Origin of the sequence: Dactylosporangium vinaceum, assembly GCF_019904175.1 — a bacterium.
GTDB lineage: Bacteria > Actinomycetota > Actinomycetes > Mycobacteriales > Micromonosporaceae > Dactylosporangium > Dactylosporangium vinaceum.
Map to the genome: position 1 here is coordinate 3,546,002 of NZ_CP061913.1, position 55,601 is coordinate 3,601,602.

The following is a 55,601-nucleotide window of genomic DNA, read 5'->3' on the forward strand; positions in this document are numbered from 1 at the left end:
AGCACGACCACCCCGGTCTGGCGGGTGGCGAGCGCCCGGGCGCTGCGGTTGGGCGTGAACCCGAGCTCCCGGATCGCCTTCTCGACCGCGTCCCGCTTGGCCCGGCTCACGTTGGGGCCGTTGTTGATCACCCGGGAGGCGACGGTCCGCGAGACCTGGGCCCGCTCGGCGACCTCGTCGAGTGTCGGCGGCCGGGGCGGGACCGATGACGACATGCCTGGCCCCTCCGCTGCTGACAGTCCGGCAATGGTAGCGCCCTACAGATTCGTCGGCAGCGTGATCTCGGCCCGGGTGGGGCCGCCGGGCGGGCTGTCGATGCGCAGCGTGCCGTCGACCGCGGCCAGGCGCTCGCGCAGGCCGGCCAGGCCGGTGCCGGCGCCGATCTCGGCGCCGCCGCGGCCGTCGTCGGTCACCGCGATGCGCAGCCGCCCGTCCGCGGCCGTCGCGTCGAGCCGGACCCGGGTTGCCGCGCTGTGCTTGACGGCGTTGGTGAGCAGTTCGGCGGTGCAGAAGTAGGCGATGCGCTCGATGCCGGCCTGGGCCCGCTGCGGCATGTGCAGCGCGAGGTCGACCGGCAGGGCGGCGTCGGCCCCCAGGGTCCGCAGGGCCGCGGGCAGGCCGTCCTGCAGCGCGGTGGGGTCGATGCCGTGGATCAGCCGGCGCAGCTCGGCGATGGTGTCGTCGGTCTGGGCGCGGGCCCGGCCGACCAGGTGGCGGACCCGCTCGTCGTCCGGGCGCACCGCGTCCTCGACGAGCGCCAGGAGCATCGCGAGCGCGACCAGGTGGGCCTGGGTGCCGTCGTGCAGGTCCTGCTCGATGCGGCGCAGGCTGCTGGTGTGCTCGGCGATCATGGTGCTGCGGGCCCGGCGCAGGTCGGTCAGCTCCTGCTGGGAGCGGCTCGGCCCGAGCAGCGCCCGGCCCGCCCACACGTTGAGGTCGGTGTTGGCCCGCACCGCCCACGGCGTGGCGAGCAGGAGCAGCAGGCCGCCCGGGACGGCCAGGGCGACCCGGGCGCCGGGTGGATGCCCGTCGGGCCGGGCCACGCCCAGGTAGAGGCTCATCCCGATCATCACCGCGCCGAGGGCGGGCAGGACCAGCGCGGCCAGGAACCCCAGCAGCGCCAGGGGGAGGCGGACGAAGAGGTAGGCCACGGCGCGCCAGGCGGGCCCGTCGGTGAGGCTCGCCCGGACCCAGCCGACCACGCCGGCCGCCGCCGCGATCCGGGCCGGCGGCTCGATCCGCACGCCGAGCAGGCGCAGCAGCCACCGGTGCAGCCGCCCGGCGAGCCGCGCGGCCCGGACCTCGGCCGCGAGCGCGGGCAGCCCGAGCACGGTCAGCGCCAGCACGCCGCCGGCGTAGGTCCCGAGCAGCGCCAGGAGCAGCCCCAGCATGGCGAGGGGGAAGCCGAGCAGCGCGAACGCGAACTCGCCGGGCCGCACCCGCGGCGGCCCGGTCACGGTGCGGCCAAGGTGGTGGCCGGGTCGAGCGCGATGACCCGCAGGCCGGCGCCGAGCTGCGTCGCCACGGCCAGGATCATCGCGCCGGCGAGGATCGGCGCGTCGCTGCCCACGGAGACGTACGGTACCGGGCCGCCGCCCACCGCCAGCGCGAACGCGACGGCGGCCGGGGCGGCGACGGCGGTCCCGAGCACGGCCCCGGTCAGCGCGGTCAGCACCGCCTCCGCCGCGAGCGCCCGCACCAGCTGCCGCCGGGTGGCACCGACGAGCCGCAGCAGCGCGTACTCCCGGCGGCGGTCCGCGGTGAGCGCGACGAGCGTGCTGAGCGTTGCGACGGTCCCGAAGAGCGCGAGCATCGCCACCTCCACGCCGCGCAGCCAGACGTCGCCCTCCGGCACGACCACGGCCGCCGCGTGGCGCATGGTCGCCGTGACCACGACGAACGTGGTGGACAGGCCGACGAGCAGCGCGATCGGCACGACCGCGGAGGAGAGCCGGTGGGCGTGGCCGCGCAGGTTGACCGCGGCCAGCCAGCCGCCCGCCCCGGCGCCGCGGGCCAGCCGCAGCGGCAGCCCGAGGACCGTGACGACGAGCCGGGCCGCCCACGGCCCGAGCAGGGCCAGCGCGACCATCAGCGCGAGCGCGCTGAGCAGGGCGCCTTGGGCGGCCTCGTCGGGCTCGCGGCCGGCCACGAACCGGCACAGCGCGCCGGCACCGCCGGCGACCAGCAGCCCGAGCCCGCCGCGGACCCGGCCGATCCCGCCGGTCGGGGCCGCGGTCTCGACAAGCGCCGCGCTCGGCGGGCCGTGGGAGATCCGCCAGGTGGCGAAGGCCGCCGCGATCAGCCCGGCGAGGGCCGTGGCCGGGGTGGCGAGCAGCAGCGGCAGCGGGCCGGCGGGCACGGTGGCCCCGGCCGGTGCGAGGCCGCGGTCCACCAGCGCGCGCAGGAACAGCCGGGCGGCGATCGCGCCGAGGGCCCAGGCCGGCGGCGAGACGAGCAGCGTCAGGCCGGCCACCTGGCACCGGATCAGCCGGCGCACCTGCCGCGGCGTGGCCGCCACGGTGCGCAGCAGGGCGAGCTCGCGATGCTGCTGGCGCACCGCGAACCCGAGCGTGGTCACCGCGACGAACGTGGCCATGATGATGACGATCTCGCCGAACGCGCCGCCGATCGCGCCGAGGTCCGACCCGCCGCCGGTCGCCGCGGCCGCGAGCAGGGAGCCGAACATGGCGATCGCGGACACCGCGAGGAACAGGGCCGCGGCGAGCCCGGCGAAGGACGCCGGGCGGGTGCGCAGGGCGCCGAAGGCCATCCGGATCACGAGAGCCGGCCCAGCTTCGCGGCGATCGTCGCCACCGACGGGCGGGCCAGGTCCTCCACCAGCTCGCCGTCGGTCATGAGCAGGACCCGGTCGGCGACGCCGGCGGCGAGCGGGTCGTGGGTGACCATGACGCAGGTCTGGCCGTGCCGGTCGACGCCGTCACGCAGCAGCCGGAGGATCTCCCGGCCGGTGCCGCGGTCCAGCGCCCCGGTCGGCTCGTCGGCGAACAGCAGGGCCGGCCGGGCGTACAGGGCCCGGGCGATCGCCACCCGCTGCTGCTGCCCGCCCGAGAGCCGGCCCGGCCGCTCCCGTTCGCAGCCGCCCAGGCCGACCTCGGCCAGGACCGTGCCCACCCGCGCCCGGTCGGCCCGGTGGCCCATCAGCCGGGCCGGCAGCAGCACGTTCTCGGCCACGGTCATGGCCGGCATGAGGTTGTAGCCCTGGAAGACGAAGCCGGCCGTGGACCGCCGCAGCCGGGCGAGCGCGGGCTCGCGCAGGCGGGTGATGTCGGCCGGTCCCCAGTGGACGGTGCCGCGGGTGGGCCTGTCGATCCCGGCCAGGCACTGCAGCAGCGTCGTCTTGCCGGAGCCGGACGGGCCCATGACGGCGGTGAACGACCCGGGAGCGCAGGTGGCGCTGACGCCGCGCAGGGCGTGCACCCGGCCTGTCCCGCGGGCGTACTCGCGGTGCAGCCCCTGCACCCGGATTTCGTGTTCGCGGAGTGTCACCGCCCCATCCTCGGCGCGGCGGGCGGCCCGCACGATCGTGGTGCCACCCGAATCCGGGGTTCGGATATCCGCACCTACACCTCGCCGCGGACCATCGCGATCAGCCGGTCCAGGACGGCGCCGGAGCTGACCCGCAGGGCGTCGTGCTCGTGCTCGTTGGTGACCCAGACGCGGGCGCCGGCGATCCGGCCGGCGGTCTCGAGGGACAGTTCGCGGTCCACGTACATGTCGTCGTAGTACACGGCGGCGGCGACCGGGACCTCGTTCGCGGCCAGGGCGGCCGGGTCGTAGAGGCGCGGCCAGTGCGGGCGGGCGGCGAGCAGGTCGGCCGCCTCGCGCATCGGGACGAGAGCCGGGTCGACCTCGAACTGCCACGGGTAGGTCATCTCGCCCGTGAACAGGACGGGGTCGTCGGCGTCGAACTCGGGGTGCTCGGCCCGGACGCGCTGTGCGGCCCAGCCGGTGGCGCCGTCGCCCTGGCCGTAGCAGAGCTCGTGCAGCAGCGGGTACCCCGGGTTGGTGACGCAGGTCAGGCGGTGCTGCACGGTTGCCAGAAAGGCGTCGGACAGTACCCCCGCCGACTCGAAAGCGTCCTCGGTCAGATAGTGGATCTCGTGGGAGCCGGTGCTGGAGCCGAGCGCCAGGCCCAGCGACTGGAACGCCTCGACCGTCAGCCGCCCGCCGTTGGGGAGGCGCACGTCGTGCTCGCGCAGGTGGGCGGCGATCCGGCGGACGGCCTCGACGTCCCCGGGGTAGCGGGCGTAGTGGGCGGCGTTCTTGGCCGCGACCCGCGGGTACGTGGCGCGGTAGACGTCCTCGGCCCGGGCGTCGAGGCCGGGCAGGCCGCCGGTGATGAGGACCTCGCGCAGTCCTTCGGGGGCGAACGACAGGTAGGTCACCGCGCAGAACCCGCCGAAGCTCTGCCCGAGCACCGTCCACGTCCCGTCGTCGCCGAGCAGGTGGCGGCGCAGGAGTTCGGCGTCGCGGACGATGCTGTCGGCGCGGAAGTGCGACAGGTATTCGGCCTGCGCGTGGGCGGAGCCGCGCCGGGCCAGCGACTGCCGGCTGATCCGGGTGGAGCGGCCGGTGCCGCGCTGGTCGAGCAGCAGCACGCGGTAGTCGTCGAGGGCCCGGTCGATCCACGAGTCGCGGCCGATCGGGCGCGGTGAGGCGCTGCCGGGGCCGCCTTGCAGGAACACGAGCCAGGGCTTGTCGGGGGTACCGCCGGTGACGACCTCGCGGGCGTAGACGTCGATGGTCTCGCCCGCGGGGTCGTCGTGGTCGAGCGGCACCGCCAGGACGTGATCGGTCAGGACGGTGCCGGGCTGCCGGAACGTTGCCATACCGCCATGTCTAGCGGATCGGCACGTCCACGTACGAGCCGGCGGCGATCGTGACGCTCCCGCCGAGGGTGTTCTCGTCGTAGTAGAGGGGGTCGGCGGTGTCGACGACGAGGGTCAGGCTGTGCCCGGCCGGGACGTCGTACGCGGTCGCCGACAGGTTCACGTCGACCGTCCGGCTGCCACCGGCCGGGCCGAGCCAGGTGACCGGTGCGTGGGTGATGAGCTTGGCGTTGCCGAGGCTGTCGAGGTCGTAGAGGTACGCCACGACCGTCCCGTGCGCCGCGGTGCCGGTGAGGTTGAGGTGGACCTTCGCGATGCCGCGGATCTTCGTCGGGGCCGCCGGTCGTTCGGAGGCCCAGACGCCCGCCCGGAGCCGGTCGACCGCGGGCAGCCAGATCTGTGGCTGCTGGCCGGTGAACGCGCCGACCCCGTTGGTCAGCAGGACCACGCCGCCGTTCGCGACGGTGTCGAGGTCGGCCGGGAGTGTCTTGCTCCAGCCGGTGGAGGGGGCGCCGCCGAGCAGGCCGGTGCCGTCCAGCCAGCGGATCGCGCCGAGACCGTAGCGCCTCGTGGCGGTGTTGAGTGCGGCCCAGTCCGGGTAGCGCTCGGCGCCCGCGTTGAGCGGCTGCAGCTGGATGGCCGGCTCGGCGCCGATGCCCGTGTCGACGCCCGCGAGATAGGTGTCGAACCAGCGGTACAGGCTCGTCCAGGCGTCGTTGGGCAGGCCCAGGATGCCGGTGAACTCGGCGATGGCGTGGTCGCCCGGGCGCAGCTCCAGGCGCTTCGGCGTCGTGAGGCGGCCGAAGAAGTCGACGAGTTGGTCGGGCGGGAAGAACGAGTCGCCCCACGCGTTGGCGATCATGATCGCGGGGCGGTTGGCGTTGATGGCGTCGAGGTAGGTGCCGGCCGAGCGGACCCGGGCCCACGCCTGCACCTGCTCGACGTTGCGGTCGGCGTTGAAGTCGGCGAGCTTGCCGCTCAGGTCGGCGCCGGGGTGGCCCAGCAGGGTCGCGGCCAGGCTGAGCAGGCCGGCCGACTGCTGGTGGCGGGTGTTGTCGCCGTAGAGGCTGTACACGAGGTCGGTCCAGCCGCTCATCATGACGACCGCACGGATCCGCTTGTCGAACGCGGAGCCGAGCAGGCTGATCCCGGCGCCGTAGGAGACGCCGGCCGCGCCGATGCGGGCGGGGTCGGCCGCGGTGTTGGCGATGGTCCAGTCGATGATCGCGGACAGGTCGGCCAGGTCCTGCGGGCCGGCGGTGTCGATCTCGCCGCCCGAGGCCCACCAGCCGCGCGGGGTGTAGGAGACGACGACGTACCCGCGGCCGGCGAGCGTGTTCGCCTGGGCGATGTACTCGAGGTCGTTGAGGCCCCAGCTGGACGGGAACACGATGGCTGGGTGCTTCCCGGCGGTGGTCGGGGCGACGACGTTGGCCTTGAGGTCGACGCCCCCGGACCCGGTGATGTCGACGAACTTCGTCGATGTCGGCGGTTGTCCGGCCGCGTGGGCCGGGGCCTGGAGGGTGACGGTGGCCAGCACGGCCACGGCGATGACGGCGAGGGATTGCATACGCACTCCTGGCGGGGGGTGGCGCGCGTGTGGGGTGGCGGCAGCCTAGGAGCCCGTTCTGAGAAAGTGAAGCTCGTGACATTATCATTACCGGCCGGTAACATTTCCTGGTTGAGGAGGGTGCCGTGCTCTACGGAGCCCCGACGCCGCGGCGGCGCGACGCCCAGCGCAACCGCTCCGCGATCGTGCGCGTGGCCAGCGAGCTGATGCTGCGCCACGCCGGCGTGCTGATGCCGGAGATCGCCCGCCGGGCCGGGGTCGGGCAGGCCACGCTGTACCGCCACTTCCGTGACCGCCCCGCGCTCGTCGAGGCCGTCGTGGCGGATCAGCTGGAGCGGCTGGAGGCGGTGATCTCGGCCGGCTCGTGCACCTTCCGCGAGGTCCTGGTCGCGGCGCTGCGGCTGTACGCTCGGGTCCGCCCGCTGACCGGCGGCGGCGACCGGCTGGCCCACCGGCTCGGCGCGGCCCTGGCCCCCGTGCTGCGCCGCGCCCAGGAGCAGGGCCGGGTCCGCCCGGATCTGACGCCGGCCGACCTGACCCTGCTGGTGACGATGCTGTCCGCGGCGGACCCTGAGCGCTCGATCGCGCTGCTACTCGACGGTGTGTGCCGTTAGCGTCTGCCGCTGCCGGCCCAGGCCCGCGATCTCCATCTCCATGACGTCGCCGGCGCGCAGGTACGGCTGGCCCGGCAGCCCCAGTGCGACCCCGGCCGGCGTGCCGGTGTTGATGACGTCGCCCGGGTGCAGCACCATGAACTGGCTGACGTACCAGACCAGGTGCTCGACGCCGAAGATCATGTCGGCCGCCACCTCGTCCTGGCGGGCCTCCCCGTTGACCCAGGAGCGCAGCCGCAGCGCGGGGACGTCGACGCTGTCGGGGGTGACCAGCCAGGGCCCGAGCGGGTTGAACGTCTCGCAGTTCTTGCCCTTGTCCCACTGCCCGAGCCGCTCCAACTGGAACGCCCGCTCGGACACGTCGTTGCTCACCGCGTAGCCGGCGATGCAGTCATTGGCCTGGCCCGGGTTTTCCAGGTATCGCGCGCGCCGCCCGATGACGATCGCGAGCTCGACCTCCCAGTCCGTCTTGACGCTGTCCTTGGGGATCCGCACGTCGTCGTCGGGCCCGACGACGGTGTCGGCCGCCTTGAGGAAGATGATGGGCTCGGTGGGTGGCTCGGCCCCGGACTCGCGCGCATGCTTGGCGTAGTTCTGCCCGATGCAGACGACCTTGCCGATGCCGGCGACCGGCGGGCCGATCCGGGTCCCGGCGGGCACGTCGAGGCGGGGCAGGCCGCCGAGCGCCGCCCGGGCCCGCTCGACCCCGTCGCCGGCCAGGAACGCGCCGTCGATGTCGCCGGTGATCCCGGACAGGTCGAGGTAGCTGCCGTCGTCGGCGACCACGGCGGGCCGCTCGGCGCCGGCGGGTCCGAGCCGCGCAAGTCTCATGCGGGCCAAGCTATGCCGCCCCGAAGAACATGGTCAAGCCGAGCTGATCAACGGACACCCGGCCGGTCCGGCGGTGCCGGGGCGTTTGGTGGCGGGACCTACCGTGACGGCATGGAGCTGCCCGACGGCCGGCTGCCGGAGTCGTTCGGCAAACCGCCATTCCCGGAGTCGAAGCCCTTCGAGCTCGGCACTCCCGCCGCGCCGCCGGCTCCATCGGACCCGCCGGCTCCATCGGACCCGCCGGCTCCGTCGCCGGCCGCGGCCGCACCGGAACCGTCCGCCGCACCGCCCGAGCGGCCGGACCGGCCGGGGCCGCGGGGACCGATCCGGCCGCCGGCGAACCGGGCGCCGGTCCGGAAGCCGGCACCCAGGCCGGCGCGGCGGCCGGTTGCCGGGCCGGATGCGGGGCCGGGCCGGTCGGCGCCGCGCGGGCCGGACCGCAGCAGGGCCACGACGATCGGGTTCGCCGTCGTGGCGGTGCTCGCCGTGTTCGTGACCGTCGCTGCCGTCGAGTCGCGGCAGGAACAGGAGCGCGGCGAGACCGGCGCCGGCGGGCCGCCGTCGCGGGCGGTGGAGGTGGCGGCCGGGGCCGGGTGCCCGGCGCTCGGCTTCATCGGCGCGAACGAGCTCGGCCAGGACGGCAGTGATGCGGTGCGGGCGGTCCGGATGGCGGTGGACGCGTACAACGTCGCCACGACACTGTCCTGCAAGGTCCGGCTCATCGAGACCGACACCGGGCACGGCAGCCCGGCCGAGGTGCGCGCGGCGGTCGCGCGGTTCGACGACGACGACATCGTGGGTGTCGTCGGGCCGCTGCGCGACGCCGACGTGGCCCTCGCCGGCTACGACCTGGACTCGGCGGGCCTGCCGTTCGTCACCCCGTCGGCGGGCGGCCCGATGGCGGCGACGTGGAGCCTCGAGACGTTCCACCGGCTGTACCCGACCGACCTCGACGTCACCGACGCCGCCGCCCGCCTGCTCGGCACCCGGCTGCACGCACGGCGGGTGCTGATCGTGGGCCACGACGACGACGGCGAGCTGCGGATGGCCGCGCGGATGCGCGCGAGCACCGAGGTGTCGGTCGTCGCGACCGTGCCGATCGGTGTCGCCACCACCGACTTCGGCGCCGTGGTCCGCCAGATCCGGCCGCTCGGCGCGGAGTCGGTGTTCTTCACGGGGTCGGCCGAGGAGGCCGGCGATCTCGCGAGGTCGTTGCGGCAGGACGGTTTCACCGGGCCCCTGGTCGGCGGCGACGCGCTGCTGGAGCCGGCGTACGCGGCGCGAGCCGGCACTGCCGGTGACAACACGTTCGCGCTGTGCGGCTGCGGCGAGCCGCTCGATGCCGCGTTCGTGCAGGCGTTCACGGCCGAGCACCACGAGCCGCCGGGCCGATACGCGGCCGGAGCCTACGACGCGGCACAGCTCCTGCTCGGCATCATCGGTCAGCGCGTCATGACCCGCGGTGGCGTACAGGAGTCGCTCTGGCACGGACCGTTCAGGCTGATGCAGGGCCGGTTCGCATTCACCGGCACCGGGGATCTCGATCGGGCCTCGATTGCCGTCAACGTGTACCGCCCGGGCACCGACAGCACCGGCCGGTCCGGCATGCTGCCACTGACAGCGATCAGGTTCTCGTAGCGGACATGGACGGGTCCACATTGGGTTCACGCAGGCGATCGCCGATGTTCATCGATCGGATCGTGACGTGCGCCGCATTGTTCCGCGGCGGCCGGTCGCGGTCCCGGACCGTTGTGCGACACGTGCTACCGTCCGGCGACAGGTACCCCGACTCGGCGCGGCACCGCCGCCTTGACCAGGTGTGATGGGCGTAGATGACGACTGGTGAACCGTCCGCGGACGACTCCGGCGGACCACGAGACCCGTTGATGGTGGTCAGCATCCACGACGTGGCGCCGGCGACGGCCGACGAGACCGCGCGGTGGTGCGCCGACGCCGACGCGCTGGGTATCCCGGTGTCGCTGCTGGTGATTCCCGGACCGTGGCGCGGCATGGCGCTCGCCGAGCACGCTGACTATGCGGGGGTGCTGCGGGCCCGCGCCGAACACGGCGACGAGCTGGTCCTGCACGGCTGGTGTCACCAGGCCGGGCCGGAGGGGCGTGCGGTGCGCCGGGCGGTCGGCCGGGCCGTGGCCCGCGGCGCCGCCGAGTTCGCCGCGCTCGACGAGCAGCAGGCCGGCCGCCGGCTCACCGACGCCAAGGCCGTGCTCGCCGCCCTCGGGCTGGAGACCGCCGGGTTCACCCCGCCCGGCTGGCTCGCCTCGCCGGCCGCCGAGCGGGCGCTGGCGCGGGCCGGGTTCCGGTACACCACTGATCATTTCGGCGTGAAGGACCTCCGCGGCTCCCGGGCCGCCCGCGCCCGGCGCGGCTTCGCGCTCTCCCACCGCCCCGGCGGCACCGGCGAGCGGCTCGGCGCGGCCGTCATGAAGGCCGGCGCGGCCTGGGCGACCCGCCGCCGCGGCCTGGTCCGGGTCGCGCTGCACCCCGACGATCTGCACCGCCCCGGGCTGCGCGACGACACGCTGCGGGCCATCGAGGGCGCGCTCAAGGCCGGGGCCCGCGCCACCACCTACGGTGCCGTTCTCGACGCGGCGGCATCGTGAAGATCGTCCAGCTCGCGAACTTCTACACGCCGGTCTCCGGCGGCCTGCGCACCTGCGTCGAGCAGACCGGGCGCGGGTACATCGCCGCCGGCCACGAGCGGGTCACGCTGGTGCCCGGCACCGAGGACCGCGACATCACGTTCCCCGACGGCCGTCACCTCACCGTGCGCAGCCCGCTGCTGCCCGGCAGCGGCGGCTACCGCGTCCTCACCGCCCGCGCGCGGGTGTGCGCGCTGCTGGACAAGGTCGAGCCGGACGTGCTCGAGGCCAACGACAAGCTGAGCATCGCCTGGCTCTCGCCGTGGGCGCGCAGGCGTGGGGTACCGCTGGTCCTGGTCTCGCACGAGCGCATCAACGCCATCCTGCGCACCAGGGTGCCGCGCTGGTTCCCGCTCGACTCCGCCGCCACCGCCGCCAACCGCCGCCTGCACCGCCTCGTCGACCACATCGTGCTGGCCTCGGCCTTCTCCGCCGCCGAGTTCGAGGTCTTCGGCCGGGAGAAGACGCACCGCGTCCCGCTCGGCGTCGACCTCGACACGTTCCGCCCGGCGCCGGCGAAGGCGCCGCACCCGGAGCGCGACGACGTCCGCCTCGTCACCGTCACCCGCCTGTCGACGGAGAAGCACCCCGAGCTGTCCATCGCCGCCCTGCGCGAGCTGCGCCGCCGCGGCATCCCGGCCTCCCTGGACGTCATCGGCACCGGCCCGCTGCAGCGGCGCCTGGCCAAGGTCGCCGACGACCTCCCCGTCCGGTTCCTCGGCCACGTCGCCGAGCGCAACCGGCTGGCCGAGCTCGTCGCCGCCGCGGACGTGTCGCTGTCCCCGTCACCCGCCGAGACGTTCGGCCTGGCCACCCTCGAGTCGCTGGCCTGCGGCGTGCCGGTCGTGGTCCCGTCCGAGGGCGCCGCCCGCGAGCTGATCATGAAGCCGGAGTCGGGCCGGGTCACCGACGGCACCCCGCAGGGCCTGGCCGACGGCGTGGAGTCGCTGCTGGCCGCCCCGGCCGAGCGCCGCCAGGCCGACGCCCGGGCGGTCGCGGAGCAGTTCCCGTGGTCGGCGACGGTCAACGGGCTGCTCGACGTGTACGCCACGGCCACCAACCGGGAGCGGGTGCCGCAGCGCGAACGGCAGTAGGCGCCGGGACCGCCTGTCCTGGGCTTCGCGCCGGTGCTCAGGCCGCGGGCTCCTGGACCGGCACCGCCGCACGGTCCTGCACCCGGGCGGCGGCCAGCAGCGCCACGCCCGCGGCCAGCAGGGCGACGACCACGACCTGGCTCCAGGGAAACCACAGGGCGCTGCGCCAGCCCGCGTGGAACACCGTCGCGTCGAACACGGCGCTGGCGAGCGGGTCGGCGATGCTGATCGCGGTGAGCGCCGTGGGCAGGGAGCCCGCGGCGAAGGCGTCCTGGGTCAGCAGGCCGCTCGCGGTCGTCGACGCGATGAGCCCGAGGGTGGCCCAGTCGCCGGTCAGGCCCCAGATGCCTGCGCGCGACAGGGTGTCGGCGACGAGGACGACGAAGACGGCGGTCAGGCAGGTGCAGACCCCGGCCGCGGTGCCGGCGAGCGCGCCCCGGACCTTGGTCTCGGCCCGGGCCGGCAGCAGGTGGGCCAGGGCGATGAAGAGCACCATCACGCCGGCGGCGATGGCGACCGCGGGGCCGACGTCGTCGCGGGCGAGGGTGTGCGGCACCGACGGGCGGGCCACGACCAGCAGCGCGAGCCCGGAGCAGACCAGCCCGGTGCCGATCCAGGCCCGGGCCGGTGGGTGGCGGATCGTCAGCATCGCGAACAGCAGCTGCGACACCAGCAGCGCCTGCACGACCGTGAGCGAGCCGAGGTGCAGCGCGACGGCGTGCGCGGCGAACGCGAACACGTTGAGCACCCACCCGGCCAGCCACCAGCGGTCCTTCACCAGGCGGCGGATCAGCAGGAACAGCCGCACCGGCAGCGCCCGGTCGTGGATGTCGGGGTTGGCCCGGCGCGCCGCCCGCTGCTGCATCGCCGCCGAGGTGGTGAACATGGCGGCGGCGAGGACCGACAGCACGACGGCAGACATGATCAGGGTTTCTACCCGAGCACCGCGACCGCGGGGCGACCGGGGTGTGGCCGTGCGGTGTTCAATCGAGCCGTGGCTGTGATCGTGGAACTGCTCGCCTCGCCCGTGCACCGCCTCGAGGGGCGGCCGCAGGACGGGCCCGGGCCGGCGCCGGAGGGGGAGCTGGTCGGCAGCATCCGGCTGCGGGCCGGGCTGGGGATCGTCGGTGACCGGTACTTCGCGAAGCCGGCCCACCGCGACGCCAGTGTGACGGTCATGGCGCAGGAGTGGCTGCCGCCGGGCACGGGGCTGGCGCATTCCCGACGCAACATTCTGCTCGCGGGGCTGCCGGTGGACGATCTGGTCGGGACGATCCTGACCCTCGACTCGGGCGACGGACCTGTACGCCTGCAGGTCAAGCGCCGGGCCAACCCGTGCGCGTGGATGGACGTGACGATCGGCCCGGGCGCGTTCCGGTCGCTGCGCGGGCACGGCGGGGTCCGGTGCACGCCGCTCGATGACGGGGTGCTGCGTGTGGGCCCCGTCACGTACACGGTCACAGCAGTTGGGTCTCAGTCTTAGACTCAGCTCCATGCTCATCCGGCCATGGCAGACGGGCGACGAGCACCTCGCCGTGAAGATGGAGCGCCACCTGTCCGCACGCAGCATCGACCGCCGGTTCCTGGTCGGCAGCGGCGGGCGGCTGCCCCGGTTCTACCTGCGCCACATCGCCGCCGGCGCCCGCCCGGAGTGGGACGCCCAGGTGGCCCTCGACGACGGCGAGCTGTGCGGGTGGGCGGAGTACGGCCGCCGCCCGGCCTGTTCACCGGCCGCCGACCTGGCCGTCCTGGTGGCCGACCCCTGGCACCGCACCGGCCTGGCCACCGCCCTCGTCCGCGCGCTGGTCCACCGCATGATCGCCGCCGGCGTGCGCACCATCGAGGCCGACGTCACGAGCGGCAACGCGGCCAGCCACGGCCTGATCCGCGCGCTGGCGGGCGCGCAGCAGTCGCCGTCCTACGCCGACGGCCTGCTGCACTACTCGTTCGATCTGTCCCTGGTGCCGCCCGAGCCGCCGATCCCCACCGCCGCCGCGCGACGACGCCGGGCCGAGGCTCAGTAGGTCGCGAACGCCGCCCAGTCGACGAGGCGCCCCTCGAAGTCGCCGCCGTCCTTGAGCACGCCGGCCACCGCATCGCGCAGGGGAGTGCTCATCTCGCGCAGCTGAGTGGCCACGAGCGGCTGGAACGTCGCCGGCTGCAGGCGCCACCACCAGGCGACGAGGTGCTCGGGCCCGAACCGGGCCGGCTCCGCGAGCAGGCCCCGCCACTCGGCCCGCAGCATGGGGTACTCACGTGGCAGCCGTTCGAGCATGCCGAACCAGTTGCCCCAGCTGACCACCATGAACAGCCGCAGCCGGTCGCGCGCCCACTGCCGCGCACCGGCGTTCCCGGCCGCCCCGGCATCGTGCAGGACACCGTCGAGGTAGTCGGCCACGAGCCGGGCGGCCGCATCGACGTCCGCCGGTCCGCGCCGGCGGATGGCCTCGCGCAGGACGAGAAGCTCATCGGACACGGCTCATTGTGCGCACGCACGCGTCCGGCATGGCAGCGCCGTTCGGCCGCCACGTTCCGGCAGCACGCGCCGCTGTCCGTGCACCTGCACGTGCGCCCTCCCGCGCCACCGCCGCACCCGCCGCGATGCGGATGGCGCACAAACGGTCGAAGCGCTTCGAGCTGAATATTTCAGTCTTTGGACTTCATGAAGTGCCTGCTCACCGCGGGTTCTCTGGCGCGGTCAAGAATGCTGCATTTGAGCGGGTGCGGGCCGGCGCGTGACGATCCCGGTCCCGGGCGAGCCAGCCGTCCGGGCTCGCCCGGACCCGGAGGAAACAATCGACATGAGCCTGCTCAAACGCCTGCCGCGCGGCCGGACCCTCGGTGTGGCCGGCGCCGTCGGGGCCCTCGTGGCCGGCGGCCTGATCCTCGCGCCGATGATGAACGCGTCCGCCGCGGCGGGCTGTCGCGTCACGTACACGACAAACCAGTGGCCCGGCGGCTTCACCGGGAACGTCACGGTCACCAACCTCGGCGACCCGATCAGCGCGTGGACGCTCGGGTGGACGTTCGGCGACGCCGGGCAGAAGGTCGTGCAGGGCTGGTCGGCGACGTTCACGCAGAGCGGGTCGGCCGTCACCGCCAAGAGCCTCGACTACAACGGGAACCTGGCCACCAACGCCTCGACGAGCATCGGGTTCAACGGGAGCTGGACCGGCGCCAACCCCACCCCGGCGGCGTTCACGCTCAACGGCGTCGCCTGCACCGGCTCGACCGGCACCGGCTCGCCCACGCCGAGCACCCAGTCGCCGTCGCCGTCCAGGTCGCCGAGCACGTCACCGAGCCCGTCGAAGTCCCCGAGCACCAGCCCCAGCAACCCGCCGCCGCAGGGCACCACGCCCCTGGCGATCAACGGGCAGCTGCACGTGTGCGGCGTCAACCTCTGCAACCAGTACAACCGGGCCATCCAGCTGCGCGGGATGAGCACCCACGGCATCCAGTGGTTTGCGTCCTGCCTCAACGGCAGCTCGCTCGACGTGCTCGCGAACGACTGGAAGGCCGACCTGCTGCGCATCGCGATGTACGTGCAGGAGCAGGGGTACGAGACCAACCCGTCGGGCTTCACGGCCCAGGTCAACAACTACGTGGACCTGGCCGAGGCGCGGGGCATGTACGCGATCATCGACTTCCACACGCTGACCCCCGGCGACCCGAACTACAACCTGGACCGGGCCAAGACCTTCTTCGCCAGCGTGGCCCAGCGCAACGCGAACAAGAAGAACGTCATCTACGAGATCGCCAACGAGCCCAACGGCGTCAGCTGGCAGGGCATCAAGAGCTACGCCGAGCAGGTCATCCCGGTGATCCGCGCGGCCGACCCGGACGCGGTCGTCATCGTCGGCACCCGCGGCTGGTCCTCGCTCGGCGTGTCCGACGGATCCAGCGAGCAGGAGATCGTCAGCAACCCGGTGAACGCGACGAACATCATGTACACGTTCCACTTCTACGCGGCCTCGCACAAGGACAACTACCGGACCGTCGTGGCCCGGGCGGCCCGGACGCTGCCGCTGTTCGTCACCGAGTTCGGCACCGTGAGTGCCACCGGCGGCGGCGCGCTCGACCTGTCCAGCACCAGCACGTGGCTCGACCTGCTCGATCAGAACAAGATCAGCTACGCGAACTGGACGTACTCCGACGCCAACGAGAGCAGCGCGGCGTTCAAGCCGGGCACGTGCGCGGCCGGCTCGTACGCCAACGCCAACTCGCTGAGTGAGTCCGGCACCTACCTGCGCAACCGCATCCGCACCGCCGACAACTTCCCGACGAGCTGATCCGGCGCCGCACGAACCACCATCAAGCAGGCCCCAGCGCCGGTTCCGCCAGCCGGCGCTGGGGTCGCTCCCGTTTCGAGATCCGCAGCCAGACCACGAACCCCCAGATGACGAACCCCGCGTACACCGCGTACAGCACGGCCGACGGGTAGTACCGGAAATGCAGGAGTTCCGGCACCCCGACCAGGTCCACGGCGATCCAGCACAGCCAGAAGTCGACCCAGCCGCGGGCCATGGCGTAGGTCGCCGCGATCGAGCCGACGAAGATCCAGGAGTCGGCCAGGTAATACCACCAGGGCACCGGGAACCCGGCGCCGATCGCCCGGAACACGAAGAAGCACGCGACGACGGCGGCGAGCGAACCGGCCGCCAGCGCGATCCGTTCCAAGGGCGAGGCCCATTTCGGGTGTACCGCCGGTCCGCCGCCCGCATCCCGGTTGTGCTTCCAGCGCCACCAGCCGTACACGCTGGTGAGCACGAAGAAGACCTGCCGGGACGCCTGCCCGTACAGCGGCGTCGTCCCCGCACCGCTGCCGGCCGCCTGGCCGATGAACACGGTGAACAGCAGCACGTTGCCGAGGATCCCGACGGGCCAGGCCCAGACGCTGCGGCGCAGGCCGAAGAGGGCCGATCCCAGCCCGAAGGCGTTGCCGACGATCTCCCGGTAGCTGATCGCCTGGCCGTCCGTCACCTGCCAGTGCGCGTCGTAGAAGCGGTCGATCAACTCCTGGAACCAGTGCACCAGCCGCACGGTACACCCGCCGCGGATTTCGCTTGTCAATGGAACGGGATGGAACGCCTCTCTTCACGGAGTCCGGTCACGGCCAGACCCGGCACGGCGGCCCGCTTGTCCGCACCACCGCCTCGATGCCCGGTGTCGCTACCGGATTCGCCGGTGGCCCACTCCGGTTCGGTCGGAGCCGGGCCACCGGCCGGACATTTTGCCGGTTTTGGCGGCATTGTGGCAGTTCGAGGCCGAGAATTGGACGGGTGGAAGACACCAACGCCGGGCTGGCGGCGCACATCGGGCGGCAGCCGATCTACGACCGCGAGGGCGCCGTCGTCGCCTACGAGCTGCTGTTCCGGGCGGGCGGTGACGCGGCGGGCGCGGTCCGGACCGACGAGCACGCCACCGCCCGGGTGCTCGTGGCCGCGTTCACCGAGTTCGGGGTCGAGGAGCTTGCCGGAGCCAAGGTCTGCTTCCTGAACGTGACGAAGCAGTTCCTCACCGGCGTGCTCCCGCTGCCGTTCGACTACAGCCAGGCCGTGCTCGAGGTCCAGGTCGGCGTCGACGTCGACGAGAGCCTCGTCGCCGGGCTGACCGTGCTGTCCGAGCGCGGATACACGATTGCCATTGACCGCTTCCGCTGCGGCGGGCCCCGCGAGGTCCTGCTCCCGCTCGTCACCTACGTGAAGATCGACATGCTCGACGCCGACGAGGCGACGGTCCGGGCGGCCGTGGCGGTGTGCCGCCAGTACGCCCACGTCGAGCTGGTCGCACTGCGGGTGGAGACCCCGGAGGCGCTGCGGCTGGCGTTCGAGCTCGGGTTCGACCTGTTCCAGGGCCACATCCTCGGCCGCCCGCACGTCGACACGACAGTCGCGCTGGCCCCGGACCGCCTGGCCCGGCTTCGGGTGCTGTCCGCGCTGACCGCCGACGACGTGAACCTCGACGAGGTCGTGGCCCTGGTCAGCCAGGACCCGGCCCTGTCGATGCGGGTGCTCCGGGCGACAAATGCGGCCACGTTCGGCCTGACCCGCACGGTGACGTCCGTGCGCGAGGCGATCGTCGCGATGGGCCTCAACCGGCTGCGCCAGTGGGTCACGCTGATGCTCGTCTCCGACCTCACCACCGCCGACCACGAGCAACTGGCCCGCATCCTGGTCCGGGCCCGCCTGTGCCAGCTGCTGGCCGGCTCGTCCGACTACCCGGCCGCGGCCGGGCGCGGTGACGCGGCGTACCTCGCCGGCCTGCTCTCCGCGGTCGCCGACCACTTCGGGGTGCCGGTCGACCGGATCATCGCCGGCCTGCCCCTGGACCCGGAGCTGCCGGCCGCGCTGAGCACCGGCGCGGGCCCGCTGGGCGAGATCCTGCACGCGGTCCGCGCCTACACCGACCCCGACCACGAGGACCACCACCTCGAGCCCGGCGTGATCGTCGCCGCCTACCTGTCCGCCCTGCGCTGGACCACCGGCATCCTCGGCGAGCTGGGCCCGGAGATCGCCGACCGCGCCGAGGAGCACATCAGGTCCCTCTCCGCCGCGTGACCGGCCGCGCCCCGGCCCGCCATCGCTCAGCACACCGGAAAGCCCGCGCGGTGGCGCCCGTCGGGCGGGCGGCGGGCCGGTCCGGCGGGGCGCGGGCGCCGGGAAGCCTCAGGACCCGCGCTCCTGGGCCAGCCGGCGTAGGGCCGTGCGGGTCAGCGGGATCAGCCAGGCGGCGGCGCAGGCGAGCCCGCCCAGCAGCACCACGCCGTCCGGCCCGGCCCAGGCCCGCACGACCCAGAACGCGGGCAGCGGCGCCGGCAGCCACCCGACCGGCCCGGTGAGCCACCAGGCGGCGATCGGCGCGTACACCGGCAGGGCGAGCACCTTGTCCGCCGTCGCTCCCTGCACCCGGGTCCGGGCCACGGCGAGCGTCGCCACCGTCACCAGGGGCGCGATGGGCACCGCGAGGACCAGCGCGGCGGTGGCGGACCAGGGGACGAGCCCGGACAGCGGCGCCGCGACCGCGAGCCCGGCCGCGCTCAGCAGCGTCACCGCGGCGAGCTGCCGGGCCAGATACCGCGCCGTCCCGCGCGGTGAGGTGCGCACCACCTCCAGGGCGCCGTCCTCGAGGTCGTCCAGGACGAGCAGGGCCGCGGTCATACCGAAGGACATCGGCAGGTGTACCGCCACGGCCCCGATCGCCAGCACGGCCCCGAACGGCTCCAGGTCGAGCCCGCGGGTCTCCCGCAGCCACCCGCACAGCGGCGCCCACCCGAGCCGCAGCGCCCCGGCCAGCAGCAGCGGGCTGAGCGCGATCACCACCGGCAGGTCGACCCGCGCCGACCGGGTCAACCGGCCCGGTATGCGGAGCCGGGTCCCGCGCCCGCCGTCCGCCGCCGGCCGCGCGGCGAACCCGACGGCGACCGCGGCCGCCAGCGCCAGGTAGCCCAGCAGCAGCCCGGGCGCGGCGAGCCAGCCGGTGGGCGCCGGGACCGGCGCGCCCAGCATGGCCAGGGCGCCGGTGGTCGGCACGGCGTACCAGATCGGCCCGTGCAGCAGCCCGATCGACACGGCGAGCGGGACGGCCAGGAGCGCGATCATCGGCACCGGCAGCGCCACCATGAACGCCACGAAGCCGTCGCGCCGGGCCGCCACCGCCGTGGCCACACCGAGCAGCAGCAGGCCGGCCAGCGCCGCGGCCGGCAGGACCGCGAGGTCCCGGCGAATGACGACCGCCCCGGCCGCCGTCGCCGCCGTCAGCGGGGCGAGCCGCGCGACGGTCCGGGCCAGGCGGCCGGCCGGGCTGACGGCGAGCGCGGCGTCGACGCCGGTGACCCGGTCGCTGATCGTGAGCGCCCCGGCGTAGAGGGTGCCGACGGTGACGGTGTCGACGAAGATCACGTACGGCGTCGCCGGCGGCCACAGCAGCGTCAGCGCCGACCAGAGCCCGGCGAGGCCGACGATGACGAGCGGGATGCCCTGCCGCCACTGCAGCCGCGCCTCGAGCGAGAGCAGCGCCAGGCCGGCTCTCACGCCGCATCCTGGGTCACGGCGATGAAGACGTCGGCGAGCGCGGCCTCGCGGGTGTGGAGGGTCTGCACCGTGCCGGTGGCGAGCAGCCGGAGGAGCCCCGGATCGTCAGGCGCCGGGAACTCCGACGTCCGCAGCGCGCCGCGCTCGGTGAACGAGGCCACGACCGAGCGGCGGCCGTGGGCGAGGCGCAGGTTGCGAGGGGTGTCGACGGCCACGATCGAGCCGGCCCGCATGAAGGCGACGCGGGTGCAGAGCTCCTCGACGGCCGGCATGTCGTGCGTGGTGAGCAGCACGGTGCGCCCGGCGTCGGCCTGGGCTCGGATCACGGCCCGCACGCCGGCCGCGCCCACCGGGTCGAGGCCGGAGGTGGGCTCGTCGAGGAACAGCACGTCCGGCCGGTGCAGGATGGCCCGGGCCAGGTTGAGCCGCATCTTCATGCCCTTGGAGAACGTCGAGGCCCGCTGGTCGGCGGCGTGCTCCAGGCCCACGGCGGCGAGCGCCTCGGCGGGGGTCATGGTCGGGCGCCGGAACAGCCGCGCGAACGCGGCGAGGTTCTCCCTGGCGGTGAGGCGGGGGAAGTACGCCGGGAGCTCGAAGCCCACGCCGATCCGCTCGTAGAGGTCCCGGCCGTAGTCGCCGACGGGCCGGCCGAGCACCGCGGCCCGCCCGCCGAACTCGCGGTGCCGGCCGGTGAGCACCCGCTGGGTGGTGGACTTGCCGGCCCCGTTGGGTCCGAGCAGCCCGAAGACCTCGCCCGGTGCGACGGCGAGATCGATGCCGGCGACCGCGTCGTGCGGGCTGTGGGGGTACCGGATGCGCAGCTGCTCGGCCTGGACGGCAAAATTCTGCATCACGATGCAAAAATACACCGTAGTGTAAGATCTTGCCATGGGGCTGCGTGAGGAGAAGAAACGCCAGACGCGGGCCGCCCTGATCGCGGCGGCCGCGACCCTGTTCGCCGAGCGCGGCTACGAGGCGACGACGGTGGCCGACATCGCGGCGGCCGCGAACGTGTCGACGCGGACGTTCTTCTCGTACTTCCCCGCGAAGGAGGACGTGCTGTTCGCCGGCACCGACGAGCGCCTGGCCGCCATGGCCGCGGCGTTCGCGGAGGGGCCGCCGGCCACGCCCCTGGAGGCCATGCACCGCATCGCCGAGCAGGTGCTGTCGGCCTCGCCCGACCTGCCCGGGGCCGACCGCCTGGCCATCATGCTGGCCCGACCGGAGCTGCAGGCCCAGGCGCTGCAGCGGCTCCTCGCGGCGCAGCGGCTGATCGGCGAGTGGCTGCTGCGGGCGTACCCGGACCGGCTGGACGCGCCGCTGTCCCGTGCGGTGGCGGGGGCGCTTGTCGGCGCGCTGGTGGGCACGGTCCTGGGCGGTGCCGCGCCGGCCGAGCTCAGCGCGCAGATCCACCGCGCGCTGCGGCTGCTGGAGGACGGGCTACGGACGCTCGGTCAGCCATAGCTCCGGGTCGCGCCCGGCGACCAGCCCGAGGTACTCGCTCGCCATCGCCACCCCGGCCAGCCGCCGCAGCTGCGGGCCGATCGTGCGCAGGCCCTCGACGCCGGTGGCCAGGATGTGGTTGTCGGCCGGGCGCAGCCAGGGCAGGACGTGCTCGCAGATCAGCGCGCGCCGCGTGGCCCGGCTGCGGTTGTGCCCGGCGGCGTGCCAGAGCCGTCCACTGTAGACAAGGGCATGACCCGCGGGCATCACCACCGGCACCAGTTCGTCCGCGGCCGGGTGGCGCGCTGCCGGCCAGCGGTGGCTGCCCGGCGCGACGAGTGTGGCGCCGTTGTCGGCGGTGAAGTCGTCGAGCGCCCAGATGACGTTGGTTTCGGCCTCGACCTTCCGGGGGAGCGGATACACCCCGGCGTCGAAGTGCGGCTGCTGTGCCCCCTGCCCGGGGTCGACCGCGGACAGGAACAGCATGCCGAACTGGTGGACCGGCCCGATCCGCTCGGTGACGATCGCCCGCACGACGGGGTGCAGCAGCAGCGGCTCGAGCGGACCGAGCCGGCCCAGCAGCGAGTACACCCGCCGGGTCCGCCGCCCGTCGAAGTCGTTGTCGCTCCACCCGACCCCGTCGAGCAGCCCGTCGGCGTGCTCCCGTGCGGCCGCGAGTTCGGCCGCCGCGAGCAGCCCGTCCAGGATGACGAACCCGTCACGCTCGAGGTCCTCGCCGTGGCCCATGCCGACACGATATGCGCGCCGCTTAAGGTTGGTCGATGGCAGTGGTGCGGCAGGTGCAGATCACGTTCGACTGTGCGCAGCCCGAGCGGGTCGCCCGGTTCTGGTGCGAGGTGCTCGGCTACGTCGTGCCGGCGCCGCCGCCCGGGTTCACCGCCTGGGCCGACTACGAGCGCACGCTGCCGCCCGAGCGGCACGGCGCGGCGTTCGCGGCCGTCGACCCGACGGGTGCGGGGCCGCGGCTGTTCTTCCAGCGAGTGCCCGAGGGCAAGGTCGTCAAGAACCGCGTCCACCTGGACGTGCGCGTCGGCACCGGGCTGAAGGGCGAGGAGCGGCTGGCCGCGCTGGAGGCCGAGTGTGCCCGGCTGATCCCGCTGGGCGCGACCCGGATGTACCTGCTGACCGCCGACGAGTACAACGAGTCCTGCCTGGTGATGCAGGACCCCGAGGGCAACGAGTTCTGCCTGGACTAGGTGCGCTGCTGCGCCGATCGTGGGCGGGAGTAGTGCTCGGCGATCGCGGCGAAGGCGGCTTTCGGCTCCCACGGCAGGCCGGGGAAGGCGTTGCCGGTGCGGCCTTCGAGGACCTTGACGATGCCGAGGCTGGCGAGGTCGAGGTCGTCGCGGGGGTCGCCGCCGGGCCGGTGGGGCAGGTTGCGGAGCGCGAAGAGGTGGACGAAGGCGCCGTCGACACCTTCACCGTCGAAGATGTCGAGCAGCTCGCGCAGGTACGTCGCCTGGCCGGCCTCGTCGCGGTCGTAGACGGCGTTGAGCCGCAGCGGCGCGTGGGTGGCGGGGTCGTACTCGATGATCTCCATGCTGCGTGGTGCCACGTCGCCGGCGCCGCGCCAGGTTGCGGTGCCGAAGCCGGTGACGGCGACCGGCTTGGGCTGGGCGACGAGTCGGCGGACGCCGTCGCGGAACTGGTCGGCGACCTCGGCGGACCGGATGAGTTCGAGGGTCACGACGTCGAACAGGCTCCAGTCGACGCCCTCGAACGGGATGGCCGCGTAGGTGACCTTGCCGTGGAAGCGGGCGCGGATCGCGGCCACAGCGGTGCGCAGCAGCCGGTCGAGTCGCGAGCGGGCCTCGGCGATCCGTTCGACGCGGCCGTCCGGGTTGCCGATCAGACCGCCGAGGCGTTCGTCGATCCCGTCGCCGTCGAAGAATCCACGGTTCATGATGCTCAGCTCGACCCCGGCGACGAACACGACATGTGCTCCGGCCGCGCGCAGCCGCTCCGCCCGTTCAGCGCAGTCGAGCAGCAGCCCCAGAATCTGGTCGGGGTGCAGATCTATCGGATACGGCGAGAACCAGACCTCCAGTCCGAGGTCGGCGGCGGCGCGGGCGGCGAGTTCCAGGCGCGCGGGATGGCCACCGACGAGGTGTACGGCGTTGCAGTGCAGCGCGTCCCGGATGATCGTCAGCTCGCGCCGGACCAGGTCGCCGTCGAAGTCCTCCATCGAGTCGACGCCGTCGATGACGAAGCCGGTGTCGTAGGCAATACCTCGGGCTCGCATGTCGATTCCTCTCGGTCGGGTTGAGCGTGGAGGAACCGTACCGTAAAAGTGCGTGCACGCAATATTGCGTGCACGCATGTCAGGTGGCACGATCTGATCGTGACCGGCGAACTGGGGCTGCGCGAGCGAAAGAAGCGAGCCACCCGCGAGGCGTTGCAGGCGGCAGCGCTGCGTCTCGCGCTGGCGTGCGGGCCCGAGAACGTCCGCGTCGAAGACATCGCCGACGCCGCCGGGGTCTCGCCCAGGACCTACAACAACTACTTCTCGAGTCGCGAGCAGGCGATCGTGGCCGCCGTCACGGGGGACCGCGCGGCCCACATCGCCGCAGCCGTGACCGCCGGCCCGACCGGGCGGAAGCTCGGCGAGGTCGTCATCGACGCCGTCGTCGCCTCGTACGGCGATGCGGGCCCGCACCCGCACGACGCGATGGTGATGATCGCAACCAGCTCCGTGCTGCGGGCCTGCTACGTCGACACCGTCACCGCGATCGAGGGCCCGCTCGCCGAGGCCATCGTCGAACGCTGCCCGGGCATCGATCGCCTGACCGCCGAGGTGCTGTCCGCAAGCGTCGGCGCGGCCGCCAGGACGGCGCTTCGGCACTGGCTGCAGTCGGCGAGCGAACCGCCGTCAATGCCCGGATTCGTGGTGCCGTCCGGGTCGCTGCCCGACCTTGTCCGGGCCGCCCTGACCCCGCTCGCCCCGGCGCTCGACGACGCCTCGACGACGCGCCCCGCACGATGCCCGGCGCCCTGATCGTCCACCTGCCGCTGCGGGCACCTAGCTGTAGGCGATGCGGTCGGGGCTCTGCTTGGCCCGGTACATCGCCTCGTCGGCCAGTTTGATCAGGCGCTCCGGGTCGACGGCCGCGTCCTCCAGGGACTCCACGACCGTCACGCCGATGGCGGTGGTGACGCTCACCGTGTCGCCGCCGGGGAGCAGTACCGGTTCGGCGATGGCGGCGAGCAGGCGCTCCAGGACCGGCGGGATGCGGTCGGGCGCGCCGATCTGCTCCAGCAGGACCACGAACTCGTCGCCGCCGACGCGGGCCACGAAGTCGGCCGTGCGCACGGTGGCCAGGATGCGCTGGGCGACGCCGATCAGCACCTCGTCGCCGGCGGCGTGGCCGTAGCGGTCGTTGACGGGCTTGAAGCCGTTGAGGTCCAGGAACAGCACGGCCATCGGGCCGCCGCCACGGTGGACGCGGCCGGCGGCGTCGTGGATGCGGTGCACGAGGTGGCGGCGGTTGGCCAGGCCGGTCAGGGGGTCGTGGGCGGCGGCGTGCTCCTGCAGGCGCTGCTCGGTGACGTCGCGGTTGACGTACACGAAGCCGCCGCGGGAGCCGTCGGGGGCCGTCAGCGTGGAGACGGACGACAGGACGGTGAGCGGGGCGCCGTCGAAGCGCCGCTCGCGCAGCTCGCCGCTCCACCGGCCGTGCGCCTCCAGATCGTCGAGGACCTGGCGCGGGCCCACATCGTCGCCGTCCTCCGTGGAGCACGTGGTGTCCAGCAGCGCGAACAGGTCGCAGCCGATGGCCTCGCCGGCCGGATACCCGTAGAGCCGCTCCGCGCCCGCGTTCCAGGAGTCGATGACGTTCTCCGCGGTACAGGAGACGACCGCATCGGAAATGGCGTCGAGCAGATCACTCTGGCGGCGGGCGTCGTCGAGCAGGCTCAGCGTGGCGGCGAGCGCCCGGCCGTGTTCGAGGGCGGCCGACGCGACGACGGCCAGGGCTTCCACGAATGCGGCATCACGAGCGGACAGCGGCGGCTGTACCGCCAGTGCCCCGACGGCCCGCCCGTGGACGACGAGCGGCACCGCGGTGAAGCCCGCCGGCCCGGTCGCGGGGTCCAGCGCGGCGGTCACGGCCCGGTCCGGCAGCTCCGATTCGACGGCCTCGATGAGGCACGCCAGCAGCCGCTCCTCGTCGAGCGCGGCGTCGAGCAGCCGCGCAGTGAGGGCCGCGACGGCACCGGAACGGGACACGGACTCACTATCGGCCAGAGATCGCCGAGCTGAAACAATGTACGATGGCGCCACAATGGCGCCATGAGGGGAGCTGTGGGGATGCCCACGTTCGACACGCCCGCGCCGGTCGCCGTGACCGTCGTGCTGGACACCGGGCGTGTGCGCTGTGTCGCCACGCAGCGCCGCGACACCGCCGTCGCCGTCCTCCCGGCCGGGACCTCGGCCGCCGCGATCGCCGCGGCCGAGCAGACGACGATCGAGCACGGTGCCGGCCTGCTGACCGTCAAAGCGCCGCACCGGGCGATCCTGCGCCCGGGCGGCGGGATCGACGTGTTCCTGGAGGTGCCGGCCGGGTCGAGCCTGGAGGTGCACACCGTGCGGGCCGACATCCGCACGGAGGGTGAGCTGGGGGACTGCCGGTTCAGCACCGTCACCGGCCCGATCCACCTCGAGCACGTGGGCGCGCTGCGGGTCTCGACCTCCGGCTCCGACGTCGTGGCCGGTTACGTCGCCGGGGTCGTCGACGTGCAGGGCGCGACCGCGAGCGTGCGGCTGCAGGAGTGCGCCGCCGACGTCGCCGTGTCGACCGCCAACGGCGGCATCACCGTGGTCCGCGCGGCCGGCAGCGTCCGGGCGAAGACCGCGAACGGCTCCATTCGGGTCGGCGAGCTGGTCCGCGGCGCGGCCGAGCTGAGCACCGCCCGCGGCTCGGTGGAGATCGGTATCGCCGCCGGCACCGCCGCCCACGTCGACGCCCGCTCCACCCTCGGTAGCGTGCACAACCTCCTGGAGGTCCGCACCGGCCCCGAGGGCTTCGCCGAACGGGTGAACGTCCACGCCCGCACCTGGTACGGCACCATCACCATCCAGCGCGCAATGCCCTGAGCGGGCCTCAGCGGGCGGCGTGCTCGGCCCGCGCCGGGGCGCCGACCTCGTGCAGATACCCCAGGGCCTGCCGATACGAGGTGATGAGGCTTGTCTGCTCGTAGGGCACGCCGATCTCCGCGCAGTACGCCTCGACGATCGGCTGGGCGCGGCGCAGGTTCGGCGACGGCATGCCCGGGAACAGGTGGTGTTCGATCTGGTAGTTGAGGCCGCCGAGCGCGGCGTCGGTCAGCCGGCCACCGCGTACGTTACGGGACGTGAGGACCTGCTTACGCAGGAAGTCCTCGTCGCCCGTCGGGTGCGGCATGCCCTTGTGGTTCGGGGCGAACGTCATGCCCAGGTAGACGCCGAACAGCGCCTGGTGCACCAGGACGAACGCGACGGCCTGCAGCGGGGACAGGACGGTGAACAGCGCCGTCAGGTAGACCGCGGCGTGCACGATGAGCAGCGCGCTCTCCATGCGCCGGCGCTTCACGACACCGTTGCGCAGGGCCTTGATGCTGGACACCTTCAGGTCGATCGCCAGCAGCGTGAGCAGCGGGAAGAACAGCCCGGCCTGGTGGCGGGTGATGAAGCCGGCCAGGCCGCGGCGGCCGACGGCCGACTCCGACGCCCAGACCAGCACCTCGGGGAACACGTCCGGGTCCAGGTCGTCGTGGTTCGGGTTGTTGTGGTGGCGGGTGTGCTTGTCCATCCACCAGCCGTAGCTCATCCCGATACCGAGGTTGCCGGCCACGAGCCCGGCGATCTCGCTGGGGCGCTTGGTCCGGAACACCTGGCGGTGCGCCAGGTCGTGGGCCACGAGGGCGAGCTGGGCGAAGGTGACGGCGAGCAGGACGGCGGTCACCAGCTGCCACCATGAGGAGCCGATCAGGACGAACGCGGTCCACCCGCCGACAAACATGAGCGCGACGACGCTCAGCCTGGCGGCATAGTAGGCGGGCCGGCGCTCCATGAGCCGTTCCTCGTTGATCCGGCGGGCCAGCACGGCGAAGTCACTACCTGCCGGCGCCCGCGGCGGCGTCATCGTGGTCGTCATGGATCCAGTACATACGCTGCGCGGCGGCCCGTCAGGAGCACCAGGATCCCCACCATGGGGGTGCTAGCACCCCCACCGGCGCTCAGGCACGCTGGCACAATAGGCGGTGTGGGCGTGACCGGACGGGATCGGCCGGTGGCCCGATGGGCCGGCCGGGGCCTTCGTGGCGCCCTGTCCGGACTGGCCGCCGTCGGGCTGGCGTTCACGAACCTGCCGCTGCTGGTGGTGTCGGTCGTCGCCCTGGCGCTCAGCCCGGTGCCGTTCCTCGGCCTGGCGCTTGTGCCGTGGACGATGACCCTGGTCCGCATGCGGGCCGACCTGGAGCGGCGGCGCGCCTCGCGGACCGGTGTGCTGGTGACCCGCCCCTACCACCCGCCGCCGGCGCGGGCACTGCCCGGCAGCTGGCAGTACTTCCGGTGGACGGTGACCGACCCGGCCACCTGGCGTGACCTCGCCTGGCTGGTGCCGGGCGCGCTCGTCGGCTGCGGGCTCGGGCTGATCGCCGTGCTCCTGCCGCTCTACGGCATCTACGGCCTGACGCTGGCGCCGCTGTGGATCTGGCTCGGCACGGGGTGGTACGGCTACGGCGCGATCTGGTCCGTCGCCGTGCCCGGCGAGGCGATGCTGTGCGTGCCGCAGGGCGGGCTTCTCCTGGGCGTCGGCCTGGCGATAGCGCCCTGGCTGCGCCGCGTCGACGCGCACTTCGTCCACCTGTTCCTCGCGCCGACGAAGAACGCCGAGCTGCGGCTGCGCGTCAACCAGCTGACGATGACGCGGGCCGACGCCGTCGACGCCCAGGCGGCCGAGCTGCGCCGCATCGAGCGGGACCTGCACGACGGCGTCCAGGCCCGGCTCGTCTCGCTGAGTATGATCATCGGCCTCGCCGACGAGCTGCTCGACCGCAACCCGGCCGGCACCCGCAAGCTGCTCCTGGAGGCCCGGGAGTCCAGCAGCGCCGCGCTCGTCGAGCTGCGGCACCTGGTCCGGGGCATCCACCCGCCGGTGCTGGCCGAGCGCGGTCTCGCCGGCGCCGTCCGCGCGCTGGCGATCGGCCTGCCCGTGGAGATCTCGGTCGAGGTGGACCTGCCGGGCCGGCCCGACCTGCCCGTCGAGTCGGCGGCGTACTTCGCCGTCGCCGAGACGCTCACCAACCTCGTGCGGCACAGCCGCGCCCGCCACGGCTCGGTGGTCCTGCGCCACGCGGCCGGGCTCCTGACTATCGTGGTCACCGACGACGGCAGGGGAGGCGCCGACCCCGCGGCCGGCTCCGGCCTGCGCGGCATCGAGCGCCGGCTGGCCGCGTTCGACGGCACCCTGGAATTGTCGAGCCCGCCGTCGGGGCCGACAGTCATCACCATGGAGCTGCCATGCGCGTTGTCATCGCCGAAGACCATGCCCTCCTCCGCGACGGGCTGACGCGGCTGCTGCAGGCGTTCGACTTCGAGATCGTGGCGGCCGTCGACAGCGGCCCGGCCCTGCTCCCGGCCCTGCTGGAGCACCGCCCCGACGTCGCCGTGATCGACGTCCGCCTCCCGCCGACCTTCACCGACGAGGGGCTGCAGGCGGCGATCGCGGCCCGGACCGAGATTCCCGGGCTGCCGACCCTGATGCTGTCCCAGCACGTCGAGCCCCTCTACGCCCGGGAGCTGCTCGCCACCCCGCACGGCGGCGTCGGCTACCTGCTCAAGGACCGGATCTCGCACATCGGCGAGTTCGTCGACGCCGTGTCCCGGGTGGCCGCCGGCGGCACCGCGATGGACCCGGAGGTCATCACCCAGCTCCTGGCCCGCCACGAGCCGTTGGCGGTGCTGACCGCCCGCGAGCGCGAGGTGCTCGGCGAGATGGCCGAGGGCCGCTCCAACTCGGCGATCGCGGCCAAGCTGGGGATCACCGAGAAGGCGGTGAGCAAGCACATCAACAACATGTTCACCAAGCTGGACCTGCCGCCGTCCGACGACGACAACCGCCGCGTCCGCGCGGTGCTCACCTACCTGCACGTCTGAGGCGGGCGCGGGTGCGCCCGAGACCCGGCCGCCGGTCAGGTGACGGTGTCGGTGCGGGTGGCGCTCAGCACGGCGGCGAGCCGGCCGCGGGAGGTGATGCCGAGCTTGGGGAAGATCCGGTACAGGTGGGTGCTGACGGTGCGGTGCGACAGGAACAGCCGCTGGCCGATCTCGCGGTTGGACAGGCCCTCCGCGGCCAGTTCGGCGATCTGGGCCTCCTGCGGCGACAGCCGCTCCCGCGGGCTCGACGTCGGCTGCCACCCGCGCTCGCCGGTCGCCCGCAGCTCCCGGTCGGCCCGCTGCGCCCAGGTGCGCGCGCCGACCGCCTCGAACGTGGCCCGGGCCGCCCGGAGGGGGTCCCGGGATTCGAGGACCCGCCGCCGCCGGCGCAGCCACGTGCCGTAGGCGAGTTCGGCCCGGGCCCGGTGCCACGGCAGGTGCCGGCTCTCCCCGTCGAGGGCGGCCCGGAACAGCGGCTCGGCCTGCGCCGCGCCGGCCAGGACCGCCCGTGAGTACTCCAGGGCCAGCTTCGCCCCGGTGGCGGGGGAGCCGCCGGCGACCGCCTCGACGGCGGCCAGCGCCGCGCGCGCCTCGGCGTGCCGGCCGATGGGGACGGCCGCGTCGGCCAGGTGGCTCAGCGTCCACACCTGCTGCACGCGCTGGAACGCCGGGTCGTCGGGCTGGAACACCCGGCGCAGCTCGCCGAACGCCTGCTCGGGCCGGTTCGCGCCGAGCTCGGCGATCCCGCGGGCCAGCTGCACCCCGGCGAGCAGCGACGACGCCGCATTGGGGGTGCGCAGGGCCACGTGCTGGGCGTCGGTGAGCAGTTCGTGGCGGGTGTCCCAGCCCCGCCCCACCCCGTCGATGAGCGCGATCGCGATCCGGGCGGTGGCCGCCCACAGCGACTGCCCGGTCTCGTCGGCCAGGCGCATGGCCTCGTCGGCGGAGCGGGACATGTCGAACGTCCCGAGGTACACCTCGGCCCACGCCCGGATCGCGAGGGCCTCGGCGAGCAGGCTCATCCGCCCCTGGGCCCGCAGCTCGTTGATCGGCGAGGACAGGAACGCGGCGGCCCGACGGAAGTCGCCGGTGCAGAACGCCGCGATTCCCAGCAGCCCGGCCAGGTCCGGCCGCCCGTCCGCGTCGGCGCTCCACCGCCCGAGCTGCTCGATGACCGCCGGGCCCTGCTCGTTGGGTTCGGACAGCGCGCAGATGGCCAGCAGCGCCGGGTCGTCCTCGGGCCGGCCCGTCCGCCGTGCGGCGAGCACGATGTCGTGGCGCAGTCCGGCCCCGGGGTCGCGCCACCAGACCCGCCGCGCCGCTCCGACCAGCAGCTGCACGGCCAGGTCGAGGTCGCCATCGCCGGTGGCCCGCCGCGCCATGTCGAGCAGGTGCCGGACCTCGGCGGGCTCGCCGGTCGACCCGTCGTGGAACACCCCGTCGAGCCACGCCAGCCGCGATCGGTCCCGCGCCCGCAGGTCCATGCCCCCGACCTGGGCCTTGATCTGCTCGACCTGGCCGTGGCGCCCCAGCTGGTATCCGAGCTCGGCCGCGCTCAGCAGCCGCCCCGCCCGGTCCTGCGGGTCCGGGCTCAGCGCGGCCGCCCGCTCCAGCCACGCCGCCGCCGACGCGATGGCCCCCCGCCGCCGCGCGTTGCCGGCCGCCCGCTCCAGTTCGGCCGCGACCGTCTCGTCCCGCCCGGCGACCGCCGCGGCGCGGTGCCACACCGCCCGATCGGAGTGCGCCGGCAGGACCGCGGCCAGCGCCCGGTGGGCCTGCTCCCGCACGGCCGCCGGCATCGCCTGCCGCAGTGCCGAGCCGACAAGCGGATGCCTGATGGTGTACTGCTCCCCGCCCCCGCTCAGCAGCCCGTGCTCGAACGCGGGCCGGGCCGCGGCCCGATCCAGTGGCGCCCCGTGCAGCGCGGCCGCCGCGGCGAGGACGTCGTCGAGATTGTCGCCGTCGTCGATCGCGGCCACGGTCAGGATCGCCTGGACGGCCGCCCCGAGGTGCTCGGCCCGCGCGGCGAACGCCCGCTCCAGCCGCGTGGTCATGGGCAGCTCGTCGTCCAGCTCGCCGCCGGCGTGCCGCCCGGACTCCACCGCCTCGGCGAACTCCAGCAGCGCCAGCGGGTTGCCGCGGGCCTGCCGCAGCACCCGCTCCCGCACCGCCGGGGCCAGCCCGGGCGCCCGTGCGTCGAGCAAGGCCGCCGCGGCGTCGTCGTCGATACCGTGCAGCTGCGTCCATCCGACGGTCTGGGCGTCGATGGACGGCGGCCCGGGCCGGGCGGTGCACAGCAGCACCACGCGCTCCCCGGCGATGCGCCGCGCCACGAACGCGAGGGCGTCGATCGACGATTGGTCGATCCACTGCAGGTCGTCGAGGCCGACAAGCACCGGCGCCCGGGAGGACGCGTCGACGATCAGCTCCAGCGCGGCCAGGTAGGCGAAGAAGCCGCTGGCCGGTGGCGTCTGGGCCGGCGGGGCAGGTGCCGGCCGATCGTGCGGGTTCTCCGCGGCGTCGTCGCTCATGGCGAAGCAGGCGAGCAGGGCGTCGCGCTGCATCCCGGGCAGCCGGTCGGCGTTGGCCAGCAGCGGCCGCAGCACCTGGTGCAGGCCGGCGAACGGCAGGTGCGTCTCCGACTGGCGGCCGCGCGCGACGAGCACCGTGAACCCGTGCCCCCGCGCGTGGTCGACGGCCGCCGCCAGCATGGCGCTCTTGCCGACGCCGGCCTCGCCGAGCAGGCCGATCGCCCGCCCCTGCGCGCCGGCGTCGTCGAGCTGCGCGAAGAGGGCGCCGAGTTCGGCGTCCCGCCCGAGCAGCGACGGTCCGGGGTCCGGGCGTGTCGGGGGCATGGTGATGTGACATTACCCAATCGCCGCCGCATCGCGCCGGTGGCTATCGGCCGATCCGGTCCAGCTCCGTCAGGTCGTCGGGGGAGAGCTGCGTCGCGGCGCCGTCGATGTTCTCGTGGAGGTGCTCGCTGGCTGCGGTACCCGGGATGAGCAGGATGTTCGGCGAGCGCTGCAGCAGCCAGGCCAGGGCCACTCCCATCGGCTTCGCGCCGAGCCGGTCGGCCACGCTCGACAGTGCCGTGGACTGCAGCGGGCTGAACCCGCCGAGCGGGAAGAACGGCACGTAGGCGATCCCGTCCGCGGCGAGCGCGTCGATCAGCTCGTCGTCGTGGCGGTACGCGAGGTTGTACATGTTCTGCACGCACACGATGGGTGCGATGGAGCGGGCCTCGGCCACCTGTGCCGCGGTGGCGTTGCTGACCCCGAGGTGCCGGATGAGGCCTTCGCGCTGCAGTTCGGCGAGCGTCTCGAAGGCCTCGGCGAGGGACCCGTCCTGCGGCCCCTGCGCGTTGCCGAGCCGGAGGTTGACCAGGTCGAGCCGGTCGAGTTTGAGCAGGTCGAGGTTGTCGTGCACGGCCCGCCGCAGGCTTGCCGGGTCTCGCGCCGGCGGCCATCCGCCCTGTGCGTCGCGGCCGGCGCCGACCTTGGTGACGATGTGCAGCCCGGCCGGGTAGGGGTGCAGCGCCTCCCGGATCAGCCGGTTGGTGACGTGCGGCCCGTAGGCGTCAGCGGTGTCGATGTGCGTGATACCGAGCTCGACGACTTCGCGCAGCAGTGCCCGCGCGCCGTCCGGGTCGTGGGGCGGCCCCATGACGTAGGGCCCGGCGAGCTGCATGGCGCCGTAGCCGAACCGTGTGACGGTCAGATCGCCCAGCGTCCAGGTGCCGCCGGGAAGAGAGGTGAACGACATGGCTCCACTTTGGTGGGGTAGCTTCCTATTGGGAAGTGCGCACTTTAAAGTGCGTAGCGCACCTCGAGGGGGATCTCCATGACCCGGACCAAGGCCGAGTACGACGCCTACCTGTCCGTCTGCCCGAGCCACAAACTCCTGGAGCGCATCTCCGGCAAGTGGGTGGCGCTGATCCTCGCCGCCCTGGGCAGTGGCCCGCAGTGCACCGGCTCGCCCGGCCCGATGCGCTACTCGGAGCTGTCGCGCCTGCTGGCCGGCGTGAGCCAGAAGATGCTCACCCAGACCCTGCGCGCCCTGGAACGCGACGGTCTGATCTCCCGCACGGTCACGCCCACCGTCCCGGTCACCGTCACCTACGAGCTGACCGATCTGGGCCTGTCCCTGCACGCCACCATGCGCACGCTGAAGCTCTGGGCCCAGGAGCACATGGACGACGTCTTCACCAACCGCGCCGTCTACGACAGCTGAGCACTGCGCGGCCGGCCGGCCCGCGAGCGGCGCACGGCCCGGTGCGGTGCCCGCGCGGGCGGCGCGCATCCGGCGCTGGTTCGCCGACATGCGCGGCTCGATCGCGGGTAGCAACCGGCGACTCGACAGAACGGGAGGTACCGCAGATGCCGGTGCTGGCAATCCATCGGTTTGAACGCTTCTTTCGCGCGGCGGCGAGCCTGGACGTGGACAAGAGTGACGTCAAACGCTACGACGACTTCGTCGACGAGAAGGTGTACGACCTGCTGCTGATCGCCCAGGCGAGAGCGAAGGCCGACGGCCGCGACATCGTCGCGCCGCACGACATACCCGTGACGAAGGGCCTGCAGGAGCGCATCCACGAGTTCCGGCGGCTGGACGAGGAGATCGAGCTGCGTCCCATCCTCGAGACGATCACGGCCCGGCCGCCGCTGGATCTGGCCCTCGGCGATGAGACGGAGCGCCGGCTGCCGGACATCGTCGGTGGCCTGAGCGTCGCACTCGCGCGTACTTTCAAGGTCATGGATCCGCGGCTGAAGAATCCGCAGACCGACGACTGGGACCGGGCGCTGCGGATCTGCGACCTTCTGCTCTGAAGGCGATGCACCGACGGCAGGCCCGGCCGGGCTCCGCGCTCGTCTGTGTCGATCGACGAGCGCGGAGGCCCGACGGGTCGCGGAGCCGGTGGCGCTCGAGGCTGCCGGTCAGCTGTGCGGGTCGCTCGGCGGCCGGCTGAGCATCTCGCGGGCCTGGTCGGCGACGTCGGCGTCGACGATGACGGTGTAGTGGTCGGCCTGCAGGGTCGGGGTGGAGGTGAAGTCGCGTTCGCCTCTGGTCATGGCGTGGGCGATCGCGCCCCAGACGGCGCCCCAGACGGCGCCGGCGATGACGGCGAAGAGCAGGACCCGCCACCATGCGCCGACGGCGAAGGCGCCGAGCAGGATGCCGATCAGCAGGCCGAACCACGCGCCGGTGCCGGCGCCGGCGAGCGCCGCCCGGCCGGTCGTCAGCCGACCGTGTACCTGCTCGACCAGCCGCAGGTCGGAGCCGACGATCCGGACGCGGTCGACCGGGAAGTTGTTGTCGGAGAGGAAGTCGACAGCGCGTTGTGCGCTTGCGTAGTCGGCGTAGCTGGCGACGGCGACGGTGGCCGGTCCGGTGCCGGTACGGCCCTCGGGAGTGTCGCCGTCGCGCGCTGCCGGGCGGGTGCCGGACGGGCCCCGCGGCATGGTTTCGTTGTCGTGAAGGCCGAATGTGCTGCGGCTCGGGTGCGTCATGTCATGCTCCCGTCATGGCGCGTCGTGGGGCGAACTGCCGGCTCTACCCGGGCCGGCGCCGCCTAACCGCCCCTGCGTCGGCGGCGCCGGGCTGCGTGGGTCAGCCGAGCGCGTCGGTGATGGGCGTGTCCGCGGGCATGGTGACGACCAGCTTCCGGTTGGCGAACTCCTTGAAGCCGATGGAGGACAGCTCCCGCCCGTAGCCGGACAGTTTGATGCCGCCGAAGGGCAGTTGCGGTTCGGACGACGTCGGGTGGTTGATCCACACCATGCCGGTGTCGATCCGGTCCGCGACCGACCGGGCCCGCTCCAGATCGGTGCCGAACACGGCGCCGCCGAGGCCGTACGGCGAGTCGTTGGCCAGCGCGACCGCGTCGTCATCGCTGTCCACCTCATGGACAACGGCGACCGGACCGAACAGTTCCTCGCGATAGGCGCGCATCGCCGGGGTGACACCGACGAGGACGGTGGGTTGCATGAACGCGCCGGGGCGATCGATGCGGCCGCCGCCGGTGACGGCGACGGCGCCCTTGTCGAGGGCGTCGCGGACCTGGTCCGACAGCTTCTCGGCGGCCCGCTCCGAGGACATCGGCGCCAGCGTGGTGGCCTCGTCGGCGGGATCGCCGGGCCGCAGCGCGCGCATCCGCTGGGCCAGGGCGGTCACGAACCCCTCGTACGCGCCGGACAGCACGATCATCCGCTTGGCGCTCACGCAGCTCTGCCCCATGTTGTGCATGCGCCCCGCCATGGCCGCGTCGACGGTGTGCCCGAGGTTGTCGCCGTCGAGGACGATGAACGGATCGCTGCCGCCCAGTTCCAGGACGCTCTTCTTGGTGCTGCGCCCGGCGGCGGCCCCGACGCTGGCGCCGCCGCGCTCGCTGCCGGTCAGCGATGCGCCGCGCACGACGTCGAGCTCCACGACGCGGTCGAACTCGGAGCCGGTGATCAGCAGGTTGGTGTACACCCCCTGCGGTATCCCCGCGTCGGCGAACAGCCGCTCCATGGCGAGCGCCGTCTGCGGGGTGTTGCTCGCGTGCTTGAGCAGGATCGTGTTGCCCAGCACCAGATTGGGTCCGGCGAACCGCACCACCTGGTACACCGGGAAGTTCCATGGCTGGGCGCCTGCTATCACGCCCAGGGGATCGTTGACGACGGCGGCCGATCCGCCGTCGAGCTCCAGCGGCTCGTCGGCGAGCAGTCTGGGCCCCTCGTCGGCGCAGTACTGCAGGATCCTCGCGGAAAGGTCCATCTCGGCGCGGCTGTGCCTGATGAGCTTGCCCATCTCCAGCGTCGCCAGCTGGGCCAGCTCCTCGCCGCGTTCGCGGAGCAGCCGCGCGGCCCGCGCGAGCACAGCGGCCCGCTCGTCGACGCCGGCCCGGCGCCAGGACTGGAATGCGCGGTGCGCGCGCTGCGCCGCGTCGTCGACGGCCTCGGGGCTCATCGGCGGGAACTCACGGACGATCTGGTTGTTGTAGGGGTTGACGGTGGCGATCGGGCTGTGCCGGACAGCGGAGGACGTGGACATGGGTTCCTCCCTCGCGCAACGGTTGGAAGCGTGCACTGCTACCCCGCGAACGCAGCCTCAACCCGGCGGAGGTTTGCCCACCGAATCCCGAGGTAGTGCGCGGCGATGAAGACGTTGAGCATGCGGATGGTGGAGCTGCCGGCCGGCGAGCAGCTACCGGTGCTGGGGCAGGGCACCTGGGGGTTGGGCGAGGACCCGAAGCGCCGTGACGAAGAGCTCACCGCGCTGCGGCTGGGCCTCGACCTGGAGATGACCCTTATCGACACCGCCGAGATGTACGGCGGCGGTGCCGCCGAACGGCTCGTCGGTGACGCGGTCTTCGACCGCCGCGACGAAGTGTTCCTGGTGACGAAGGTGCTGCCGGAGCACGCCGACCAGGTGGGCGCGATCGAGGCCTGCCACCGCAGCCTGCACCGGCTGCGGACCGATCACATCGACATGTACCTGCTGCACTGGCCCGGCCCCGTGCCCGTCGAGGAGACCGTCGAGGCGTTCACTGTCCTGCAGCAGCAGGGCAAGATCCGGTTCTGGGGCGTCAGCAACTTCGACACCACCGACCTGCTGGAGGTCTCCGCGGCACCCGACGGCAACTCGGTGCAGACCGACCAGGTGCTGTACAACCTGGCCCATCGTGGCATCGAATGGGATCTGCTGCCGGCGTGCCAGCGCTCCGGGCTGACCGTGATGGCCTACGCGCCGTTCGACCACCGGGGATCCGTGGTGCGCCACCCGGCGGTCGTGGCCGTCGCCGAGCGCCATGGCGCCACCCCGGCGCAGGTGGCCCTGGCGTGGGTGCTCCGCCAGGACGGGGTCACGACGATCCCGAAGGCCGCCTACCCGGAGCACACCGCGGAGAACCGCGCCTCGCTGGACCTCCGCCTGACCACGGAGGACTTCGCCGACCTCGACCGTGCGTTCCCGCCGCCGGACGGCCCGACGCCGTTGGAGGTGATCTGACATGACCGCTGCGGCTCAGGGTAGGTCGGGCGTATGAGCAGCGGGATCGTCACCTGCTCGCACTGCGGGCGCCGCAACCGTGTCCCTGCGGCTGCCCCCGGCGTCCCGCGGTGCGGCAACTGCCATCGGCCCCTGCCGTGGATCGCCGACGCGACCGACACCACGTTCGCCGCGGTGGTCGAGCAGTCGGCCCTCCCGGTGGTGGTCGACCTGTGGGCGACCTGGTGCGGGCCGTGCCGCATGGTCACGCCCGCCCTGGAGCAGATCGCCCGGGAGTTCGCCGGCACCCTGAAGCTCGTCAAGGTCGACGTGGACGCCGCTGCGGCGGTGTCCCGGCGCTTCGACGTGAAGGCGGTACCGACGCTGCTGATCATGCACGACGGCAAGGTCCTCGCACGCAGGTCCGGTGCCGCGCCCGCGACCGCGCTGCGGGAATGGGCCGGGTCGGTGCTGACGAGCATTCACTGATGACCCGGCGTCCCCGGTGCCGGTCCGCGGCAGGGCGCCCGGCGGTCGTCTCGCAGCCGGACAGGAGGTCAAGGCATGTCGTCACGCCCGGAGTACGACACGGAGGCCCCGCGGCCGGAGCTCTCGGTGAATCCGCTGTTCACCAGGGAGCCGGTCCGGATTCCGCGGGACCGTTTCCCGCGCGCCGAGCTCGACCCGCAGGTCGCCTACCAGCTGGTCCACGACGAGTTGCTGCTCGACGGCAACCCGCGGCTCAACCTCGCCACGTTCGTCACCACCTGGATGGAGCCCGAGGCCACTCGGCTGGCGACCGAAAGCCTCATCAAGAACATGATCGACCGGGACGAGTACCCGCGCACAGCCGACCTCGAGAACCGGTGCGTGCGCATGCTGGCCGGGCTCTGGCACGCCCCCGACGCCCGGCAGGCGCCCGGCTGCTCGACGTCCGGTTCGAGCGAGGCCTGCATGCTCGGCGGGCTGGCCCTCAAGCGCCGCTGGCAGCACGCGCGCCGGGCCGCCGGGCTGTCGACCGAGCGGCCGAACATCGTCATGGGCATCAACACCCAGGTGTGCTGGCAGAAGTTCGCCGACTACTGGGACGTGGAAGCTCGGCTGGTACCGATGGAGGGGGATCGGTTCCATCTGTCCGGGCCGGCGGCGGTGGAGCACTGTGACGAGAACACGATAGGCCTGGTGGCGATCCTGGGCTCCACGTTCGACGGCAGCTACGAGCCGGTCGCAGACATCTGCGCCGCCTTGGACGAGCTGCACGATCGCACCGGGTGGGACATCCAGGTCCATGTCGACGCGGCGTCGGGCGGGATGGTCGCGCCGTTCTGCGACCCCGACCTGGTCTGGGATTTCCGGCTGCCGAGGGTCGCCTCGATCAACGTGTCGGGGCACAAGTACGGCCTGGTGAGCCCGGGCCTCGGCTGGGTGGTCTGGCGCGCCGCCGACGCACTGCCGGAGGACCTGGTGTTCCGGGTGAACTACCTGGGTGGCGAGATGCCGACGTTTTCGCTCACGTTCTCCCGTCCGGGCTCGCAGGTCGTCGCGCAGTACTACAACTTCCTGCGCCTCGGCTTCGACGGGTACCGCAGGGTGCAGCGCTACAGCCGGGAGGTCGCGCAGGCGCTGGCCGGCCGGATCGCCGAACTGGGTCCGTTCCGGCTGCTCACCAGGGGCGGCGAGCTGCCGGTGCTGGCGGTCGCGCTGCATGAGCAGATCACTGCGTACAGCGTGTTCGACGTCTCGTTGGAGCTGCGTAAGAGCGGCTGGATCGTGCCGGCGTACACGTTTCCCGAGCACCGCACCGACCTGGCGGTGCTGCGTATCGTGGTGCGCAACGGGTTCAGCCACGATCTGGCCGACCTGCTGCTGGGCGACCTGCGCCGGGCGCTGGGCCGGCTGGAGCGGCAGGCCGGCCCGGTCCACGGACCGGAGTCGGCGTCGTTCGCGCACGGCGCCGGCCGTGGCCCCGATCGCGGATGACCACCAGCGGCGGCCCGGCCGTGCGGATCACGCCGGCGACCCGAGGCGGGCCGGTACCGGGACGGACTCTCAGGCCGTATGGACGATGACGGGCGGAGGCGGCGATGTGCCGATGGCTCGCGTACTCGGGCTCACCACTGCTGCTGGAGGAGATGCTCTACAAGCCGGACCATTCGCTCATCGACCAGAGTCGCCACGCCCGCCTCGGCGTGGACACCACCAACGGCGACGGGTTCGGCGTCGGCTGGTACGGCGCCGGCGATGTCCCCGGGCTGCTGCGGTCCGTCAGCCCGGCGTGGAGCGACCGCAACCTCCGGGAGCTGGCCACCCATGTCAGCTCGCCGCTGTTCATGGCGCACGTGCGCTCCTCGACCGGGACGCCGGTCCAGCAGACCAACTGCCATCCGTTCCGGTACGAGCGGTGGCTGTGGATGCACAACGGCTCCATCGCCCGGTTCGCCACGCTGCGACGCGATCTCATGCTGGCGGTCGGCCCCGAGTTCTTCCCCGCGATCGAGGGGTCCACCGACTCCGAGCTGATGTTCGTCCTGGCGCTCACCCTCGGCCTGCGCGACGACCCGCCCGGCGCGGTGGCCCGGATGGTCGGCATCGTCGAGGCCGCTGCGCTCCGGCACGGTGTCGCGGACCCGGTGCAGATGACCGTCGCCACGTCCGACGGCTCGACGGTCTGGGCTTTCCGCTACTCCACCCGGCATCAGTCGAGGTCGCTGTTCTACAGCACCGAGACGCGCTGCCTGCGCATGCTCCACCCGGAGATCCCCATGCTCCGGCTGGTGTCGGACGAGTCCCGGCTGATCGTCTCCGAACCGTTGGTCGACCTGCCGGGCGCCTGGAACGAGATGCCGGAGTCGGCGTACAGCGTTATCGCGGATGGACGGGACGAGATCCGCCCCTTCCGGCCGGAGCCGCCGAGCTGACGCCGGCGGCCGGCGATGCGTGGGTGAGGGCGGCTGTGCCGTCGTCGGCCGCGCGGCCGATGCTTTGCAGGTGCTTCCAGGCCAGCTGTACTGCCGCGGCGCCCTCACCCACGGCCGAGGTGACCCGTTTGATCGACCCGCTGCGCACGTCACCGGCGGCGAACACGCCGGGCAGGCTCGTCTGCAGCAGGGGCCGTCCTTGCCGGCCGGGCTCGTCGCTGTCCGGGCCGGTGAGGATGAAACCGTCCCGGTCCGTGACGAGCCGGCCGGCCAGCCAGCCGGTGCACGGCGCCGCACCGATGAAGACGAACAGCGCGCGGGCGGGAAGTTCGCGGCGCTGCCCGGCGCCGACGTCCTGCACGACGAGCCCTTCCAGCGTGTCGTCGCCGAGCAGCTCACGGACTTCGGTGCGCAGGTGGACCTGCACGCTCGGTGTCGTTTCGATGCGATCGATCAGGTAGCGCGACATGGTCTCCCCGAGATCGCGGCGGGCCAGCAGGTGCACGACCCGGGCGTATCTCGACAGGAACAGTGCCGCCTGGCCGGCCGAGTTGCCGCCGCCCACGACCGCGACCGGGTCGTCGTGGCAGAACAGGGCCTCCGACAGCGTTGCCGCGTAGTACACGCTGCTGGCCTCGAACTCCTCGAACCGAGGAACGTCGAGCTTGCGGTACTGGGCGCCGGTGGCGATCAGGACGGTCCGGGTCGTGACCTCACCGCCGTTGTCGAGCGCGATGACGTAGTTGCCGTCCCGTTCCTCCAGCCCGCACGCCCGGGCCGGCACATTGAACGCCGCTCCGAATTTCTCGGCCTGCACGACCGCCCGCTCGGCCAGTTCCCCGCCGGAGATCCCGGCCGGGAAGCCGGGGTAGTTCTCGATCCGTGACGACCGGGCGGCCTGGCCGCCGGTGGCGAACTCGTCCAGGGTGACCGTCACCAGCCCCTCCGAGGCGCCGTAGACGGCGGCGGCGAGGCCGGCCGGGCCGGCCCCGACGACGGCGAGGTCGCACACCGTGACACCGGGCCGGGGTGCGGGGAGGCCGACCGCCCGGGCCAGCTGGGCGTTGCTCGGGTTGCGCAGCACCTGCCCGCTCGGGCAGATCACCATCGGAGTGTCCTCGGGCCGCACCTGGAGCCCGCGCAGCAGCGCCTCGGCTTCCTGATCCTGCTCCAGGTCGAGCCAATGGTGGGGAATGCGGTTGCGGGCGGCGAACTCGCGCAGCCGCCGGTTGTCGGGCGAGAAGCGGGAGCCGATGATCCGCAGTCCGGCGCCGCGGCCGATGAGCAGCGAGCGGCGGGTGAGGTACGCCTTCAGGATCAGGTCGGCCAGGGTGGAATCCTGCACGATGACCGCCTTGAGCCGGTCGACCGGCACCCTGAGCACGTCGCCGGGCTCGTCCACCCGCGAGGTGCAGAAGGCCGCCTGGCCGGTGATCAGGCTCAGCTCACCGAGGAACCGCCCCGGACCGTGCACGCCGATGACCCGCTCGTCGCCGTCGGACCCCTCGACGTCGACCGCCTTGCCGGAGAGCACCACGACGAAGTCGTAATGCTCCTCGCCCTGCCGGATGAGCACCTCGCCGGTCTGCGTGCGGTGGCGTGCCCCCTGCCCGGCGAGCGCCTCGATGTGGGCCTCGTCCAGGCCCGGGTCGGCCCAGTCAGGGTTCGGCGTCTCGGTTGGCATCTTCACGTCCACCCCCTACGTCAGCGGCGCGAGCGGCCCGATCGAGCCGGGCCGACCGCGGCTCGTCGTGCTGGCCTACCCGCGCGACCGGCAAGTATGCCCAGCGCCGCCTCACCCTGGCGAGAGGGTACGAATCCGCCCGGACCGGGCAACCGTTGGGTGATGTGCGCGTCGTCGTTCCCGCCGATCGAGTCGTACGGTTTCCTGTCCGACTGCGAGACGACAGCACTCGTCGCGCCCAGCGGGAACGTGGAGTGGCTGTGCCTGCCGCGGCTCGACTCGCCGAGCGTCTTCGGCGCGATCCTGGACCGGGGCGCCGGCGGGTTCCGGGTGGGGCCCGCGGACATCATGGTGCCGGCCGCGCGCCGGTACCTGCCGGGCACGATGGTGCTGGAGACCAGCTGGGGCACGCCGACCGGCTGGCTCGTCGTCTGCGACGTGCTGCTCATGGGCCCCTGGCACCACGACGCCGAGCGGTCACCGACACACTGCCGGGCGCCGACCGACTACGACGCCGAGCACGTGTTGCTGCGCACGATCCGCTGCGTCAACGGTGAGGTGCAGGTCAACCTGGACTGCGAGCCGATCTTCGGCTACGGCCTGCTGCCGGGGCGCTGGGAGTACCCGGGCGTGGACTACCACGAGGGCCTCTGCCGCGCCGAGGGCAGCGACGTCCAGCTGCGGCTCACCACCGACCTGCGGATCGGCTTCGAGGCGAGCCGCGCGATCGGCCGGACGTTGCTCAAGGACGGCGACCGGCGGTTCTGCGCACTGTCGTGGACCGGGCACGAGCCGCCGCGCGACTGTGACGACGCCCAGCGGCGGCTGGTCTGGACCGCCCACCATTGGCAGCACTGGCTGGCCCGGGGCGCCTTCCCGGACCATCCCTTCCGGGCCCACCTGGAGCGCAGCGCACTGACGCTGAAGGGGTTGAGCTACGCGCCGACCGGCGCCCTCGCCGCCGCGGCCACGACCTCCCTGCCCGAGGCCCCCGGCGGCGAGCGTAACTTCGACTACCGGTACAGCTGGATCCGCGACTCCTCGTTCGCGCTGTGGGCGCTGAACACGCTCGGCTTCGAGTGGGAGGCCGACGACTACCGCCGGTTCATCACCGAGATCGCCGGCCGGTACATCGACCTGCAGGTCATGTACGGCGTCGGCGGGGAGCACGACCTCACCGAGTCCACTCTGGACCATCTGCACGGCTACCGTGGTGCCCGCCCGGTGCGGATCGGCAACGACGCGTTCCAGCACCGCCAGCACGACGTGTGGGGCACGATTCTGGACTCGGTGTACCTGCACACCAAGACCCGCGACCGGCTCGAGGACCGGCTGTGGGGGGTGCTGGTGCACCAGGTGGAGAGCGCCGTGAAGCACTGGCGGGAGCCGGACCGCGGGATCTGGGAGGTGCGTGGCGAACCGCGGCATTTCACGTCGTCGAAGGTCATGTGCTGGGTGGCGATGGACCGGGGCGCCCGCCTGGCCCGGCTGCGCGAGGAGTGGGACCGGGCCGAGCGGTGGCAGCGGTGCGCGGACGAGGTCCACGCCGACGTCCTGGCCAACGGCGTCGACGAGCGCGGTGTCTTCAAGCAGGACTACTACAGCGCCACCCTCGACGCCTCGCTGCTGCTGGTGCCGCTGGTGCGCTTCCTGCCGCCGGACGACCCGCGGGTCCGGGCGACAGTGCTGGCCATCGCCGACGAGCTCACCGTCAACGACCTCGTGCTGCGGTACCGCACCGAGACGACCGACGACGGTTTCACGGGCGTGGAAGGCACGTTCGCGGTGTGCTCGTTCTGGCTGGTCTCCGCGTTGGTGGAGATCGGCGAGGCGGAACGCGGCCGGCGGCTGTGCTGCAAGTTGCTGTCGTTCGCCGGGCCGCTCGGCCTCTACGCCGAGCAGATCCAGCCGGACAGCGGCCGGCACCTCGGCAACTTCCCGCAGGCGCTCACCCACCTGGCCCTCATCAACGCGGTCTTCCACGTGATCCGCGGCGGCGAGGCGTGCTCCTGACCGGACGTGACGCCGTTCAGGGCGCTGTCGTGGCCAGCGCGCGGTATTCGGCGGGCAGCTGGGACAGCGCGTGCCGCAGGTGCGTGCCGTCGGCCGTCTGGCTGAGCGTGGTCAGCACCGCCCGGACTCCGCGGGTGACCTCCTCCTGCTTGAGGCCCGTGCGCCGGGCCAGCGCGTGGAGGAAATTGTGCAGCGGCACCGGATGCGCCCCGCCGTCGTGCCGCGGGGGGAGGTTGGCGGCCAGATCCTCCGGAAGGTTGATCGCGAGCTCCTGGAGTTCGCCGCCGCTGAGCTGTTTGCCCATCTCCTCCAGCGTGGCGCGGATGAGGTCCGCGGCCTCTTCCTTGGCCAGAACGGCCCGGTCCGCCACCACTGCGCTGAGTGCCCGCTCGTCCATCGTCGTCCCTCTCGCTGCAATGAAGACGTCGAGGTCGTCGACGTGGAGCCGGCCGTGCTGATGCGCGGGCGGAGTATCGAGGTGATGGGACACGGTTGCCAGCCCTTCTCCGGACCGGCAGCTCGAACGTAACAAGGGCCACCGGACCCGTTCGGTGAATCGGCGAACAGACAGGTGCTTCATCCGGTCCGGGTGAGCGCCGCGAACCGGTCGCCCGGGCCGGAGCCGCGCTCGGGGCACGCTGGGTCGGCCGGCGCCCCGAGCGGGCGTTGAGCGGTCAGCCGGGCAGGATCGCGGAGTACTCCTTCGGCAGCTGGGCCACCGTGTCGCGGTACTCCTTCTCGGGCACGATGTTGCGCAGCACGGTGAGCACGGCGCGGGCGTGCGCGGCGGCCTGTTCCTCGGTGACGCCCGGGCCCTCCGCGACGGCGATCTCGTCGAGGAACTGCTCGAGCGCCATGCGCCGCGGCCGGCCGCGGCTGCGCTGCGTGCCGCGGTCGAACGCGGGGTGCAGCTCGGGCGGGACGAACGGCTTGAGGTCGTCGATCTGCCCGGCGGAGACCCGCATGGCGAGGGTCTCCAGGACGGCCTCGGTGACCAGGCGGGCCGCGCCCCGGTCGAGCCCCGTCCGCTCGGCGACCTGGTCGATGAACTCGTCCGCGGACACCACCCCGATGAAGTCCGGCGGGCCGCCGGCCGGTGCTTCGGTGGCGTCGGTCGCCGTGTCGGTCCGCTCGCGCGCGGCGGCGTCCGGCTGGGCCGTTGCTGTGCCGCGCGGGTCGGTCCCCTCCCGCGGCAGCTCGGCGCGGCGCGGCTCGCCGGCCGGCTCGAACAGCGGGCCGAAGTCGGTCGGCAGCTCGGCGCGCAGCTGCCGGTACGCTTCGCCCGCGGCCGCCTCGCGCAGGGCCATCAGCACCGCGTGCGCGGCGTACTCGGCGGCGGTGGGCGAGGCCCCGATGTGCCGGCCGAGGCGGCGCAGGTATTCGTCGGCGCCGTAGCTCTCGGCGGGGCCGTCGTGCCGCAGGTATGGCCGGAACCGGTCGGGCAGCTGGTCGGCCAGGCCGGCGGCGGCATCCGCCGAGATGCCCTGGGCCAGCACGCTCACGGCCACGCGGCTGACCGTGTCCACCCGACCCGGCTCGACCCCGCCCTGATCCCGTACCAGCCCGATGAAGGTGTCGTACTCCATAGCCCTCTCCCACTCCGATGAGGGTCATTTCGGACATTTTTACTGTACGCCCGGGCCCTCGTCTCTCCAACCGCTCGGAGCCGCGGTCGAACCGGGGGCCGGCCGCGTTCGGAGCTGGTAGGACACCGCGCAGGCGGTGAGGGCCAGACCGTAGCCGGCGAAGGAGATCGGCATGGCGACGCCGATGTACGACAGCGCACCGAAGCCGCTGCGGCCATGCCACCGCAGGACACCACCCGTCACCAGGCCGACATAGACCGCGGCGCCCAGCCCGTACAGCACGAATGTCGGGGCGATCAGCCAGACGGGAACGATCGGCAGGAAGCGGGGCACTCGCCGACCGGCCAGCAGGAGCGTCCAGCGGGGGAACACCATGCCCCAGGGCCGGACCGGACCGAGCAGCAGGAACACGGCCAGGCCCAGGCCGACGCAGAGCGCAGCGGCCATGCTGTAGGACGGGCGGGCCGGGCCGGGCTCGAGGCCGGGCACCCCGAATGCGGCGAGCAGGTGCACGCCGCCGTACGGCAGCCAGGCCACACAGCCGGCGTAGGCGATCCGGCAGATCCGCGCCGGGGCGGCGGTCGCGGGCGGCCGGACGCCACCAGTACCGCGCCGCACGACGACCGCGACCAGCAGCGCGCCGGCGGCCGTCAGCCCGAGCCGTTGCAGGAAGGCGGGCCAGTCGGGGTCCCCGTGGCGGTCGGTGACGGTGCCGGTGAGCGCGAGTTCGACGAGGTTGAGCAGCAGCCAGCAACTGCCGGCCAGCAGCACTACGGCCAGCGGCCACACCGCCCATCGGCGGCGGGTCAGGACCACGACGCTCGCGAGCAACAGCACCGCTGCGCCGGGCCACGCCGCGTGCGGGAACCCGGCGAACTCGTCCTGGCCGGCGAACGCGCCGATGCCGGTACCGATGCCGAACAATGCGGTGCATACGCCTGCCGCCCCAGCGGCCCAAACCGTCGATCGCATGCCCGCAGTCTCAGCGTCCCACCTGTGCCCGCACTGAGTCAGGCTGAGTCCATCCACAGAAGCGTAGGTGTGCCTGGAACGCGAGACAGGCCACCGTAAATGACCGTCCACAAGGGACGGCAAAGCATTGATCACTCCTGTCGGGAACCCTCAGAGCTCCATGTCTGCTCAGCGGCGCGGCGGTGGCTGAGGATGGCAAGGCTGACGAGATGCATCTGGAGCGCGCCGCTCGGTGATGGCTGTACTGTGCCGCGGAGGGTGACTCGTTCGCATATTGCGGCGTGGACCGCTGCTGTCAGCGCCGCAGGATAATGGATCTGCGCCGCGGCGCGCCGGTCGTCGGTGCACAGCTCAATGTGGCAGTGTCCGTCGAAGACGGCGCTGGCCTCCAGAACGCCGACCAGACTTACGACTTCGCGTTCCAGCTTGGTCTGCGGTTGCGGGTTGTCATGCTCAATGCGGCTGGACGGCGTGGCGAGGGGTCTGGACTTCATCGGGCGGCTCCACCGTCGACTCGGCTGATGCACCGAGGCGCTCGTCTTCTTGGGGTCCGAACTCGTGAGCGCGTTTTCCGCTTCGTTTCCTTGTCGCATGGATAGATTCGTAGCCGTCGACGGCTCGGATGGGTGCGCAAGACGGCCGAGGCGCTCGCTGAGCGTTGCGGGCGGGCTCGCGGGGATCGCTGGAACGGCTGCTCGTCGGTCGTGGACACGGTGCGCGAGCTGCTCGAGGCGGCGGTGGCGCAGGGCCGGCGGCGGCGCTGGGCGGAGTGGCCGGGTGCGCGGGCCGCTGCTCGCGGTGTCTCTTGCGTGCACGCCGATGCGGGCCGGGTGGCGCGAACCCGGCCCGCCGGTGGCGGTGGATGTGCTCGTGGATCAGTAGTAGCTGCAGGAGACGGTCAGGTCGTCGACCTCGAGGGCGTCCAGCTCGTTGTTGTTCTCGCCGATGAGGCCGATGCGCACGAAGACGTCCTTGTGCGGGGGCACCCAGGCGGCGGTGGTGACCGGGCGCCAGATCAGGTAGTCGTTGGCCTTCGTGAACGTGAAGGGCTGGACCGACACGTATGTCCACGTCGCCACGTCGATGACTTCGAGCTGGCCGTGCAGCTGGGCGTTGAACGTCAGCGTGCGGCCCCAGAGGCGGGCTCCGCAGGTGAGTGTCCGGCCGGCGGTGAACGGGGTCAGCGAGACGGTGCGGCCCACGTCGGACCAGCCGGAGTTGGCCTGGATCCAGCTCGTGCGCGTGCCGCTGTGCGGGTTGGGGCTGGCGAAGCCGATGTTGCAGCCATTGACGAAGTTGGGGTCCACTACCGAGTTCCAGCAGGACCAGGTGGCGGACGGGTTCGACTCGAACCCGTCCGTCAGCTGCCACCCGGAGGCGTAGGCCGCCCCGGGGACCGCGAGGGCCGCCGTCACTACACCGGCGAGCGCGACGAGCGCTCGGGCCATCCACGTACGTCGACGCATGGGCGTCAGCATCGGGGTGGCGGCGGGTGCTGTCAAACAACCGTGAAACTTACCGGTGAGGTCAGCTGCTCCGGGCGTGGGCGGTGAAGAGGTGCAGGACGCTGTCCGGGGTGCCGGGGCCGAAGACGATGTCGAAGTCGCGGGCGGCTTCTTCTGCCTCGTCCCGGCTGCGGGGGAACAGTGTGGCCTCGTAGGCGGTCAGGGCGGCCTCGACGTCGTGCGGGTCGGCGGCGATGGCCAGGCCGAGTTCGGCGCCGTCGAGCATGGCCAGGTTGGCGCCCTCGCCGTTCGGGGGTGAGAGGTGGGCGGCGTCGCCGAGCAGGGTGACGCCGGGGATTCGGGGCCAGCTGTGGCCGATCGGCAGGGCGTTCAGCGGGCGGTGAACCGGTGGGGTCTCGCCGTCGGTGAGCAGGGCGGTCAGTTCGGGGGCCCAGCCGGAGAACTCGGCGGCCAGGCGGGCGGTGGCGGCGGGTGCGTCGGTGAAGTCGATGCCGGCGAACCAGTCGAGGGGTTTCGACAGGGCGACGTAGGTGTGCAGGACGGCGCCGGCCTCGCGGTGGGCCTGGATGCCCTTGCCCGGGTTGGTGGCCAGCATTGCGCCCGCGCCCACCGCGGCGGCGCTTGCGGGGTGGCGTTCGTCGGCGTCGTACAGGTAGGTCTCGATCATCGACGTGCCCACGTACTGGGGCGTGGCCGCCGAGAGCAGGGGGCGTACGCGCGACCAGGCTCCGTCGGCGCCGACCAGGACCTCGGTGGTCACGGTCCGGCCGTTGGCGAAGGTGAGCTCGTGGCGGCCGGCGCCCAGGGCGGTGGCCGTTGCCAGTTTGTGGCCCCACTGGACCGTGCCGGCGGGGAGGGAGTCGAGCAGGAGCCGGCGCAGTTCGCCGCGCAGGACCTCGGGGCGGTTGCCGGTGCCGTCGTCGGGCCGGTCGAGCAGGACGCGCCCGTCGCGGGCCAGGATTCGGGTGGCTTCGGCGCCGGCGCGGATCAGGGTGCGGAACTCGTCGTGGAGGCCGGCCTCGCGCAGGGCGAGCTGGCCGTTGTGTTCGTGGATGTCGAGCTGGCCGCCCTGGGTGCGGGCGGTCGGCGACTCGTCGGCCTCGTAGACCGTCGAGGTGATGCCGTGGACGTGCAGGACGCGGGCCAGGGTCAGGCCGCCCAGGCCGGCGCCGACGATTGCCACCTCAACCATGTCATTCCCCCCAAATCTCTGGAACGTCGTTCCAGCGTCTAGCTTGGAACAACGTTCCAGGCATGTCAAGATGGGTGCATGGCGACAAGGGCCCGGCCGGGCGAGCGGGAGGACGCGCTGTCGCGCGCGCGGATCGTCGAGGCCGCGATCGAGATGCTCGACGGCGGCAACGAGCTGACCTTCCGGGCGCTCGCGGCGCAGCTGAGGACCGGGCCGGGCGCGATCTACTGGCACGTGGCGAACAAGGGCGAGCTGCTGGCCGCGGCGGCCGACGCGGTCATCGGCGAGCCGCAGCCCGTCACGGACGATCCGGCGCTGACGATCCGGACCACGGCCCTCGAGGTGTTCGACGCGATCGAGGCGCATCCCTGGGCGGGGGAGCAGCTGGCCCGGCTGTCGTCGCAGCCGACCGTGCTGCGGATCTTCGAGCGCATCGGGCGGCAGGTGCAGGCCCTCGGCGTGGCGGAGGCCGGGCAGTTCACGGCCGCGTCGGCACTGCTGAACTACGTGCTCGGGGTGGCCGGGCAGCACGCGGCGCAGGCGCGCTCGGTGGAGCCGGGCACGCGGCGCAGTGACGTGCTGCGGGCGGCGTCGACCAACCTCGACCCGGACCGGTTTCCGTTCATCCGGGACGTCGCCGGGCAGCTGCGGGAGCACGACGACCGGGTGCAGTTCCTGGCCGGCATCGACCTGATCCTGGAGGGCATCCGCAGTCGGCTTCCCGACGGGAGGTGACCGCGCCGCCCGCGATTGCGTGGCGGTGGGTATGAAGGCGGAGGAGCCGCCGATCGTGCGGCAGATCAGGGCATCGGTCATCGGGGACGGCGCGGGCGTGCCCGGGCCGTTCGGGGTGCGGCCGCTCGTCTACGCCGACCACACCGCCTCCGGGCGGGTGCTCGGGTTCGTCGAGGACCACATCCGCGAGCACGTCATGCCGTGGTACGCCAACACCCACACCGAGGCCTCGGCCACCGGGCGGCGGATGACGGCCCTGCGCGAGGAGGCCCGGCGGAAGGTGCGCGCGGCGGTCCAGGCGACCGACCGGCACGCGGTGATCTTCTGCGGGTCCGGCTCCACGGCCGCGATCGACAAGTTCATCCGGATCATCGCCGGCGGGGGATGGCCGCGGCCTGTCGTGTTCGTGGGGCCGTACGAGCACCACTCCAACGAGCTGCTGTGGCGCGAGTCCGGCGCCGAGGTCATCCGTACGACCTGGGCCGGCCTGGAGGGGCACCTGCGCGCCAACGCCGGACGGACCATGATCGGCTCGTTCTCGGCCGGGTCGAACGTGACGGGCGCCCTGGCCGACGTCGACGCCGTCTCCGCGCTGCTGCACCGCTACGACGCCCTGGCCTGCTGGGACTACGCGGCGGCCGGCCCGCACCGGCCGATCCGGGCCCACGACGCCGTGTTCCTGTCGCCGCACAAGTTCCCCGGCGGCCCGGGCACGCCCGGAGTCCTCGTCGTGCGCAAGGACCTGATCCGCAACCCCGTCCCGACGGTCCCCGGCGGCGGCACGATCACCTACGTGCACCCCGGCGCCCGCTACTACCTGGCCGACCCCGAGCACCGCGAGGAGGGCGGCACTCCGGCGATCATCGAGTCCATCCGGGCCGGCGTCGTCATGCGCCTGCACCGCCAGGTCGGCCTGGACGTGATCCAGCAGCGCGAGACCGGCTACGTCCGGCGGGCGATCCAGGCGTGGCGCGGCAACCCGGCCATCACGATCCTCGGTGACCCGGACGCCGACCGGCTGCCGATCGTGTCGTTCACCGTCGACGGGCTGCACCACAACCTGGTGGTGACGCTGCTCAGCGACCTGTTCGGGATTCAGGCCCGCGGCGGCTGCTCGTGCGCCGGACCGTATGGGCACGACCTGCTCGGCATCGGCCCGCAGCAGGCCGAGCACCTGGCGGAGCAGGCCCGGGCCGGCTGGCTGGGGGTGAAGCCCGGCTGGGCCCGGGTGAGCTTCGCGTACTACCTCGGTGAAGACGAGTTCGCCTACATCGTGGACGCGGTGCAGTTCCTCGCCGCGCATGGCGCCGGGTTCAAGGCGCTGTACGGATTCGACGAGCGTGACGGAGTGTGGCGGCACCGTCACTTCAGGGCGAACGGCGCGCTCACGGCGGTACAGACGCGGGATCTTCGGGGTTTTCTCGACGACGCACAGGGAATCCTGGCGGTCCCCTAAGGATTCGCCCCGGTTGCGCGGGGAGGGCACCATTGGTGTCGTGAGCAGCGGTGGTTGAGCCCTTACGGCCGGAGGACCCGCGGCGGCTCGGGCCGTACCGGCTTCTCGGGCGGCTCGGCGCCGGCGGCATGGGGCAGGTCTTCCTGGGCCGGGACCCGGCCGGCGCGGCGGCCGCCGTGAAGACGCTGCACCTGGGGGCCGGCTACGACGCCGAGCTCGTCGAGCGGTTCCGGCGGGAGGTGGAGTCGGCGGCGAAGATCCGGTCGGAGTACACCGCGCGGGTCCTCGACGCCGACCCCGCCGGCGCGCCGCCGTGGCTGGCCACCGAGTATCTGGCCGGGCTGACCCTGGCCGAGGTGGAGGACCTGGCCGGGGCGCTGCCGGAGGAGCTCGTGCGGCGGCTCGGGGCGGCGCTGGCCGGTGGGCTCGCCGCGATCCACAGCGCGCGGGTCGTGCACCGCGATCTCAAGCCGAGCAATGTGCTCGTCCTCGCCGACCAGATCAAGATCATCGACTTCGGGATCGCCCGGCCGGACGACGCGCCGCGGCTCACGGCGTCGCAGTACTTCCACGGCACCGTCGGCTACATCGCGCCCGAGCGGTTCGCCGGCAAGGCGGGCACGCCGGCCTCCGACGTGTTCGCGCTCGCGGCGATGCTGGTGCGGGCCGCGACCGGCCGGCTGCCGTTCGAGGGCGCCAACATGGCCGAGTACCTCTACGCCGTGCACTACAGCGCCCCCAACCTCGTCGGCGTGCCGGCCGGGATGACGTGGACGCTGCGCAAGTGCCTGGAGGCCGCACCCGAGGACCGGCCCACCGCGCGGCAGGTCCGCGAGCGGCTGGCCGCCGGGCTGCCGGAGCCCGCCGGGCCGTGGCTGCCCGCGCCGGTCCTCGCCGCGATCGCCGGGCGGCAGCGCGCCGCGGCCGGGCTGCTGCGGCAGGGCCGCGACCGGCCGTGGCGGGCCGGGCACGCGATGGTCCGCGGCGAGATCGTGGTCGCCGGCCCGACGGTGGTCCTCAGCGCCGACGACGGTGTACAGGCATTGGAGGCCGGCGACGGTACCGTCCGCTGGCGCCACCCCGAGCCCACCGCCCCCGGCTACCGGCCCCTCGTCGCGGGCGACACGGTGATCAGCCCGGCCCCGAAGCGCCTGGTCGCCCTGGACCTGCAGACCGGCCGGGAGCGCTGGGCGCTGCCGGTCGCGCCGCACGGCGAGCCGGTCTACGCCCACGGCCTGGTCCACGTGCTCGGCCCGGGCAAGCGCAACCTGTTCGCCCTGGACGCCGACACCGGCGCCGAGGTGTGGCGGACCGCGGCGGCCGCCCTGCGCCCGGTGCCGGTGCCCGCCGGCGTCGCGATCGTGCAGGGGCTCATGGTCAGGGAGCGGCGCTTCGACGGCACCGCTGGCTGGTCCCACGGCGAACTGCCCGCCCCGGCCGGTGGCCTCACCGCCGCGGGTGACCTGGTCCTCGTCCGGTCCGGCGATGCCCTGCTCGGCCTGGGCGCCCGGGACGGGGCGCTGCGGCTGCGGCGGACCGGGCTGCCGCCGCGGGTCGCGCCGGCGGCGACCGCCGAGATCGTCGTGCAGCCGGCGGCGGGGGAGCTGCTCGGCCTCGACCCGGCCGACGGGTCGCTCCGGTGGCGTTTCGCGCTGGCGCACGACCGGGGCACGCCGCACGCGGTCCCCGGGGCCGTGTTCGTCACCGAGCCCGAGAGCCTGACCGCGCTCGGGCCCGACGGCGAGGTCCGGTGGAGGGTGCCGGGCATCGCCGTGTGGCCGGGGGTGCACGCGACCGGGACACTGGTGTATGTGGTCGACGCCGGCGTGCTGCGCGCCTACTCGCGCCACGACGGCACCGTCCGCTGGTCCGCGCCCGACATCCGCGTCACCCGCGCGCCGGTCGCCGGTGACGGTGTCCTGTACGTCGACAACGGATACACCTTGTTCGCCATCAACGCCGACGACGGGGAGCGACTGCCCACATGACGGTGCACATCGAGTTCGACGCGGACCGGCGGTTCACGGACCAGTTCGAGCTGCAGTGGGGCCGCCTGGCCGCGACCGGTGAGCGGGTGCTGCGCCGGACCGCCCGCAACGCCGACGCGCAGCGGCTCGTGCGGGCCGAGGTGCACGCCGGGCGGCTGCTCGACGCGCTGCCCGGCACCACCTACCCGGTGCAGCTGTGCCGGGTCGTCGAGCACGACCTGACCGGTGCCAGTGCGCACGTGACGAGCACCTACCGGGGTGTGCCGGTGGCCGGGCAGCCCGGTGCGCCGCTGCCGGAGACGCTGCTGAAGATCTTCGGTGACCTGCTCGTGGCGATCCAGACCCTGGCCAAGGCCGGGCTGACCCACGGCGCGATCGTGCCCGAGTTCGTGCTCTGGGACGGCACGCACGCCCAGCTGGTCAACCTCGGCGAGGCGGTCGCGGTCGGCGAGCCGGCCCGGGCCGCCCTCGACCCGCAGTGGCAGCCGCCGGCCGGCCCCGACGGGCTGCGCCTGGCGACCGAGGCCGACGACGTGTACCAGGCCGGGATGGTCGTGTTCTGCATCGCCCTGCAGCGCGGCCCGGCCGGCCCGGCGCAGGTGCGCGAGGAGCTCGGCCGGGGCGGCGGCTCGGCCCTGTCGGCGCTGCTCGAGGGCGTCTTCGCCGACGACCCGCGGGACCGCCCCGACGCCCACGAGCTGCTGCGGCGGGTCGAGGAGGCGCGGTACGAGCCGGTCTGGCAGAGCCCCGACCCGGCCGACGCCACCACCGCCACGATCAAGATCCCGCAGCAGTACTCCCCGGTGCCCGCGACCATGCCGGTCCCCGTGTCCGGGCCGCCGACCGCGCGGGCCGCGGTGGCGCTGAGCCCGGCCCGCGACGAGTTCCGGCGGCTGGTCGAGGCCAAGCAGCAGTACCGCCAGGCCCGCAACGCCCCGCAGCGGGTCGCCTGGCGATGGTGCCGCAGCCTTGTCGACGTACTGTGGTACAGCCGCGACGAGCTGTCGAGCAAGATCATCATGGGCGTGCTCGCGCTCGTCGTCATCGGCGTGCCGCTGACGCTCATCGTGCTCATCGTGCACACCGTTGGAGGGTCCAAGTGAACGTCGCGAGCCCGAGCCGGCTCCTCGGCCGCGTGCTCTGCCCGATCTGCCTGCAGTGGATCCACTGGAGCAAGGCACAGCGGGTCGAGGTCGACATGGAGACCCAGCAGCACCGGCCGTTCCGCCCGCGCGGCGCCGACGAGACCAAGGAGGCGTTCGCCGAGCGGCGCCTCGGCGCGCAGCGCTCCTGCACGCTCATGCGCGACGGCATGGCGACCACCCACTACCTGCCGGACCGCTACGGCGACTACGGCGACCCGATCGTCATCGGCCTGGTCGGGCACCGGGCGGCCGGCAAGACGCTGCTGCTGGCCGCGATGGTCGAGGCGCTGCGCAACAACCTCGAGCTGGCCGACCTGGGCCTGCGGGTCGAGCGGCTCGACGAGGCGATCGAGCACAACTACATGACCCGCTACGTCGAGCCGTTCTGCCACCGCCGCGAGCAGCTGCCGCTGACCCAGATCAGCCCGATCGCGTTCAGCTACGTGGCCAAGGTCTACAGTGCCCACGCCCGCCGCGACTTCGCCGTCGCGTTCTTCGACGTGGCCGGCGAGCAGCTGCGCCGGCGCCGCTCCGGCGACCGGTTCCTGGACACGTCGTTCCTGTCCGCGGTCAACGCGCTCATCTTCGTCATCGACCCGGAGAAGGCGCTGCCCTCCGCGCTCGGGGAGCCCGCGACCGTCTACGGCGACCCGGCGTTCAACGCGGTCATGGACCGCCTCGTCGAGGTCCGGGGCGAGAAGGGCACCCAGTTCCTGCCGATCCCGGCGGCGATGGTGGTGGCCAAGTCCGACCTGCTCGCCCCGCGCCGGCCCGAGGTCGCGAAGTGGCTCGACCGCGACGACAACACGCGCCTGCAGACAGTCGCCGAGGAGAGCGAGGAGGTGTACGAGTTCCTCGCCAACAACGGCGCCGAGCGGTTCCTGCCGCCGGTGAACCGGGTGAGCGACGTGAGCCTGCACTACGCCTCCGCGGCCGGTGTCGCGCCGCGCGACGGGCACTTCCCGGCCGAGGGCTTCGGCCCGCGCCGGGTGCTGCGCCCGCTGCTGTCGCTGTTCGCCATGACCGGCGTGCTCGACCGGGCAGTGCTGGGGGACCGATGAGCCGACGACTGGATGGAGCGCGATGACCTCGCCTTCGGGGCGCATTGACCAGATCGTGTTCCGCTGGCGCACCCGGGCGTCGGCCGGCGGCGGCCAGGACGGTGTCGGGCCGGACGCCACCTCGCTCACGGAGTCCGCCGTCGCGTGGTGGGACGAGCGGCTGGCGC

General features: G+C 73.2%; 54 protein-coding genes (2 of these 54 running past the window's edge). 27 read left to right on the forward strand and 27 right to left on the reverse strand.

The genetic code is table 11. From position 1 onward, the window contains the following. The 6 genes from Dvina_RS15845 to Dvina_RS15870 form a co-directional block, all read right to left on the reverse strand. A protein-coding gene (locus Dvina_RS15845; RefSeq protein ID WP_223103240.1) for a LacI family DNA-binding transcriptional regulator crosses the window boundary here: on the reverse strand, window positions 1-215 show its 5' portion. Its footprint begins 799 nt before the window's first position; 215 of the gene's 1,014 nt are visible here — the first part of the coding sequence; its start codon is at window positions 213-215; its stop codon lies beyond the left edge, outside the window. Between the two features lie 42 nt (window positions 216-257). Then, a complete protein-coding gene (locus Dvina_RS15850) occupies window positions 258-1,457 on the reverse strand; it encodes a sensor histidine kinase (RefSeq protein WP_223103241.1) in 1,200 nt (399 codons plus the stop codon). Beyond that, window positions 1,454-2,770, reverse strand: coding sequence for an FtsX-like permease family protein (locus Dvina_RS15855; protein WP_246656539.1), 1,317 nt, complete (start codon window positions 2,768-2,770; stop codon window positions 1,454-1,456). Before Dvina_RS15855 ends, Dvina_RS15850 begins: the two co-directional genes overlap by 4 nt. A 5-nt stretch (window positions 2,771-2,775) precedes the next feature. After that, window positions 2,776-3,507 carry an ABC transporter ATP-binding protein gene (locus Dvina_RS15860; RefSeq protein WP_246656244.1) on the reverse strand — a complete coding sequence of 244 codons (732 nt, stop codon included), beginning with the start codon at window positions 3,505-3,507 and terminating at the stop codon, window positions 2,776-2,778. Window positions 3,508-3,581: 74 nt separating this feature from the next. Next, complete coding sequence (locus Dvina_RS15865) at window positions 3,582-4,850, reverse strand: alpha/beta fold hydrolase (protein ID WP_223103243.1); 1,269 nt, start codon at window positions 4,848-4,850, stop codon at window positions 3,582-3,584. A gap of 10 nt (window positions 4,851-4,860) precedes the next feature. Further along, window positions 4,861-6,420: a CocE/NonD family hydrolase gene (locus tag Dvina_RS15870; RefSeq protein ID WP_223103244.1), complete on the reverse strand. Its 1,560-nt coding sequence runs from the start codon at window positions 6,418-6,420 to the stop codon at window positions 4,861-4,863. A 125-nt stretch (window positions 6,421-6,545) separates the two neighbouring features. On the opposite strand from Dvina_RS15870, the gene Dvina_RS15875 reads away from it, so the two are divergent. Next, entirely contained in the window at window positions 6,546-7,034 is a 489-nt protein-coding gene (locus Dvina_RS15875) for a TetR/AcrR family transcriptional regulator (protein WP_223103245.1), read from the forward strand. Here Dvina_RS15875 and Dvina_RS15880 read toward each other — a convergent pair. Continuing rightward, complete coding sequence (locus tag Dvina_RS15880; protein ID WP_223103246.1) at window positions 7,011-7,865, reverse strand: fumarylacetoacetate hydrolase family protein; 855 nt, start codon at window positions 7,863-7,865, stop codon at window positions 7,011-7,013. The two genes, Dvina_RS15875 and Dvina_RS15880, sit on opposite strands and share 24 nt — an antisense overlap. Window positions 7,866-7,976: 111 nt before the next feature. Here Dvina_RS15880 and Dvina_RS15885 point away from each other — a divergent pair, with 111 nt between their 5' ends. From Dvina_RS15885 to Dvina_RS15895, 3 genes are all read left to right on the forward strand, one after another. Beyond that, window positions 7,977-9,503, forward strand: coding sequence for a branched-chain amino acid ABC transporter substrate-binding protein (locus Dvina_RS15885; protein WP_223103247.1), 1,527 nt, complete (start codon window positions 7,977-7,979; stop codon window positions 9,501-9,503). Window positions 9,504-9,697: 194 nt separating this feature from the next. Then, on the forward strand, window positions 9,698-10,486 hold the full coding sequence (locus Dvina_RS15890; protein ID WP_223103248.1) for a DUF2334 domain-containing protein: 789 nt from the start codon (window positions 9,698-9,700) through the stop codon (window positions 10,484-10,486). After that, entirely contained in the window at window positions 10,483-11,619 is a 1,137-nt protein-coding gene (locus Dvina_RS15895) for a glycosyltransferase (RefSeq protein ID WP_223103249.1), read from the forward strand. Before Dvina_RS15890 ends, Dvina_RS15895 begins: the two co-directional genes overlap by 4 nt. 37 nt (window positions 11,620-11,656) lie before the next feature. Here the strand turns inward: Dvina_RS15895 and Dvina_RS15900 are convergent, their stop codons facing one another. Further along, window positions 11,657-12,541, reverse strand: a complete 885-nt coding sequence (locus Dvina_RS15900; protein ID WP_223103250.1) for a DMT family transporter — start codon at window positions 12,539-12,541, stop codon at window positions 11,657-11,659. A 72-nt stretch (window positions 12,542-12,613) separates the two neighbouring features. Here Dvina_RS15900 and Dvina_RS15905 point away from each other — a divergent pair, with 72 nt between their 5' ends. Both Dvina_RS15905 and Dvina_RS15910 read left to right on the forward strand, forming a co-directional pair. Next, the gene (locus Dvina_RS15905; RefSeq protein ID WP_223103251.1) at window positions 12,614-13,102 is read left to right on the forward strand and encodes a molybdenum cofactor biosysynthesis protein; all 489 of its coding nucleotides are present in this window, start codon (window positions 12,614-12,616) and stop codon (window positions 13,100-13,102) included. Window positions 13,103-13,112: 10 nt separating this feature from the next. Then, window positions 13,113-13,643 carry a GNAT family N-acetyltransferase gene (locus tag Dvina_RS15910; protein WP_223103252.1) on the forward strand — a complete coding sequence of 177 codons (531 nt, stop codon included), beginning with the start codon at window positions 13,113-13,115 and terminating at the stop codon, window positions 13,641-13,643. Here the strand turns inward: Dvina_RS15910 and Dvina_RS15915 are convergent. Then, window positions 13,637-14,095 (reverse strand): hypothetical protein, encoded by a 459-nt coding sequence (locus tag Dvina_RS15915; protein WP_223103253.1) that lies wholly within the window; start codon window positions 14,093-14,095, stop codon window positions 13,637-13,639. The two genes, Dvina_RS15910 and Dvina_RS15915, sit on opposite strands and share 7 nt — an antisense overlap. Before the next feature lie 325 nt (window positions 14,096-14,420). Between Dvina_RS15915 and Dvina_RS15920 the strand changes: the two genes are divergently transcribed. Then, window positions 14,421-15,908, forward strand: coding sequence for a cellulase family glycosylhydrolase (locus Dvina_RS15920; RefSeq protein ID WP_223103254.1), 1,488 nt, complete (start codon window positions 14,421-14,423; stop codon window positions 15,906-15,908). A 22-nt stretch (window positions 15,909-15,930) separates the two neighbouring features. Here Dvina_RS15920 and Dvina_RS15925 read toward each other — a convergent pair whose 3' ends face one another. Beyond that, window positions 15,931-16,650 carry a nicotinamide mononucleotide transporter family protein gene (locus tag Dvina_RS15925; RefSeq protein WP_223103255.1) on the reverse strand — a complete coding sequence of 240 codons (720 nt, stop codon included), beginning with the start codon at window positions 16,648-16,650 and terminating at the stop codon, window positions 15,931-15,933. 248 nt (window positions 16,651-16,898) lie between these two features. On the opposite strand from Dvina_RS15925, the gene Dvina_RS15930 reads away from it, so the two are divergent. Further along, a complete protein-coding gene (locus Dvina_RS15930; RefSeq protein ID WP_223103256.1) occupies window positions 16,899-18,176 on the forward strand; it encodes an EAL and HDOD domain-containing protein in 1,278 nt (425 codons plus the stop codon). A 108-nt stretch (window positions 18,177-18,284) separates the two neighbouring features. Here Dvina_RS15930 and Dvina_RS15935 read toward each other — a convergent pair whose 3' ends face one another. Both Dvina_RS15935 and Dvina_RS15940 read right to left on the reverse strand, forming a co-directional pair. Further along, a complete protein-coding gene (locus Dvina_RS15935) occupies window positions 18,285-19,649 on the reverse strand; it encodes a hypothetical protein (protein ID WP_223103257.1) in 1,365 nt (454 codons plus the stop codon). Then, window positions 19,646-20,500, reverse strand: coding sequence for an ABC transporter ATP-binding protein (locus tag Dvina_RS15940; RefSeq protein WP_223105550.1), 855 nt, complete (start codon window positions 20,498-20,500; stop codon window positions 19,646-19,648). The genes Dvina_RS15935 and Dvina_RS15940 overlap by 4 nt, the downstream gene beginning before the upstream one ends. A 37-nt stretch (window positions 20,501-20,537) precedes the next feature. Between Dvina_RS15940 and Dvina_RS15945 the strand changes: the two genes are divergently transcribed. Further along, window positions 20,538-21,113, forward strand: coding sequence for a TetR family transcriptional regulator (locus tag Dvina_RS15945; RefSeq protein WP_223103258.1), 576 nt, complete (start codon window positions 20,538-20,540; stop codon window positions 21,111-21,113). Here the strand turns inward: Dvina_RS15945 and Dvina_RS15950 are convergent. Further along, window positions 21,090-21,839 carry a phytanoyl-CoA dioxygenase family protein gene (locus Dvina_RS15950; protein WP_223103259.1) on the reverse strand — a complete coding sequence of 250 codons (750 nt, stop codon included), beginning with the start codon at window positions 21,837-21,839 and terminating at the stop codon, window positions 21,090-21,092. The two genes, Dvina_RS15945 and Dvina_RS15950, sit on opposite strands and share 24 nt — an antisense overlap. A gap of 35 nt (window positions 21,840-21,874) precedes the next feature. Between Dvina_RS15950 and Dvina_RS15955 the strand changes: the two genes are divergently transcribed. Further along, window positions 21,875-22,309 (forward strand): VOC family protein, encoded by a 435-nt coding sequence (locus tag Dvina_RS15955; protein ID WP_223103260.1) that lies wholly within the window; start codon window positions 21,875-21,877, stop codon window positions 22,307-22,309. Here Dvina_RS15955 and Dvina_RS15960 read toward each other — a convergent pair. Continuing rightward, window positions 22,306-23,355: a glycoside hydrolase family 113 protein gene (locus Dvina_RS15960; RefSeq protein WP_223103261.1), complete on the reverse strand. Its 1,050-nt coding sequence runs from the start codon at window positions 23,353-23,355 to the stop codon at window positions 22,306-22,308. The two genes, Dvina_RS15955 and Dvina_RS15960, sit on opposite strands and share 4 nt — an antisense overlap. A gap of 99 nt (window positions 23,356-23,454) precedes the next feature. On the opposite strand from Dvina_RS15960, the gene Dvina_RS15965 reads away from it, so the two are divergent. Next, complete coding sequence (locus tag Dvina_RS15965) at window positions 23,455-24,108, forward strand: TetR/AcrR family transcriptional regulator (RefSeq protein ID WP_246656245.1); 654 nt, start codon at window positions 23,455-23,457, stop codon at window positions 24,106-24,108. Window positions 24,109-24,132: 24 nt separating this feature from the next. On the opposite strand, the gene Dvina_RS15970 is transcribed toward Dvina_RS15965, so the two are convergent. After that, complete coding sequence (locus Dvina_RS15970) at window positions 24,133-25,338, reverse strand: sensor domain-containing diguanylate cyclase (protein ID WP_223103262.1); 1,206 nt, start codon at window positions 25,336-25,338, stop codon at window positions 24,133-24,135. Between the two features lie 63 nt (window positions 25,339-25,401). Here Dvina_RS15970 and Dvina_RS15975 point away from each other — a divergent pair, with 63 nt between their 5' ends. Then, entirely contained in the window at window positions 25,402-26,205 is an 804-nt protein-coding gene (locus tag Dvina_RS15975) for a DUF4097 family beta strand repeat-containing protein (RefSeq protein ID WP_223103263.1), read from the forward strand. Window positions 26,206-26,212: 7 nt separating this feature from the next. Here Dvina_RS15975 and Dvina_RS15980 read toward each other — a convergent pair whose 3' ends face one another. Further along, window positions 26,213-27,244 carry a fatty acid desaturase family protein gene (locus Dvina_RS15980; protein ID WP_223103264.1) on the reverse strand — a complete coding sequence of 344 codons (1,032 nt, stop codon included), beginning with the start codon at window positions 27,242-27,244 and terminating at the stop codon, window positions 26,213-26,215. A 114-nt stretch (window positions 27,245-27,358) separates the two neighbouring features. On the opposite strand from Dvina_RS15980, the gene Dvina_RS15985 reads away from it, so the two are divergent. Next, window positions 27,359-28,660, forward strand: a complete 1,302-nt coding sequence (locus tag Dvina_RS15985) for a sensor histidine kinase (RefSeq protein WP_246656246.1) — start codon at window positions 27,359-27,361, stop codon at window positions 28,658-28,660. Continuing rightward, the gene (locus Dvina_RS15990; protein WP_223103266.1) at window positions 28,612-29,247 is read left to right on the forward strand and encodes a LuxR C-terminal-related transcriptional regulator; all 636 of its coding nucleotides are present in this window, start codon (window positions 28,612-28,614) and stop codon (window positions 29,245-29,247) included. Before Dvina_RS15985 ends, Dvina_RS15990 begins: the two co-directional genes overlap by 49 nt. 35 nt (window positions 29,248-29,282) lie before the next feature. Here Dvina_RS15990 and Dvina_RS55190 read toward each other — a convergent pair whose 3' ends face one another. Both Dvina_RS55190 and Dvina_RS16000 read right to left on the reverse strand, forming a co-directional pair. Beyond that, window positions 29,283-32,102 (reverse strand): ATP-binding protein, encoded by a 2,820-nt coding sequence (locus tag Dvina_RS55190; protein ID WP_223103267.1) that lies wholly within the window; start codon window positions 32,100-32,102, stop codon window positions 29,283-29,285. A gap of 43 nt (window positions 32,103-32,145) precedes the next feature. Continuing rightward, the gene (locus tag Dvina_RS16000; RefSeq protein ID WP_223103268.1) at window positions 32,146-33,012 is read right to left on the reverse strand and encodes an oxidoreductase; all 867 of its coding nucleotides are present in this window, start codon (window positions 33,010-33,012) and stop codon (window positions 32,146-32,148) included. 78 nt (window positions 33,013-33,090) lie between these two features. Between Dvina_RS16000 and Dvina_RS16005 the strand changes: the two genes are divergently transcribed. Next, window positions 33,091-33,480: a winged helix-turn-helix transcriptional regulator gene (locus tag Dvina_RS16005; RefSeq protein ID WP_223103269.1), complete on the forward strand. Its 390-nt coding sequence runs from the start codon at window positions 33,091-33,093 to the stop codon at window positions 33,478-33,480. A gap of 146 nt (window positions 33,481-33,626) precedes the next feature. Beyond that, window positions 33,627-34,076: a DUF1931 family protein gene (locus Dvina_RS16010; RefSeq protein ID WP_223103270.1), complete on the forward strand. Its 450-nt coding sequence runs from the start codon at window positions 33,627-33,629 to the stop codon at window positions 34,074-34,076. Window positions 34,077-34,184: 108 nt separating this feature from the next. On the opposite strand, the gene Dvina_RS16015 is transcribed toward Dvina_RS16010, so the two are convergent. Next, entirely contained in the window at window positions 34,185-34,757 is a 573-nt protein-coding gene (locus tag Dvina_RS16015) for a YflT domain-containing protein (protein ID WP_223103271.1), read from the reverse strand. A gap of 100 nt (window positions 34,758-34,857) precedes the next feature. After that, the gene (locus Dvina_RS16020; protein WP_223103272.1) at window positions 34,858-36,282 is read right to left on the reverse strand and encodes an NAD-dependent succinate-semialdehyde dehydrogenase; all 1,425 of its coding nucleotides are present in this window, start codon (window positions 36,280-36,282) and stop codon (window positions 34,858-34,860) included. A gap of 105 nt (window positions 36,283-36,387) precedes the next feature. Here Dvina_RS16020 and Dvina_RS16025 point away from each other — a divergent pair, with 105 nt between their 5' ends. The 4 genes from Dvina_RS16025 to Dvina_RS16040 all read left to right on the forward strand — a co-directional run bounded on the left by Dvina_RS16025 (window position 36,388) and on the right by Dvina_RS16040 (window position 40,136). Next, a complete protein-coding gene (locus tag Dvina_RS16025) occupies window positions 36,388-37,239 on the forward strand; it encodes an aldo/keto reductase (RefSeq protein WP_223103273.1) in 852 nt (283 codons plus the stop codon). 33 nt (window positions 37,240-37,272) lie between these two features. Then, entirely contained in the window at window positions 37,273-37,707 is a 435-nt protein-coding gene (gene trxA / locus Dvina_RS16030) for a thioredoxin (RefSeq protein ID WP_223103274.1), read from the forward strand. Between the two features lie 75 nt (window positions 37,708-37,782). Next, window positions 37,783-39,198, forward strand: coding sequence for a glutamate decarboxylase (gad, locus tag Dvina_RS16035; RefSeq protein WP_223103275.1), 1,416 nt, complete (start codon window positions 37,783-37,785; stop codon window positions 39,196-39,198). A gap of 104 nt (window positions 39,199-39,302) precedes the next feature. Continuing rightward, a complete protein-coding gene (locus tag Dvina_RS16040) occupies window positions 39,303-40,136 on the forward strand; it encodes a class II glutamine amidotransferase (RefSeq protein ID WP_223103276.1) in 834 nt (277 codons plus the stop codon). Here the strand turns inward: Dvina_RS16040 and Dvina_RS16045 are convergent. Continuing rightward, window positions 40,081-41,820 (reverse strand): FAD-dependent oxidoreductase, encoded by a 1,740-nt coding sequence (locus Dvina_RS16045; RefSeq protein WP_246656541.1) that lies wholly within the window; start codon window positions 41,818-41,820, stop codon window positions 40,081-40,083. The two genes, Dvina_RS16040 and Dvina_RS16045, sit on opposite strands and share 56 nt — an antisense overlap. 162 nt (window positions 41,821-41,982) lie before the next feature. On the opposite strand from Dvina_RS16045, the gene Dvina_RS16050 reads away from it, so the two are divergent. Continuing rightward, window positions 41,983-43,833, forward strand: a complete 1,851-nt coding sequence (locus Dvina_RS16050) for a glycoside hydrolase family 15 protein (protein WP_223103278.1) — start codon at window positions 41,983-41,985, stop codon at window positions 43,831-43,833. 16 nt (window positions 43,834-43,849) lie between these two features. Here Dvina_RS16050 and Dvina_RS16055 read toward each other — a convergent pair whose 3' ends face one another. From Dvina_RS16055 to Dvina_RS16080, 6 genes are all read right to left on the reverse strand, one after another. Then, on the reverse strand, window positions 43,850-44,230 hold the full coding sequence (locus Dvina_RS16055; RefSeq protein WP_223103279.1) for a DUF2267 domain-containing protein: 381 nt from the start codon (window positions 44,228-44,230) through the stop codon (window positions 43,850-43,852). 277 nt (window positions 44,231-44,507) lie between these two features. After that, complete coding sequence (locus Dvina_RS16060; protein WP_223103280.1) at window positions 44,508-45,419, reverse strand: DUF2267 domain-containing protein; 912 nt, start codon at window positions 45,417-45,419, stop codon at window positions 44,508-44,510. Between the two features lie 39 nt (window positions 45,420-45,458). Beyond that, the gene (locus tag Dvina_RS16065; RefSeq protein ID WP_223103281.1) at window positions 45,459-46,391 is read right to left on the reverse strand and encodes a hypothetical protein; all 933 of its coding nucleotides are present in this window, start codon (window positions 46,389-46,391) and stop codon (window positions 45,459-45,461) included. A gap of 131 nt (window positions 46,392-46,522) precedes the next feature. Further along, window positions 46,523-46,885: a hypothetical protein gene (locus Dvina_RS16070; protein ID WP_223103282.1), complete on the reverse strand. Its 363-nt coding sequence runs from the start codon at window positions 46,883-46,885 to the stop codon at window positions 46,523-46,525. Between the two features lie 381 nt (window positions 46,886-47,266). Further along, complete coding sequence (locus Dvina_RS16075) at window positions 47,267-47,857, reverse strand: hypothetical protein (RefSeq protein WP_223103283.1); 591 nt, start codon at window positions 47,855-47,857, stop codon at window positions 47,267-47,269. A gap of 61 nt (window positions 47,858-47,918) precedes the next feature. Then, window positions 47,919-49,049: an FAD-dependent oxidoreductase gene (locus Dvina_RS16080; protein ID WP_223103284.1), complete on the reverse strand. Its 1,131-nt coding sequence runs from the start codon at window positions 49,047-49,049 to the stop codon at window positions 47,919-47,921. Between the two features lie 78 nt (window positions 49,050-49,127). On the opposite strand from Dvina_RS16080, the gene Dvina_RS16085 reads away from it, so the two are divergent. The 6 genes in view from Dvina_RS16085 to Dvina_RS16110 are tightly spaced (at most 50 nt apart) and all read left to right on the forward strand, a layout consistent with a single transcriptional unit that may run on beyond the window. After that, the gene (locus Dvina_RS16085) at window positions 49,128-49,784 is read left to right on the forward strand and encodes a TetR/AcrR family transcriptional regulator (RefSeq protein ID WP_223103285.1); all 657 of its coding nucleotides are present in this window, start codon (window positions 49,128-49,130) and stop codon (window positions 49,782-49,784) included. Window positions 49,785-49,815: 31 nt separating this feature from the next. Then, window positions 49,816-51,240, forward strand: coding sequence for an aminotransferase class V-fold PLP-dependent enzyme (locus tag Dvina_RS16090; protein WP_223103286.1), 1,425 nt, complete (start codon window positions 49,816-49,818; stop codon window positions 51,238-51,240). Window positions 51,241-51,290: 50 nt separating this feature from the next. After that, window positions 51,291-53,228 carry a protein kinase domain-containing protein gene (locus Dvina_RS16095; protein ID WP_223103287.1) on the forward strand — a complete coding sequence of 646 codons (1,938 nt, stop codon included), beginning with the start codon at window positions 51,291-51,293 and terminating at the stop codon, window positions 53,226-53,228. Then, window positions 53,225-54,331, forward strand: a complete 1,107-nt coding sequence (locus Dvina_RS16100) for a hypothetical protein (RefSeq protein ID WP_223103288.1) — start codon at window positions 53,225-53,227, stop codon at window positions 54,329-54,331. The genes Dvina_RS16095 and Dvina_RS16100 overlap by 4 nt, the downstream gene beginning before the upstream one ends. Next, window positions 54,328-55,434, forward strand: a complete 1,107-nt coding sequence (locus tag Dvina_RS16105; RefSeq protein ID WP_223103289.1) for a hypothetical protein — start codon at window positions 54,328-54,330, stop codon at window positions 55,432-55,434. The genes Dvina_RS16100 and Dvina_RS16105 overlap by 4 nt, the downstream gene beginning before the upstream one ends. A 22-nt stretch (window positions 55,435-55,456) precedes the next feature. Further along, window positions 55,457-55,601 carry the 5' portion of a hypothetical protein gene (locus tag Dvina_RS16110; protein WP_223103290.1) on the forward strand. Its footprint extends 1,823 nt past the window's final position, so 145 of the gene's 1,968 nt are visible here — the first part of the coding sequence; its start codon is at window positions 55,457-55,459; its stop codon lies off the right edge, out of view.

Coding starts and splice junctions, on each gene's coding strand:
- Dvina_RS15950 (WP_223103259.1), bottom strand. CDS start 21,839: ATGGGCCACGGCGAGGACCTCGAGCGTGACGGGTTCGTCATCCTGGAC.
- Dvina_RS16000 (WP_223103268.1), bottom strand. CDS start 33,012: ATGTCGTTCACCTCTCTTCCCGGCGGCACCTGGACGCTGGGCGATCTG.
- Dvina_RS15865 (WP_223103243.1), bottom strand. CDS start 4,850: ATGGCAACGTTCCGGCAGCCCGGCACCGTCCTGACCGATCACGTCCTG.
- Dvina_RS15855 (WP_246656539.1), bottom strand. CDS start 2,770: ATGGCCTTCGGCGCCCTGCGCACCCGCCCGGCGTCCTTCGCCGGGCTC.
- Dvina_RS15960 (WP_223103261.1), bottom strand. CDS start 23,355: ATGCGAGCCCGAGGTATTGCCTACGACACCGGCTTCGTCATCGACGGC.
- Dvina_RS15880 (WP_223103246.1), bottom strand. CDS start 7,865: ATGAGACTTGCGCGGCTCGGACCCGCCGGCGCCGAGCGGCCCGCCGTG.
- Dvina_RS16055 (WP_223103279.1), bottom strand. CDS start 44,230: ATGGACGAGCGGGCACTCAGCGCAGTGGTGGCGGACCGGGCCGTTCTG.
- Dvina_RS15975 (WP_223103263.1), top strand. CDS start 25,402: ATGAGGGGAGCTGTGGGGATGCCCACGTTCGACACGCCCGCGCCGGTC.
- Dvina_RS16040 (WP_223103276.1), top strand. CDS start 39,303: ATGTGCCGATGGCTCGCGTACTCGGGCTCACCACTGCTGCTGGAGGAG.
- Dvina_RS15870 (WP_223103244.1), bottom strand. CDS start 6,420: ATGCAATCCCTCGCCGTCATCGCCGTGGCCGTGCTGGCCACCGTCACC.
- trxA (WP_223103274.1), top strand. CDS start 37,273: ATGAGCAGCGGGATCGTCACCTGCTCGCACTGCGGGCGCCGCAACCGT.
- Dvina_RS16020 (WP_223103272.1), bottom strand. CDS start 36,282: ATGTCCACGTCCTCCGCTGTCCGGCACAGCCCGATCGCCACCGTCAAC.
- Dvina_RS16080 (WP_223103284.1), bottom strand. CDS start 49,049: ATGGTTGAGGTGGCAATCGTCGGCGCCGGCCTGGGCGGCCTGACCCTG.
- Dvina_RS15920 (WP_223103254.1), top strand. CDS start 14,421: ATGAGCCTGCTCAAACGCCTGCCGCGCGGCCGGACCCTCGGTGTGGCC.
- Dvina_RS16070 (WP_223103282.1), bottom strand. CDS start 46,885: ATGAAGTCCAGACCCCTCGCCACGCCGTCCAGCCGCATTGAGCATGAC.
- Dvina_RS15940 (WP_223105550.1), bottom strand. CDS start 20,500: ATGCAGAATTTTGCCGTCCAGGCCGAGCAGCTGCGCATCCGGTACCCC.
- Dvina_RS15990 (WP_223103266.1), top strand. CDS start 28,612: ATGCGCGTTGTCATCGCCGAAGACCATGCCCTCCTCCGCGACGGGCTG.
- Dvina_RS16025 (WP_223103273.1), top strand. CDS start 36,388: ATGAAGACGTTGAGCATGCGGATGGTGGAGCTGCCGGCCGGCGAGCAG.
- Dvina_RS15890 (WP_223103248.1), top strand. CDS start 9,698: ATGACGACTGGTGAACCGTCCGCGGACGACTCCGGCGGACCACGAGAC.
- Dvina_RS16065 (WP_223103281.1), bottom strand. CDS start 46,391: ATGCGATCGACGGTTTGGGCCGCTGGGGCGGCAGGCGTATGCACCGCA.
- Dvina_RS16010 (WP_223103270.1), top strand. CDS start 33,627: ATGCCGGTGCTGGCAATCCATCGGTTTGAACGCTTCTTTCGCGCGGCG.
- Dvina_RS16005 (WP_223103269.1), top strand. CDS start 33,091: ATGACCCGGACCAAGGCCGAGTACGACGCCTACCTGTCCGTCTGCCCG.
- Dvina_RS16060 (WP_223103280.1), bottom strand. CDS start 45,419: ATGGAGTACGACACCTTCATCGGGCTGGTACGGGATCAGGGCGGGGTC.
- Dvina_RS15900 (WP_223103250.1), bottom strand. CDS start 12,541: ATGTCTGCCGTCGTGCTGTCGGTCCTCGCCGCCGCCATGTTCACCACC.
- Dvina_RS16090 (WP_223103286.1), top strand. CDS start 49,816: ATGAAGGCGGAGGAGCCGCCGATCGTGCGGCAGATCAGGGCATCGGTC.
- gad (WP_223103275.1), top strand. CDS start 37,783: ATGTCGTCACGCCCGGAGTACGACACGGAGGCCCCGCGGCCGGAGCTC.
- Dvina_RS16045 (WP_246656541.1), bottom strand. CDS start 41,820: ATGCCAACCGAGACGCCGAACCCTGACTGGGCCGACCCGGGCCTGGAC.
- Dvina_RS16075 (WP_223103283.1), bottom strand. CDS start 47,857: ATGCGTCGACGTACGTGGATGGCCCGAGCGCTCGTCGCGCTCGCCGGT.
- Dvina_RS15955 (WP_223103260.1), top strand. CDS start 21,875: ATGGCAGTGGTGCGGCAGGTGCAGATCACGTTCGACTGTGCGCAGCCC.
- Dvina_RS55190 (WP_223103267.1), bottom strand. CDS start 32,102: ATGCCCCCGACACGCCCGGACCCCGGACCGTCGCTGCTCGGGCGGGAC.
- Dvina_RS16100 (WP_223103288.1), top strand. CDS start 53,225: ATGACGGTGCACATCGAGTTCGACGCGGACCGGCGGTTCACGGACCAG.
- Dvina_RS16085 (WP_223103285.1), top strand. CDS start 49,128: ATGGCGACAAGGGCCCGGCCGGGCGAGCGGGAGGACGCGCTGTCGCGC.
- Dvina_RS16050 (WP_223103278.1), top strand. CDS start 41,983: ATGTGCGCGTCGTCGTTCCCGCCGATCGAGTCGTACGGTTTCCTGTCC.
- Dvina_RS15885 (WP_223103247.1), top strand. CDS start 7,977: ATGGAGCTGCCCGACGGCCGGCTGCCGGAGTCGTTCGGCAAACCGCCA.
- Dvina_RS15945 (WP_223103258.1), top strand. CDS start 20,538: ATGGGGCTGCGTGAGGAGAAGAAACGCCAGACGCGGGCCGCCCTGATC.
- Dvina_RS16015 (WP_223103271.1), bottom strand. CDS start 34,757: ATGACGCACCCGAGCCGCAGCACATTCGGCCTTCACGACAACGAAACC.
- Dvina_RS15910 (WP_223103252.1), top strand. CDS start 13,113: ATGCTCATCCGGCCATGGCAGACGGGCGACGAGCACCTCGCCGTGAAG.
- Dvina_RS15980 (WP_223103264.1), bottom strand. CDS start 27,244: ATGACGACCACGATGACGCCGCCGCGGGCGCCGGCAGGTAGTGACTTC.